Annotated in this window: 53 protein-coding genes, 5 tRNA genes and 1 pseudogene (1 of these 59 cut by a window edge); 13 read left to right on the top strand and 46 right to left on the bottom strand. The window is 55.7% G+C overall.

From position 1 onward, the window contains the following. The 3 genes in view from H9X81_RS05975 to H9X81_RS05965 are tightly spaced (at most 14 nt apart) and all read right to left on the bottom strand, a layout consistent with a single transcriptional unit that may run on beyond the window. A protein-coding gene (locus tag H9X81_RS05975) for a DUF2262 domain-containing protein (RefSeq protein WP_204720539.1) crosses the window boundary here: on the bottom strand, window positions 1-199 show its 5' portion. Its footprint begins 644 nt before the window's first position; only the first 199 of its 843 coding nucleotides appear in the window; the start codon lies at window positions 197-199; its stop codon lies off the left edge, out of view. Between the two features lie 10 nt (window positions 200-209). Then, entirely contained in the window at window positions 210-1592 is a 1383-nt protein-coding gene (locus H9X81_RS05970; protein ID WP_204720537.1) for a DUF6138 family protein, read from the bottom strand. A 14-nt stretch (window positions 1593-1606) separates the two neighbouring features. Continuing rightward, window positions 1607-2722 (bottom strand): hypothetical protein, encoded by a 1116-nt coding sequence (locus H9X81_RS05965; RefSeq protein WP_204720534.1) that lies wholly within the window; start codon window positions 2720-2722, stop codon window positions 1607-1609. A gap of 347 nt (window positions 2723-3069) precedes the next feature. Here H9X81_RS05965 and H9X81_RS05960 point away from each other — a divergent pair, with 347 nt between their 5' ends. Further along, the gene (locus tag H9X81_RS05960; RefSeq protein WP_204720533.1) at window positions 3070-3504 is read left to right on the top strand and encodes a helix-turn-helix domain-containing protein; all 435 of its coding nucleotides are present in this window, start codon (window positions 3070-3072) and stop codon (window positions 3502-3504) included. A 347-nt stretch (window positions 3505-3851) separates the two neighbouring features. Here the strand turns inward: H9X81_RS05960 and H9X81_RS05955 are convergent. From H9X81_RS05955 to H9X81_RS05920, 8 genes are all read right to left on the bottom strand, one after another. Then, a tRNA-Gln gene (locus tag H9X81_RS05955) sits at window positions 3852-3927 on the bottom strand. Window positions 3928-3969: 42 nt separating this feature from the next. Next, a tRNA-His gene (locus H9X81_RS05950) sits at window positions 3970-4046 on the bottom strand. Between the two features lie 10 nt (window positions 4047-4056). Then, window positions 4057-4133, bottom strand: a tRNA-Arg gene (locus tag H9X81_RS05945). A 12-nt stretch (window positions 4134-4145) separates the two neighbouring features. Then, window positions 4146-4219: transfer RNA gene (locus H9X81_RS05940), tRNA-Gly, on the bottom strand. A 94-nt stretch (window positions 4220-4313) separates the two neighbouring features. Further along, entirely contained in the window at window positions 4314-4937 is a 624-nt protein-coding gene (locus tag H9X81_RS05935; RefSeq protein ID WP_204720530.1) for a trimeric intracellular cation channel family protein, read from the bottom strand. Between the two features lie 283 nt (window positions 4938-5220). After that, window positions 5221-5934, bottom strand: a complete 714-nt coding sequence (locus tag H9X81_RS05930; protein WP_191391924.1) for a gamma-glutamyl-gamma-aminobutyrate hydrolase family protein — start codon at window positions 5932-5934, stop codon at window positions 5221-5223. A 134-nt stretch (window positions 5935-6068) separates the two neighbouring features. Then, complete coding sequence (locus H9X81_RS05925; RefSeq protein WP_204720528.1) at window positions 6069-6497, bottom strand: hypothetical protein; 429 nt, start codon at window positions 6495-6497, stop codon at window positions 6069-6071. A 178-nt stretch (window positions 6498-6675) separates the two neighbouring features. Continuing rightward, on the bottom strand, window positions 6676-7941 hold the full coding sequence (locus tag H9X81_RS05920; protein WP_204720526.1) for a dicarboxylate/amino acid:cation symporter: 1266 nt from the start codon (window positions 7939-7941) through the stop codon (window positions 6676-6678). Window positions 7942-8327: 386 nt separating this feature from the next. Here H9X81_RS05920 and H9X81_RS05915 point away from each other — a divergent pair, with 386 nt between their 5' ends. Beyond that, entirely contained in the window at window positions 8328-8969 is a 642-nt protein-coding gene (locus tag H9X81_RS05915; RefSeq protein ID WP_191391921.1) for a GDSL-type esterase/lipase family protein, read from the top strand. Between the two features lie 48 nt (window positions 8970-9017). Here the strand turns inward: H9X81_RS05915 and H9X81_RS05910 are convergent, their stop codons facing one another. The 6 genes from H9X81_RS05910 to H9X81_RS05885 form a co-directional block, all read right to left on the bottom strand. Next, window positions 9018-9560 (bottom strand): stage V sporulation T C-terminal domain-containing protein, encoded by a 543-nt coding sequence (locus H9X81_RS05910; RefSeq protein WP_204720524.1) that lies wholly within the window; start codon window positions 9558-9560, stop codon window positions 9018-9020. 226 nt (window positions 9561-9786) lie between these two features. After that, window positions 9787-10656: a DMT family transporter gene (locus tag H9X81_RS05905; protein ID WP_204720522.1), complete on the bottom strand. Its 870-nt coding sequence runs from the start codon at window positions 10654-10656 to the stop codon at window positions 9787-9789. Window positions 10657-11019: 363 nt separating this feature from the next. After that, window positions 11020-12012 (bottom strand): ABC transporter permease, encoded by a 993-nt coding sequence (locus H9X81_RS05900; RefSeq protein WP_177502507.1) that lies wholly within the window; start codon window positions 12010-12012, stop codon window positions 11020-11022. Further along, window positions 12005-13093 (bottom strand): ABC transporter permease, encoded by a 1089-nt coding sequence (locus tag H9X81_RS05895; protein ID WP_177502506.1) that lies wholly within the window; start codon window positions 13091-13093, stop codon window positions 12005-12007. Before H9X81_RS05895 ends, H9X81_RS05900 begins: the two co-directional genes overlap by 8 nt. Continuing rightward, window positions 13090-14616 carry an ABC transporter ATP-binding protein gene (locus H9X81_RS05890; RefSeq protein WP_191391926.1) on the bottom strand — a complete coding sequence of 509 codons (1527 nt, stop codon included), beginning with the start codon at window positions 14614-14616 and terminating at the stop codon, window positions 13090-13092. The genes H9X81_RS05895 and H9X81_RS05890 overlap by 4 nt, the downstream gene beginning before the upstream one ends. Window positions 14617-14727: 111 nt before the next feature. Then, the gene (locus H9X81_RS05885) at window positions 14728-15897 is read right to left on the bottom strand and encodes a BMP family ABC transporter substrate-binding protein (RefSeq protein ID WP_204720520.1); all 1170 of its coding nucleotides are present in this window, start codon (window positions 15895-15897) and stop codon (window positions 14728-14730) included. 316 nt (window positions 15898-16213) lie between these two features. On the opposite strand from H9X81_RS05885, the gene H9X81_RS05880 reads away from it, so the two are divergent. The 7 genes and pseudogenes from H9X81_RS05880 to H9X81_RS05855 all read left to right on the top strand — a co-directional run bounded on the left by H9X81_RS05880 (window position 16214) and on the right by H9X81_RS05855 (window position 23782). Then, complete coding sequence (locus H9X81_RS05880) at window positions 16214-16399, top strand: hypothetical protein (RefSeq protein ID WP_204720518.1); 186 nt, start codon at window positions 16214-16216, stop codon at window positions 16397-16399. A gap of 113 nt (window positions 16400-16512) precedes the next feature. Further along, window positions 16513-17046, top strand: coding sequence for a helix-turn-helix domain-containing protein (locus tag H9X81_RS05875; RefSeq protein ID WP_191391917.1), 534 nt, complete (start codon window positions 16513-16515; stop codon window positions 17044-17046). Between the two features lie 47 nt (window positions 17047-17093). Then, window positions 17094-18104, top strand: a pseudogene (locus H9X81_RS12080) (ABC transporter ATP-binding protein); the annotation flags it as partial. A gap of 571 nt (window positions 18105-18675) precedes the next feature. Further along, complete coding sequence (locus H9X81_RS05865) at window positions 18676-19515, top strand: ABC transporter permease (RefSeq protein WP_204720514.1); 840 nt, start codon at window positions 18676-18678, stop codon at window positions 19513-19515. Window positions 19516-19519: 4 nt separating this feature from the next. Then, window positions 19520-20314: an ABC transporter permease gene (locus H9X81_RS11810; protein WP_243424041.1), complete on the top strand. Its 795-nt coding sequence runs from the start codon at window positions 19520-19522 to the stop codon at window positions 20312-20314. Continuing rightward, a complete protein-coding gene (locus H9X81_RS11805) occupies window positions 20311-21402 on the top strand; it encodes an ABC transporter substrate-binding protein (RefSeq protein ID WP_191391915.1) in 1092 nt (363 codons plus the stop codon). The genes H9X81_RS11810 and H9X81_RS11805 overlap by 4 nt, the downstream gene beginning before the upstream one ends. Before the next feature lie 154 nt (window positions 21403-21556). Continuing rightward, a complete protein-coding gene (locus H9X81_RS05855) occupies window positions 21557-23782 on the top strand; it encodes a glycoside hydrolase family 3 protein (RefSeq protein ID WP_204720512.1) in 2226 nt (741 codons plus the stop codon). Window positions 23783-24258: 476 nt separating this feature from the next. Here H9X81_RS05855 and H9X81_RS05850 read toward each other — a convergent pair whose 3' ends face one another. From H9X81_RS05850 to H9X81_RS05825, 6 genes are all read right to left on the bottom strand, one after another. Next, complete coding sequence (locus H9X81_RS05850) at window positions 24259-25449, bottom strand: amidohydrolase (RefSeq protein WP_204720509.1); 1191 nt, start codon at window positions 25447-25449, stop codon at window positions 24259-24261. Window positions 25450-25482: 33 nt separating this feature from the next. Beyond that, window positions 25483-26667, bottom strand: coding sequence for an amidohydrolase (locus H9X81_RS05845; protein ID WP_204720508.1), 1185 nt, complete (start codon window positions 26665-26667; stop codon window positions 25483-25485). 124 nt (window positions 26668-26791) lie between these two features. Next, window positions 26792-27379, bottom strand: coding sequence for a uridine kinase family protein (locus tag H9X81_RS05840; RefSeq protein ID WP_204720506.1), 588 nt, complete (start codon window positions 27377-27379; stop codon window positions 26792-26794). A gap of 14 nt (window positions 27380-27393) precedes the next feature. Continuing rightward, on the bottom strand, window positions 27394-28332 hold the full coding sequence (locus H9X81_RS05835) for an alpha/beta hydrolase family protein (protein ID WP_204720504.1): 939 nt from the start codon (window positions 28330-28332) through the stop codon (window positions 27394-27396). A gap of 333 nt (window positions 28333-28665) precedes the next feature. After that, on the bottom strand, window positions 28666-30687 hold the full coding sequence (locus tag H9X81_RS05830; RefSeq protein WP_204720502.1) for a hypothetical protein: 2022 nt from the start codon (window positions 30685-30687) through the stop codon (window positions 28666-28668). 330 nt (window positions 30688-31017) lie between these two features. After that, window positions 31018-31944: an alpha/beta fold hydrolase gene (locus tag H9X81_RS05825; protein ID WP_204720500.1), complete on the bottom strand. Its 927-nt coding sequence runs from the start codon at window positions 31942-31944 to the stop codon at window positions 31018-31020. Between the two features lie 248 nt (window positions 31945-32192). On the opposite strand from H9X81_RS05825, the gene metG reads away from it, so the two are divergent. Then, entirely contained in the window at window positions 32193-34172 is a 1980-nt protein-coding gene (metG, locus tag H9X81_RS05820; protein WP_243424040.1) for a methionine--tRNA ligase, read from the top strand. A 2-nt stretch (window positions 34173-34174) separates the two neighbouring features. Continuing rightward, entirely contained in the window at window positions 34175-34948 is a 774-nt protein-coding gene (locus tag H9X81_RS05815) for a TatD family hydrolase (protein WP_177502209.1), read from the top strand. Between the two features lie 41 nt (window positions 34949-34989). Here the strand turns inward: H9X81_RS05815 and srtB are convergent, their stop codons facing one another. The 20 genes from srtB to H9X81_RS05715 all read right to left on the bottom strand — a co-directional run bounded on the left by srtB (window position 34990) and on the right by H9X81_RS05715 (window position 54025). Next, window positions 34990-35871 carry a class B sortase gene (srtB, locus tag H9X81_RS05810; protein WP_204720498.1) on the bottom strand — a complete coding sequence of 294 codons (882 nt, stop codon included), beginning with the start codon at window positions 35869-35871 and terminating at the stop codon, window positions 34990-34992. Then, window positions 35855-36016, bottom strand: a complete 162-nt coding sequence (locus H9X81_RS05805; RefSeq protein WP_191391905.1) for a hypothetical protein — start codon at window positions 36014-36016, stop codon at window positions 35855-35857. Before H9X81_RS05805 ends, srtB begins: the two co-directional genes overlap by 17 nt. A gap of 351 nt (window positions 36017-36367) precedes the next feature. Next, on the bottom strand, window positions 36368-37780 hold the full coding sequence (locus tag H9X81_RS05800) for a hypothetical protein (protein ID WP_204720496.1): 1413 nt from the start codon (window positions 37778-37780) through the stop codon (window positions 36368-36370). Window positions 37781-38001: 221 nt separating this feature from the next. Further along, window positions 38002-39258 carry an HlyC/CorC family transporter gene (locus tag H9X81_RS05795; RefSeq protein ID WP_243424038.1) on the bottom strand — a complete coding sequence of 419 codons (1257 nt, stop codon included), beginning with the start codon at window positions 39256-39258 and terminating at the stop codon, window positions 38002-38004. Window positions 39259-39495: 237 nt separating this feature from the next. Further along, on the bottom strand, window positions 39496-41604 hold the full coding sequence (locus tag H9X81_RS05790) for a polyribonucleotide nucleotidyltransferase (RefSeq protein ID WP_204720494.1): 2109 nt from the start codon (window positions 41602-41604) through the stop codon (window positions 39496-39498). A 198-nt stretch (window positions 41605-41802) separates the two neighbouring features. Then, window positions 41803-42069, bottom strand: a complete 267-nt coding sequence (rpsO, locus tag H9X81_RS05785; protein ID WP_177502217.1) for a 30S ribosomal protein S15 — start codon at window positions 42067-42069, stop codon at window positions 41803-41805. Between the two features lie 104 nt (window positions 42070-42173). Beyond that, window positions 42174-43142 carry a bifunctional riboflavin kinase/FAD synthetase gene (locus tag H9X81_RS05780; protein ID WP_204720492.1) on the bottom strand — a complete coding sequence of 323 codons (969 nt, stop codon included), beginning with the start codon at window positions 43140-43142 and terminating at the stop codon, window positions 42174-42176. 26 nt (window positions 43143-43168) lie between these two features. Continuing rightward, the gene (gene truB, locus H9X81_RS05775) at window positions 43169-44059 is read right to left on the bottom strand and encodes a tRNA pseudouridine(55) synthase TruB (RefSeq protein WP_177502219.1); all 891 of its coding nucleotides are present in this window, start codon (window positions 44057-44059) and stop codon (window positions 43169-43171) included. Beyond that, complete coding sequence (locus H9X81_RS05770) at window positions 44056-45009, bottom strand: DHH family phosphoesterase (protein WP_204720490.1); 954 nt, start codon at window positions 45007-45009, stop codon at window positions 44056-44058. Before H9X81_RS05770 ends, truB begins: the two co-directional genes overlap by 4 nt. A 12-nt stretch (window positions 45010-45021) precedes the next feature. Continuing rightward, window positions 45022-45363: a 30S ribosome-binding factor RbfA gene (rbfA, locus tag H9X81_RS05765; protein WP_191392700.1), complete on the bottom strand. Its 342-nt coding sequence runs from the start codon at window positions 45361-45363 to the stop codon at window positions 45022-45024. An 82-nt stretch (window positions 45364-45445) separates the two neighbouring features. Then, window positions 45446-47890, bottom strand: a complete 2445-nt coding sequence (infB, locus tag H9X81_RS05760) for a translation initiation factor IF-2 (protein WP_191392699.1) — start codon at window positions 47888-47890, stop codon at window positions 45446-45448. Further along, entirely contained in the window at window positions 47887-48213 is a 327-nt protein-coding gene (locus tag H9X81_RS05755; protein ID WP_177503320.1) for a L7Ae/L30e/S12e/Gadd45 family ribosomal protein, read from the bottom strand. The genes infB and H9X81_RS05755 overlap by 4 nt, the downstream gene beginning before the upstream one ends. Further along, window positions 48206-48472 (bottom strand): RNase P modulator RnpM, encoded by a 267-nt coding sequence (gene rnpM / locus H9X81_RS05750; RefSeq protein WP_177503318.1) that lies wholly within the window; start codon window positions 48470-48472, stop codon window positions 48206-48208. Before rnpM ends, H9X81_RS05755 begins: the two co-directional genes overlap by 8 nt. Window positions 48473-48513: 41 nt before the next feature. After that, window positions 48514-49569, bottom strand: a complete 1056-nt coding sequence (nusA, locus tag H9X81_RS05745; protein ID WP_177503317.1) for a transcription termination factor NusA — start codon at window positions 49567-49569, stop codon at window positions 48514-48516. A 31-nt stretch (window positions 49570-49600) separates the two neighbouring features. Then, complete coding sequence (gene rimP / locus H9X81_RS05740; protein ID WP_177503316.1) at window positions 49601-50122, bottom strand: ribosome maturation factor RimP; 522 nt, start codon at window positions 50120-50122, stop codon at window positions 49601-49603. A 210-nt stretch (window positions 50123-50332) separates the two neighbouring features. After that, on the bottom strand, window positions 50333-51271 hold the full coding sequence (locus tag H9X81_RS05735) for a nucleoside hydrolase (RefSeq protein ID WP_204720488.1): 939 nt from the start codon (window positions 51269-51271) through the stop codon (window positions 50333-50335). Window positions 51272-51285: 14 nt separating this feature from the next. Further along, on the bottom strand, window positions 51286-52239 hold the full coding sequence (locus tag H9X81_RS05730) for a nucleoside hydrolase (protein ID WP_204720486.1): 954 nt from the start codon (window positions 52237-52239) through the stop codon (window positions 51286-51288). 63 nt (window positions 52240-52302) lie between these two features. Continuing rightward, window positions 52303-53202: a ribokinase gene (locus H9X81_RS05725; RefSeq protein ID WP_204720484.1), complete on the bottom strand. Its 900-nt coding sequence runs from the start codon at window positions 53200-53202 to the stop codon at window positions 52303-52305. A gap of 247 nt (window positions 53203-53449) precedes the next feature. Further along, window positions 53450-53872, bottom strand: a complete 423-nt coding sequence (locus H9X81_RS05720) for a hypothetical protein (protein ID WP_177503311.1) — start codon at window positions 53870-53872, stop codon at window positions 53450-53452. Between the two features lie 77 nt (window positions 53873-53949). After that, a tRNA-Thr gene (locus tag H9X81_RS05715) sits at window positions 53950-54025 on the bottom strand. A gap of 15 nt (window positions 54026-54040) precedes the next feature. Between H9X81_RS05715 and H9X81_RS05710 the strand changes: the two genes are divergently transcribed. Both H9X81_RS05710 and H9X81_RS05705 read left to right on the top strand, forming a co-directional pair. Next, entirely contained in the window at window positions 54041-54430 is a 390-nt protein-coding gene (locus tag H9X81_RS05710) for a hypothetical protein (RefSeq protein WP_204720482.1), read from the top strand. Window positions 54431-54436: 6 nt separating this feature from the next. Beyond that, the gene (locus H9X81_RS05705; protein WP_204720480.1) at window positions 54437-55015 is read left to right on the top strand and encodes a hypothetical protein; all 579 of its coding nucleotides are present in this window, start codon (window positions 54437-54439) and stop codon (window positions 55013-55015) included. A gap of 119 nt (window positions 55016-55134) precedes the next feature. Here H9X81_RS05705 and H9X81_RS05700 read toward each other — a convergent pair whose 3' ends face one another. The 3 genes from H9X81_RS05700 to H9X81_RS05690 are packed head-to-tail and all read right to left on the bottom strand — an operon-like array spanning window position 55135 to window position 56718. Beyond that, window positions 55135-55884, bottom strand: coding sequence for an anti-sigma-I factor RsgI family protein (locus H9X81_RS05700; protein WP_204720478.1), 750 nt, complete (start codon window positions 55882-55884; stop codon window positions 55135-55137). Next, entirely contained in the window at window positions 55877-56359 is a 483-nt protein-coding gene (locus H9X81_RS05695; protein WP_204720476.1) for an RNA polymerase sigma factor, read from the bottom strand. Before H9X81_RS05695 ends, H9X81_RS05700 begins: the two co-directional genes overlap by 8 nt. Before the next feature lie 32 nt (window positions 56360-56391). Beyond that, on the bottom strand, window positions 56392-56718 hold the full coding sequence (locus H9X81_RS05690; protein WP_204720474.1) for a hypothetical protein: 327 nt from the start codon (window positions 56716-56718) through the stop codon (window positions 56392-56394). Window positions 56719-56956: the final 238 nt, after the last annotated feature.

Below are 56956 nucleotides of genomic sequence, written 5' to 3'. Positions count from 1 at the left end.
ACGGCCAGCTCAGGTAGCATCGACCAGAGATCACCTCTCCGGTCTGGACATCCGCTATGGCGAGGGCATGGGTATGGGCTGTCCAAAAGGTATCCAGAAAGGTTTTGTCCGCGCTGATACCGTCCTGAATTAGTACCAGTTTTTCCTCATCTTCCGGGGCGTACAGGGCAATAAAGTCCTTGACCGTTCTCTTTTTCATGGCGTTCTCCTTACGAAAATACTTGCTGGTATTTCTCTTTCAGTTCCTTCGGCGCCGACTTGATGACCTTGCTGCCGCCGTTTTCGGAGGACGAGCCCCAGATGGCCCAGAGCAGGCTCTGCCAAGCGATGACCCGGAATTTCGGGTCCTTGTCCTCTTCCGGCAGGAGATAAGCGGAAAAGCGGCGCTTGACTGTCAGCAGCGCATCCAGGCTTTCCGCATTGGCAATCAGGCTGCGGAATTCCTTGGCAGGCTTCAGCCACTGCATGGACAATGCGCCCCGTACCAATACGCCCAGTGTCCATGCTTGGAAACCAAACTTCCGGATCAAGGCATGAAGAAATTTCTCTTGCAGGGAAGAGTGCTCGTCGTCGCAGAGATCCAGATACTCCGTCACCAGCGGCGCCCACTGTTCTCCCTCCAGCCCCAGAGCAAACACAGCAAACGAGCCAGGCATTGCGCAGGACTCATCAGAGAGGTTTTGGTACCACTCATACTCCCGCATAGCCAGACGAGCGTATCGCTCTATAGCCGGATGCAGATTGGGGTGCTGCACAGCGCAGGCAAAGAGCTGGTTGACTCCCTTCTTGGGCAAGCCGGGAATGGGCAGATAGATTTTCTCCTTTCCTCTGAATTCCACCGAGTAACTGCGGGGGAATTCCTCCTGCTCCAGCACCGCGCACAGGTAGTCCAGGATTTCAGCATAGCACTCCTCCGTGGAGTCCCTCGCGGTGATACGGATGGTGGCGAAAGCGTCGTTGGCCGAGGCGGTCAGGTGCTTTGTTTTCCGCTTTTGGATATTAGGTGGCAATTTGCCGCTGCCATAGGTTTTCAGTTCCTTTACCATGTCAGGGCGGATCTGGGAAACCAGGCCGAGGATGTGTTCGGTGGTGAGGGATTCAAAACTCTGCCCGTACACCGTATGGCAGACCGCCACATAGCAGGCAAAGCGCAGCAGGCCTTCATCCACATCCTCGGGGCGCAATTCCGGCAGTACTGTGCAGGGTGGAAAGACGGTAAAGCCATCATCCCGCTCTCCCACAAGGAAGTAGCGTTCCTGCACCTGCTTTTCTATGTATTTCTCCAATGTATAGCGGATCTCCTGCCAGCCCACCAGCCGCCGCAGGGCATCGCAGAATGTAACAGCTTCCTCATAGGGGAATCCCTTCAAAGGCAGTTTGGACAGATACCGATCCAACAGCTGGCTGGGAAGAAAGGGTGTCCCGTTGTGATTTCGCACCACGGTCGGGTAGGCGGAGTGATTTTCACGAGCGGTTCCGTTCAGCACATCCTGAATGCAGAGATCCGCCTCCGCCAGCACCTCCGGGGAAGTGTCCGGCTTGTGGATCAGATAGTAGCGTTCATGTACGCCATCACGCTTTGGCAAACTCATGGCAAGGTCTCCTCTCAGGTCTGCTGGTGCTGCATGGATACGATCTGGCAGTCTGGACAGAATTCCACATAGAGCGTGCCCTCCGCACAGTCAAACACCGTATCCCACTGGATCTGCGCCAGATACTTCATAGGTTTCCCGCAGTGGGGACAGATGGTATATTCCGCGTCCTGTACCCAGTTGGCAAAGCCGCCGATGGTGTTCACATCCTGACAGGCCGCGCCGTAAAACAGGGGCACAGGCATCTTGCCCAGCACAAAGGGATTTTCCGTGAGGGCCTTGTAGTCCTCGGGACTGACATAGCAATCCGTCTTCTCCGCCCCGTCAAAGAGTTCGGAGGGAAAGACCTCCACGCCGCCATCCAGAGTGAACCGGTTGAAGGCGGGGCCTTTGAGGAATCCCACGCAGCTGGGGCAGCAGGTGGCAGTCAGGACACCATCCAGCCCCAGGAACCGGAGCCGCTCATCCCGGCCATCCAGCACCAGTATATCCACCATGCGTCCACCGCAGTGGGGACAGGCATCTTCCCGTTCTCGACCAATGCGGACGGGAGATTTCTCACCGGTGATTCCCTTAACCATAGGATAGCAGGTATCGAAGCCCAGTTGGATTTTCTGGCCCTCCTTGTCGAAGGTCCAGCCGCCGATCTGCGCATAGCTGGATGGGTCCACATAGAGGCCCTTGCGCCAGGGCCGGGGATTTCGCTCCAGCTCCAGCAGCGTCTCCATTGCTTTGTCATCTCCCTGCATAGCAAGGCAACTCATCAGGTTGGATGCCTCGCTGGAATATTCCGCAGACAACAGCGCATGAATCAGACCATCCCGCACATCGGCGGGGGCATGATAATAGATTTCACAGGGCCAGAACACCTCTGCGGCCAGTGCCGCCCGCTGAATCTCCGGGGTGATGGCATCATGGTACCCCAGCAGCTGCCAGAAGTCGGTGAACTCCGGGTCCTCCATATCAGCCAGCCGCTGAATGTTCTGAATCAGGTTTCTCTGTTTTTCGGCAATTTGCGCCGGTGTCCAGGCAAGAGCAGCCATCCGCTCCTGTTCAGATTTGCATTTCCAGCACAAACCTTCGTAGCCCAGAGGTGTTCCACAGCTGGGACAGGTATATTTGAGTGCCATCGCATCCATCTCCTTTCAGAATACAAAAAACACCTTGCATCAGCCTGTCACCGAGACAGACCGACACAAGGTGTGAAAGACCGCAAGAGAGGAACTGTATCCGGTTTCAGATACAGAAAACTTCTCAGACTCTATTCTTTTTTCTATCTGAACGGTGGTCTGCCACCTATAGATACTACACATCGGAACCTCTCATTGCTGCTGTCAACTAATAAGTCCAGAATATGCACAGCTGCAGGCACTGCATAATCTCATATCTTTCCTTTTCAAATACATCTGTTTTTAAGGTAAGTATATCATATCAATTTGCCGATTGCTATAGAAACATTCTTAAAAAATAGGCATAAATGAATTTTTTTAAGCGTATACGCATTTCAACTTTTGGGAAAGGAATAGTATTCTTAAAGGAAAGAGGTGATGGAATGGCAGCCGAAGATATCAACATTGCATTTGGGAAACATCTGAGAGGTATCCGAATTCAGCTTGGAATGAATCAGGATGATGTTGCTGCTGCCTGTGGGATTGATCCTACATCCATCAGTCGACTGGAACGCGGCGAAACAAATGCTACACTCACCACTCTGCAGCGTCTTTCCAAAGGATTATGTATTCCTCTGCAGGATCTGATGGATCTTAGAGAGGTATATCAGGTCACAGTTGTGGGCGAGGAACTTCTGGGTGAAATACAGTCGCTCCTGGGAAAGCTCAGTCCGGAAGAGCAGCAGTTTATTCTGAATTTTATCAGAAGCTTTGTATCACTAAGGAATGATTCCAACGACTAATATGGAATAACCCCTTTCCCTTTTGAATCCTCTTTAATTGTAAGCAGCTTGATTTTACTGAAACACAAAAGGCACCTATCTGCTGGTATCCCAAACCAGCGGACAGGTGCCTCTTTTTTTGCTGCTATGAATTTTTGTATATATAAAAACAGCGCCCTTTTTGAAATGCAAAATCAAAAAGGGCACCGTGCTTTTCAAGGAAGCGTATCGGTTCGAATCCTGTCAGTTCCTAAAAAAGCCATTTTCCGATCTTTCGTTTTTTTCTTGAAATTGAGGTTGAAAAAACCCCGGAAAAGGGCGATCGGATGCGGTTTTATCCGCATCCGATCTAAAGTGTTCCCACTTGATGGTTGGGCTGGATGGACTCGAACCATCGGAATGCCACAGTCAAAGTGTGGTGCCTTACCACTTGGCTACAGCCCAATATAAAGAAAAAAGACTTTTTGTGGAAGTCTTTTTTCTTAGTGGGGTGGGTAGTGGGATTCGAACCCACGATCTTCAGTGCCACAAACTGACGCGTTAACCAACTACGCTATACCCACCATATTAACTTGGTGCGCCAGAAGGGACTCGAACCCCTGGCCTACTGCTTAGAAGGCAGTTGCTCTATCCAGCTGAGCTACTGGCGCAAAATCGAATCATGGAGCGGGTGATGGGAATCGAACCCACGTAACCAGCTTGGAAGGCTGGAATTCTACCATTGAACTACACCCGCATCATCATCGCTAAGCGACGATATTTATTCTATCAAACAAGGGTTATTTTGTCAATAGAAAAATGCAAAAAGATTCAGATTTTTTCCAATGAATTTACTGTGCGCTTTCGGAGGTGTCCAAATGCACCACCGGAAGGTCAATATGCTTATAAACACTCCACATCCGGATGCCGAATACCACAGCCAATGAGATATAAGTCGCCACCATCTTATCCATAATGGGATAGATGAACCACAGCACAACCGCGCCCGCCAGCGCCGCAGACGCATAGACTTCCTTGCGCAGGACAATCGGTACCCGCTGCAACAGAATATCCCGGATTACACCGCCGCCCACTGCTGTAATCACCGATGCAAAGACAAGCTGAGGCAGATTGTATCCATTGTCCAGCCCTCGGACTCCCGTATCAATAGCAAAGACTGCCAGGCCTATGGCGTCCGCGGTGAGCATGAGCTTACTCCACTTCTCACTCTTGGTGGCAATCGCCAGCAAAGACGCCACAATCACGATCATAATGGTGGTGTAGCTGCTGAAGAAACGCGGAACTCCCACATTCATTACCACATCACGGGTAATACCGCCGCCGCAGGCAGTGGAGAATGCACACACAAAAATTCCGAAAATATCAAGCTCATAGCGGATGGCAAGATATGCACCGGACAGTGCAAATGCAAAAGTACCGATATAATCCATGATACTGATCGTCTGCATACTCATCGGTTCATATCCTCCTCTTCCTTCAAAATCACAAGCGCTGGTTTCTGTGCCATGCTGTGTTCTCCTCCAGATTCGCAGCCCTTCTCTGACTGTATTTTCGCACCATATTTAAGTATACAAGTACAATTCTCCCCTGTCAATTAGCCGGATGTTCTGAAATTCTTCCTTCATTCTGAGCATTCCTCACAATGGATTTTCCATGCAAATACAGCTGTCCGCCCATGCTTTCCCCGGGCATTAAAAATACGGCTGCCATTCCTGACAGCCGTATAAAACCCATTGCTTATTCCTTGGAAGCCAGTTCGATCAGGCGGGTGAACAGGCCCTTGAAGACCGGATAATCCGCATACAGATCCTCCGGATGCCACTGAACGGCATAAACCAGACCGTCCTCGCTCTCCAGAGCCTCGGGAATGCCATCGTTGGTGCTTCCTACGATCCGCAGGCCCTCGCCTACCTTCTTGATTCCCTGATGATGGAACGAGTTGGTATAGATCTCCTTGCCCAGGATCTTGCCCAGCACACTGTTTTCGTCCATTGTCACCTTATGGGTGGGAACATTGCGCAGATCCTGCGACTGGGAATGACAGATGGAACCCGGTACCTGGGACGGAATATCCTGGTACAGACTGCCGCCAAAGGCTACATTCAGCACCTGGAAGCCACGGCAGATTCCGAAGATCGGCTTCTTCTGCTCCCGGGCCAGCCGGATCAGCTCGAAGTCATAGCGGTCCTTGTCACGGTTGATGTAGTTGACCTGCGGCACCGGATCTTCTCCATAATACTCCGGCGCAATATCTTCACCGCCGGGAACCAGCAGTCCGTCGATCATATCCATATATTCTGCGCAGCGGGACGGATCTTCGGTCACCGGGATCAGCACCGGAATGCCGCCTGCATCAATGATTCCCTTTACATATCCCTTCTGGATCATGTAATTGCGGACACTGATGCTCTGAAATACAAAACAAATGAGTCCGATTCTTGGCTTTTTCATACAGTCACCTGCTTTCGCTGTATTGATACCGGGAATTTCCCGGTACTGTGTCTGCTTACCTTTTTATTATATCGGATCAGAAAACAGTTGTAAATATCCCAAAGACAGTTTCTGCCCGGGTACAGCGGACTGTTTTACCGTGCCACCGGTACACCCAGCTGTTCCAGGGCATCCAGTGTATCCTTGGCAGGAGAAGTATTGAACGAATACGCGCTGCCGTCCTTGGCGTGGATGGTCACCCGCATACCGCCATCATAATCGACACTTTCGATCTCGTTCTTCTCCAGAGCGAACTCGTACTTCTCACCAAACTCCCGGGTGTAGACAACCCGCTGGTCTGTGATGTCCAGCACGCCGCGGGGAATCTTGTTCTTGTTCATGTACATACTCTTGCGGAACCATACAATCTCAGTTGCCAGGATCGGGGTTTCTCCCTCCCGCAGTGTGATTTTCGAATCCCGCTTGGTGCTGAAACCGCCGTTCTTTGCGGCCCATATAATGAATACCATAACTGCCACCAGGAACAGTACAATAAAAATCGGAATAAAAAGGATAACGGGCATTGGTTTTAACCTCTCTTCTTTCACAGGAATTCTATGCTTTTCCTCTAAATTTTACCACTCACGACCTGTTTTTACAATCTCTGGATAAAAATTGATTACAAAAAAATATATGCGGACAGCAGAAACCCCTCCCGGACACAGGATATGCATCCGGAAGGGGTTTCAGACAATAATTTTCTTATTGAGCCGCCGAGACAGTTTCCTCGTCCTGGGCGTACTCTTCCAGCGAGCGCTCGAGCCAGCCGCGTCCGTTGACGATCCGGGCAGCGATCATGCCCAGCGCCGTGTCGCCGGTGACATTCACCAGGGTGGCGAAGGGATCGCCCAAGGTGACGATCAGAGCCATAATGGGAATGGTCCAGTTGGGCAGGCCGAAGATCGAAGCAATAACCAGCTGACCCACATAGCCGCCACCCGGGATCGCACCCATGATGGTGGAGCCCACAATAGCCGCCACAATGAGCAGTACGATATTTTTCGGAGTGAACACATCAATGCCGCACAGAGCGCAGACAAAGGTGGCCTGGAGCACCTGCAGGATGCTGGCGCCGTCCTTGTGGAGGTTTGCGCCCATCAGCACACAGAGGTCGGACATATCCTTGGGCAGACCCATCTTCTTGCCGGCGATCATGTTATAGGGCAGGGTCGCCGCTGTGGAACAGGTGCCCAGGGCAGTCAGGCTGGGGGTGACATTGTTCTTCCAGTAGAGCCCTACGGCCTTGCGTCCGCCGCCCAGATAAGCCATGATCGAATGTCCGACGAAGTAGTAGATCAGAATGGCGACCACATAGGTCAGGAAGGAACGGGAAAGGGGTCCCACAATATCCCGGCCATTGGTGCCGATGAGAATGGCAAAATAGAAGCCCAGTCCCAGCGGAGCCAGCTTCATCACAATGCCCACCAGCTTGACCATGACCTCATTGAGTCCTTCCAGCAGAGCGATGACCGGCTTGGCCTTCTCCCCTGCCATCACCACCGCAATACCGGTGAGAATGGCATAGACCACCAGAGCCATCAGATTGGTACGGGACCAGAGCAGCGAGAAGTCGCTGACTGTAAACATTGCCAGAATATCCAGACTGGTGCCGGAGAGATCTACGCTCTCCTGGGCAAACTGGGTCATATCGGTGTTCTTTGCCGGGTCAAACAGAGCGGTGAAGCCCACCATGTAAGCGCTGCATACCACGCCGGTGATCAGGAACAGCACCAGCAGAACAGCCAGTACCTTGCCCAGCTTACGCATATTGTCCATGCTGGCAATGGCATAGACCAGTGAGATAAAGATCATCGGTACAACACAGCAGTACAGCAGATTCAGGAAAATATTGGCCCAGGGTGCCAGGACACTGGCTCCCGGTCCCCAGAACGCACCGATGATTCCGCCCAGAATCATGCACCCCAATAGGATAAACGAGGAGCGGTACGAATCCCAGATTTTTTTCATATATAACCCTTCTTCCTCAATTGGACCGGAACGCTCCGCAAGACCATTCCAGCCGGTAAAATCAGAAGCGGCATTCCATATTTCTGGAAAACCGCCTTTGAATACCCCTACTCTACCACTTTATTTTGATAAAGTCAATGAATTATCACAAGATTTTTGTTTTTTCTGTAAAAACGCTTGATTTTCTACGAGGAACAAATCTCCTGTTCATTCCAGGGGAACAGCTTTCAGAAAAGTGTTTTTATCTGGAGGATTTTTCCGGATCAGCAGAAAAAGTGCTTGATTTTCCCGGCACAGAGGTCTATTCTTAATGAAAACAGAACGGCTGTCACGCCATTCGGAGGCTCTGCCCTGAATGGACCCGGCAGCGGCAAGGAGAGATTGCTATGAAAGAGATCCTGTGCTTTGGCGATTCCAATACCCATGGCTATATGCCCGGACTGGGAACCCGTTATCCCATCGATCAGCGCTGGAGCGGTCTGCTGGGCAAACTGCTGGGCGATGGCTATCATGTTGTGGAGGAGGGTATGGACGGCCGTACCACAGCATTTGAGGACGACCTGCAGCCCTGGCGCAGTGCTCTGGGCTATATCGGCCCCTGTGTAAAGACCCATGCCCCGCTGGACCTGATCATCATCATGCTGGGCACCAATGACTCCAAGACCCGCTATGGGGTTTCCGCTGAGGAGATCGGCTTCGGCATGCAGGAACTGATCCAGCGGATTGAAACCTTCTTCCGCTACAATGCCGGACGGGCCGGCGCCTGCCCGAAGATCCTCATCATCAGCCCGGTTCCCATGCCCCAGACCGGCGGCGACCCGGAATTCAACGCCGAATCGCTGCAGAAGCAGGCCGGACTGGCTGCGGTTTACAAGGCTGTGGCAGAGCAGTATGGCTGTGCCTTCGCGGCGGCAGAGGACTGGATCACCCCGGAACAGCTGGGTGTGGACTTCTGTCACTTCACTCCGGAAGCACACCGCATCTTTGCGGAAAAGACTGCGGAGCTGGTGCATCAGCTGCTGGACTGATCCCTCTATCAGAATATGAAAAAGGCAGGCAAGATTGCCTGCCCTTTTTTATTCCTCCATCTGACGCCCCAGGAACATGGCTGCGGCAGCGATGAGCTTCCGGTCAGCTTCAGAGGGCTGACGGCGGTCCTCCCCGGCGGAGAGGATCACAGCGCCGCAGACATCTCCGGCTGCCAGAATGGGATAGACAGCCACTGCCGGACGGTCATAGCCCTCCACGGCATATACCGGCGAGGACTGGGGATTTTCGAGGATATAGGATTGACGTGACTCCATGATTTCCTCCAGAGCCGGAGCTGCCCGCCGTTCCAGCACTTCCTTCTTGGGAAGCCCGGCAGCGGCGATCACATGGTCCCGGTCACAGATCAGCACCGGGGTAGTGAGCACCTTGCCCAGCACCTCCGCATAGACCCCGGCGAATTCCCCCAGCTCTCCCAGGGGAGAATACTTCTTGAAGATGACCTCTCCGTCATTGTTGGTGAAGATCTCCAGCGGATCTCCCTCCCGGATGCGCATGGTTCTGCGGATCTCCTTGGGGATCACCACTCTGCCCAGATCATCGATCCTCCGTACGATTCCTGTCGCTTTCATACTGTTTCCTCCTGATGTGATTCTATTTTCACTGTTATTTCATTCTTGACTGGTTACGCTGTTAGTATTTACTGCCCTTTGCAAAATATTCCGTCAAAACCAATTCTCATTCAGGAGGCCAGACTGTATTCCGCACCTGTCTTTCCGGGTCATACAAGATAAAATTCCATGCAAAAAATCCCCCTGGAGCCAATAGCTTCAGAGGGATTTTTATCAGGCTGTGCGATCAGACAGTCTGTGCGTCCTTACGGTTGGAGCGCAGGAACATGCCCACCGCCGAGCCGCAGACGATCAGATACCCCAGCAGACTGTACAGATCCGGGATCTGCTGGAACAGGAAGAACCCGAGGATCGCCGAGAACACCACCTGGGAGTAGTCAAAGACCGAGATCTCCCGGGCCGGCGCAAAGGCATAGGCATTGGTGACGCTGAACTGTCCCAGTGCCGCCGAAACACCTGCCAGCAGCAGCATGGCGGTCTGCTGCATGGTCATGGGGTGATAATCGAAGATCAGGAACGGCGCCGCCGTCAGCAGCGAGAAGAGCGAGAATACAAAGACGATCAGCGACTTTTTCACGCCGTATTTACCCAGCAGCCGCAGCATGGTGGAAGCGCCGCCGGCACTGATGCCGCCCAGCAGAGCCACCAGCATGGGGAACAGTTCCCCGCCAGCGCCGGTGGGCTTGATAATCAACAGACAGCCGCAGAAGGTAGCCACAAGCGCCGCAATCTGATAGGGAGCAATGGTCTCCTTGAGCAGGAAATAGCTGAACAGGATCGCAAAGAACGGGCCGACTTTATTGAGCATGGTGGCATCTGCCAGAACCAGATGGTCCACCGCATAGAAGTTGCAGATTACACCGATGGTGCCGAGCAGGGCACGGAAAAAGAGGCTCACCTTGGCGGGGCCGGAAAGGGAAACCGGCTGATGGTCCTTAGCCAGCATGACCACCGCAATCACAACAGCTACCAGATTCCGGAAAAACACCTTCTGCATGGAAGGAACATCGCCGCTGAGCCGGACAAACACGCTCATCAGCGCAAAGAAAAATGCAGAGGACAGAATACACAGAATTCCCTTGTTTCGTGAGGACATAGGCAGTTTTCTTCCTTTCTCTTGTACCGGGATGGAACAGCTTCTCAGAATATACTTTTCTGTATGCTGTTCCACAGATCATTCACTTTTCCTGGAACGGGGGTGCTCCCTTCCTTTCCGCGCGGAATTCAGGCTTGCCTTGTGATCCGAACCATCTCCTCCCTGTCTGGAAGCACCCCGGTCTTCTCTGTAATTATACCAACCATTTCCCATAAATGCAAAGAATTGGTATATAGAAAATAACAGCCGAAGTTTGTTAAAAATCATTGCTATTTTTGCCGTATATTTCCAGCTCATTTCCATCCGGACGCAAAAAATCCCCTCCGGCATAAGGCCGAAGGGGATTTCCATGAAATTGCGCTGTTACCGTTCCTCTCGGAAGTAGTTGAGGCCGCAGCTCTTGGGCTGGGCATGCTCCCGGCTGGAACGCATGCTGGTCACGACCAGCACCAGGATGGTCGCCGCATAGGGCAGCATATCATAGATCTGCGCCGGCAGACCGGGAATGCTCACATACATGCGCATGATGGTGAGTCCGCCGAAGATCAGCGCCACGATCATACCCCGGAACGGGCGCCAGGTGGCAAAGATAACCAGTGCCACTGCCAGCCAGCCATAGCCGCTGACACAGCCATGCACCCACACGCCGGAAGTGGTGACCATGCTCATATACATGCCGCCGATGCCGCAGATTCCACCGCCGATGACGGTGGCTGCGTACTTATAGAGGGTGACATTGATGCCCACCGCATCCGCGGTAGCCGGGTCCTCACCCACTGCCCGGAGGTTGAGTCCCACCCGGGACCGGGCAAAGAACCAGGACATGAGCACAGCCAGCAGAACTGCCAGATAGACCAGCCAGTTATAGCTGAACAGCAGCGAACCGAGCACCGGAAGATCCGAGAGCACCGGGATTCTGAGGCCGGAGAAGGCAGCCTTGGTCACCGAGGACACAGCCACATAGCCGCCGGCCTTCTGGCCGATGTACTCGCCGAAGAAGTTGCCGAAACCGGTACCGAAGATGGTCAGGGTCAGACCGGTTACATTCTGGTTGGCCCGGAGGGAAATGGTGAGGAAGCTGTAAATCAGCGCCCCCAGCATACCAGCCAGCATGGATGTGATCAGGGCGATCACCGCAGAGATCACGCCGCTGGGAGTCCCGCCGGAGGAGAGCACTGCCTGCTCATAGAAATAGGAGCCAGCCAGTCCGGAAATAGCGCCCATGAACATCATGCCCTCAACGCCGAGGTTGAGGTTGCCGGCCCGTTCGGTGAGGATCTCACCCAGAGCGCCCAGCAGAAGCGGAGTACCAGCCAGTACCGCCGCAGGGAACAGACTTCCCAGAATCTCAAGCATGGTGTTCCTCCTTTCTCCGGGGGATCAGTTTATAGGTGATGAAGAACTCACAGCCCAGCATGAAGAACAGGATAATGCCGATGATCAGATCGGATGCCGAGGCCGGGATCTTGAAGTTGGTCTGGATGGTATTGGAACCCCGTTCCAGCATGGCGATAAAGACAGAAACCACCAGCATGCCAAAGGGATTCATCTTGGACAGCCAGGCCACGGTGATGGCAGTAAAGCCCACGCCGCCGGCTGTGCCCTCGGTGAGGGTGTAGTCCGCTCCGGCGAACTGGAGCATACCCACCAGGCCGCAGAGCGCACCGGACAGGAACATGGTGCGGCACATGACACGGCCCACCCGGATGCCGGCATACCGTGCGGTATTGGCACTCTCGCCCACCACAGCGATCTCATAGCCCTGCTTGGTACGGGTGATATAGACATAGGAGACCACCACCAGCACCAGGGCCAGAATCCAGCCCCAGTGTACGCCCAGCACCTTGGTGAGACGGGCGCCCGGAGCCAGCATGGCGATCTTGGGATAGCTGCTGCCCGGAGCCTTCCAGGGGCCGTTCATCAGGTACTTGACAAAGGCCAGAGCGATATAGTTGAGCATCAGGGTGAACAGGGTCTCATTGGTGCCCCACTTTGCCTTGCAGATAGCCGGAAGCAGGCCATACAGGCCGCCCAGGATCATGGAGGAGGCCATCATCAGCAGCACCAGCGGGATCTTCGGGAAGATGGTGGCGGTAAACAGGCCGAACCATCCGGCGGCAATGGCGCCCACCAGGATCTGTCCCTCGGCGCCGATGTTCCAGAACTTCATGCGGAACGCCAGCGAAATGCCAATGGAGGTGATGAGCAGCGGAACTGCGATCTTCACTGTCTCCCGTGCCACTGTGGGGGAACCCCAGGCACCGGAGATCATTGCGCTGTACACGGTGATCGGGTTATGCCCCAGCAGGAGCAGGAGCAGTCCGCCGGTGATCAGTGCCAGCAGAAAGGCTGCCGCCCGGATGCCCCAGGCTGCCCGGGGTGAAATGGAATCCCGCTTCGCCATGCGCAGCAGCGGTTCTTTGGGTTGAGTTGTCATGCCTGCACCTCCTCATCCAGATGCTCCACATGGATCATCAGCAGTCCGATCTCGTCCTTGGTGACCTTGCGGGGGTCCACAATGCCGCTGACCTTGCCGCCGCACATGACCAGAATCCGGTCGCTGAGCTGCATCAGCACATCCAGATCCTCGCCGATAAAGATGACGGCTACGCCCTTTTTCTTCTGTTCATTGAGAAAATCATAGATGCGGTAGGAGGAGTTGATGTCCAGTCCCCGCACCGGATAGGCTACGATCAGCACCGACGGATTGCAGGCGATCTCACGGCCCAGCAGCACCTTCTGCACATTGCCGCCCGAAAGCCGTCCCACCGGGGTATCCACGCCCGGTGTGGCGATTTCCAGTTCGTCGATCATCCGCTCCGCCAGTTCCCGGGGCGATTTGCGGTCCACAAAGATGCCCTTGCCGCTCTTATAGCTGCGCAGCATCACATTGTCGGTCATATCCATGCTGGCAACCAGACCCATACCCAGACGGTCCTCGGGTACAAAGGCCATGGATACGCCCTTCTGCACGATGACATCGGGGCTCATGCCCAGCAGGTTTTCCCGCACCGGCACGCCGTTCTTTTCGCCGGAATAGAGCACGGCGCCGCCAATGGCGGGATAAAGTCCGGCGATGACCTCGCACAGCTCCTTCTGACCGCTGCCGGCAATACCGGCAATGCCCAGGATCTCGCCGCCGTAGGCGTCAAAGGACACATTGTCCAGGGCGGTGACTCCCTCGCCGTTCTGGCAGGTGAGATCCACCACCTGGAGCCGCTTTTCGCCCCGCTCCACCTCCGGACGCTCGATCTCCAGCACGATGGGACGGCCCACCATCATTTCGGTGAGTTCGTCCTGGTTGGTGGTGCCGGTGTCCACAGCGCCGATGTATTCGCCCTTGCGCAGGATCGCCACACGGTCGGAGATGGACAGCACCTCATAGAGCTTATGGGTGATGATGATAATGGACTTGCCGTCCTTTTTCATATTGCGCAGCGCCGCAAAGAGCTTTTCGGTCTCCTGGGGGGTGAGCACCGCGGTGGGCTCATCGAGAATGAGAATATCCGCGCCCCGGTACAGCACCTTGAGGATCTCCACTGTCTGCTTTTCCGAAACAGACATATTGTAGATCTTCTTGGCGGGATCGATCTCAAAGCCATACTTTCCTGCCAGTTCTGCCACCTTGCGCTCCAGCTCCTTGCGGTTGAGCACAGCGCCGCCCGGCAGACCCAGGACAATATTCTCCGCCGCGGTGAGCACATCCACCAGCTTGAAGTGCTGATGGATCATGCCGATACCCAGATCAAAGGCCTCACGGGGCGACCGGATGGATGCGGGCTTGCCATGGATCAGGATCTCGCCATGGTCGGGATAGTAAATGCCCGAGAGCATATTCATCAGGGTTGTCTTGCCGCTGCCGTTCTCCCCCAGCAGAGCCAGGATCTCGCCTTCCCGCAGATCCAGGCTGACATCGTGGTTTGCCACCACTTTGCCGAAGGTTTTGGTGATATGCCGCATCGATACAGCATATTCTGTGGTTTTCTCCAAGGCTCTCCTCCTTTTTCTGCCTGACTGAAAACAAAGCCGTCCTTTCTTACAAAGAACGGCTTTGTTCTGTGTGTATGGGATTTACTCGACAGCGGTGCAGCCTTCTACAATGTACTGCCAGGACGGAGCGGACTGCTCTTCCTGCTCGTGGTAGTAGTCACCCTCGGGGATCTCGATGGTCTGGCCATCCGGGCTTACGCCGGTCAGCGGGCCTGCAAAGACATGCAGTTCTCCAGCCTTGAGCTGCTCGATGGCGGCATCAATAGCCTCCTGAGTACCCTCTGCGGCAATGTTGGTGTTCAGGGGCGACAGGTAAACTGCGCCGTCTGCATAACCCTTGCACCAGTCGGTGGGGATCTCAGTACCGTCGATCACATGCTGAACAGCCTCGGTTACATAGATGCCCCAGTCGATCCGGGCAGAGATCAGGGAAGCCTCAGGAGCTGCCTCGATCATATCGTTGTTGTAGCCTACCTGCCATACGCCATTTTCCTCAGCGGTGGTGGCGGGAGCAGTGGAGTCAGAATGCTGGGAAATCACGTCGCAGCCCCGGTCGATCAGAGCCTTGGCAACCTGGGATTCCACAGTGGGATCATTCCAGGAGTTGGTGTACATGATCTCCATGGTCACATCCGGGTTGACGCTCTTGGCGCCCAGATAGAAAGCAGTGTAGCCGCTGATCACCTCGGCGAACGGGTAAGCCGCCACATAGCCGAGCTTGTTGGTCTCGGTCTTGAGGCCGGCAGCGATACCAGCCAGGTAACGGGCTTCATAGATGGAAGCGAAGTAGTTGTGGAAGTTGGAGAGACCCGACGAAGCTGCCTGATAACCGGTTGCGTGGCAGAACTGGATGTTGGGATACTCAGCTGCTACTTCCTTGACATAGTCCTCATAGCCGAAGCTGGTTGCGAAGATGATGTTGCAGCCCGATTCAGCCAGCTCCCGCAGAGCGGTATCGCACTCAGCACCCTCGGGAACATTGTACTTGCTGATGATCTGATCGTCACGCAAGCCCAGGGCTTCCTGCATCTCCTTGGTGCCCAGCTCATGGTTGTAGGTGTAACCCATATCGCTGGAGTCGGAGATGTAAACAAAGCCTACCTTGATCTCGTCCTTGGAAACGGGAGCGAGCTCTGCCTGGCTGGTGCCCTCGCTGCTGGAGTTATCGCCGGCAGCCGGAGCAGAACAGCCTGTCATCAGGCCTGCGACCATGGCCAGAGCCATGAGCGCACTCAGGATTCTTCTTTTCATCTGTGATTGCCTCCTGTCTTTTGTTTGACCTGCCGCCCATAGTCCGGAGCGGCCCGGATGAAAATAAAAACGCTACCCGAAATAAGAAACCCTGTTCTTTCCCACTCTGGATAGCTTTTACACCTTTATTCTACACTGCCCGATGCGCCTCGTCAAGGCGAAGGTGAAAAAACTGTAAATTATATGACTATTTTGAAAACACCCGCGGATTTTACACAGGCTTCTTGTACAGTTTTCCCACCCGTAACTCTCCGGGCCGGGCCGGTTTCCGGTTCCGGCGCCTGTCCGGAAACCGGTTTTCACCCCGCCGGAACGCATGACCCGCTTTCGCGCGGGGAAATTTACTTATATTAAACATAAAATTCACCTGCCGATTTTCCTGCGTCCCGGAGCATTCCGGAAGATCCTGCACAAAACAGCAGTTTTTGTCAGCAAAACCCACAAAGGCAGGCCCCTGCGCGGCAGATTTTATTGCATTTTGGAAAAATGTTCGGTTTATTAAACTTTTAGTTTACCAACTATTGATTTTCCGGCAAAATATTGTATAATATTCTCGGTTTAGTAAAAATAACTTTGCGGTTTAATATTACTGCACACAGAAAGCGAGGCGTCAATTTGGATATCGGCCATAAAATCAAGCAGCTCCGCATCCAGAAGGGGCTGACCCTGGAAGAGCTGGCCAGCCGAAGCGAGCTGACCAAGGGCTTTCTCTCCCAGACGGAACGCAACCTCACTTCCCCGTCCATTGCCACCCTCAACGATATTGTAGAGGCGCTGGGCACCAGCCTGTCCGAATTCTTCAAGGAGGACAAGGAGGAGCGCATCGTCTTCCGCAAACGGGATTTCTTTGTGGATGAACGGGATCACTGCACGGTGAACTGGATCGTGCCCAATACCCAGAAAAATGAGATGGAACCCATTCTGCTGGAACTGCCCCAGGGCGGGGAATCCTTTGCCATGGACCCCCACAGCGGTGAGGAGTTCGGCTATATCATCGAAGGTTCGGTGGTGCTGATCTCCGGGGAAAAGAGCTATACCCTGCACAAGGGTGAGACCTTCTATCTCTCGGGAAAGAACCGCCACTACCTTAAAAATGAAAAGAAAACCACTGCCAAAGTGCTGTGGATCTCCACCCCGCCTCTGTTCTGAGCGGACTGTTATCCTGACTGCGGAAAAAGAAAGGAGCCTCTTTCTGTATGGAAAAGAAGCTGATCGAATTCAAGAACATCGTCAAGGAATTTGACGGAAAGCTGGTACTCAAGGGTGTCAGCCTGGATATTTATGAAAATGAGTTTGTCACCCTGCTGGGCCCCAGCGGCTGCGGCAAAACCACCCTTCTGCGTATTCTCGGCGGCTTCCTGGAACCCACCGAAGGCCATGTGCTCTTCGATGGACAGGATATCAGCAAGGTACCGCCCTACAAGCGGGAGATCAACACCGTATTCCAGAAATACGCCCTGTTCCCCCACATGAATGTATACAACAACATTGCCTTCGGCCTGAAGATCAAGAAGGAACCCAAGGACATCATCGAGCAGAAGGTAATGCGTATGCTCAAGCTGGTGAACCTGGAGGACTATGCCGACCGCAATGTCACCGAGATGAGCGGCGGTCAGCAGCAGCGTGTCGCCATTGCCCGTGCGCTGGTCAATGAGCCGAGCGTCCTGCTGCTGGACGAACCTCTGGGCGCCCTGGACCACAAGCTGCGTCAGGAGATGCAGCATGAGCTCAAGCGCATCCAGCAGGAAGTGGGCATCACCTTCATCTTTGTAACCCACGACCAGGAAGAGGCCCTGACCATGTCGGACAAGATCGTCGTTATGAAGGAGGGCGAGATCCAGCAGATCGGCTCCCCCACCGACATCTACAACGAACCCGTCAACGAGTATGTAGCCAACTTCATCGGCGAGAGCAACATCATTGACGGCGTCATGCTCGAGGACTACAAGGTCATGTTTGAGGACAAGGTCTTTGACTGTGTGGACTTCGGATTTGACAAGAATGAGGCAGTGGATGTGGTAATCCGTCCCGAGGACCTGGACATCGTTCCCCGCACCGAAGGGAAGCTCCGGGGCATTGTCAAGAGCGTACTGTTCAAGGGCGTTCACTACGAAACCGTGGTGGAGACCAAGCTGGGTACCGCCATCACCGTCAAGATGGTGGTAAAGAACGGCAAGCCGGTCTTCAATGCCGAGGCCAATGAGAAGATGTCCGCCAACGACTTCTATCTGGACACCGCCGACGTGGATGAGCTGGATGCCGCCACCATCATTGCCCGTGCCGACGCCCAGGCCTGGAACCCCGACACCGATGAATTCGTATCCATCAAGGATGTGGTCTACCAGATCAAGAAGGAAAACGGTACCTATCCGGTTACCTTCTCCACCGCAGCCGGCACCTCGGTCACTGTCAACATGATCGTCAAGGACGAAAACCGTGTTGCCAACAAGGAGTACGAAGAGGAGATCTTCGCGGTGAACTTCTTCAAGAACGCCGATGAGATCACCGAATCCATCGCTCTGGATACCGACCTCAAGACCTGGGCCAATGCCTCGGCCTGGAGCCTGGAGGACGGCAAGGCTGTGGAGATCACCAATGTCCACTATGACTTCGATCCCGAGACCATCACTCCCGGCGTCTATGATGTGACCTTCTCCACCGAGGGTTATGAATACAAGGTGGACACCACCGACAAGTATGAGGTGGGCGACATCGTGGGACTTTCCTTCCAGCCGGAGGATATCCACATCATGTCCAAGAACTAAGGGGGCGTGACCGATGAAACAATTCCGCAATATGGTCTACCCCTATGTGGCGTGGATCGCTGTGATGATCGTAGCCCCCATGCTGATGATCGTGCTCTATGCCTTCACCACCGCCGGCAACGATGTCACTACCATTCGCTTTACCCTCGATAACTTCGCCCGGTTCTTCAGTGACCAGGTCTTTCTGGATGTGCTGTGGCGTTCGCTGTTCATTGCGGTGATCACCACCATCATCTGTGTGCTGGTGGGCTATCCCATCGCCTATGCCATTGCCCAGCGCTCGGAAAAGAGCAATATGTTCTGGGTACTGGTGATCACCATGCCCACCTGGATCAATATGATGGTGCGCACCTACGCCTGGGTGGGTATCCTTCAGGACGGCGGCCTCATCAACAGCCTGCTGGGGCCGTTCGGCATCGGGCCGTTCAAGATGATGTACACCACCTTCGCTGTGGTGCTGGGTATGGTCTACAACTTTATCCCGTTCATGATCCTGCAGATCCATACCTCCCTCACCAAGATGGACAAGAGCTATCTGGAGGCCGCAGCCGATCTGGGCGCCAACAAGGTGCAGAGCTTCCTGCGGGTCACCCTCCCGCTGAGCCTGCCCGGTGTCCTCAGCGGCATCACCCTGGTGTTCCTGCCGGCAGTATCCAGCTTCTTTATCCCCAAGCTGCTGGGCGGCGGTCAGTATGTGCTCATCGGCAATGTCATCGAAACCCAGTTCCTCACCAGCGGCGACTGGAACTTCGGCAGTGCCATCTCGCTGATTATGGCGGTCATCATCATGATTTCCATGTATATCACCCGCAAGGTGGATACCGACCCCGCTGCCCGCGGAAAGGAGGACTGAGCATATGCAGAAACAAAAACATTCCCTGGCTTCCAAGCTCCTGCTGGGCCTGACGGTCCTGTTCTTCTATCTGCCCATTATCTATATCGTTGTCTTTTCCTTCAACGATTCCCGCTCCCTTACCCACTTCAGCGGCTTCTCCCTCCAGTGGTATGAGAAGATGTTCTCTGACCGTACCATGATGGAAGCGGTGGGCTATACCATTTTTGTGGCTGTGGTGGCTACCATCGTCTCCACCATCGTGGGCACCCTGGCTGCCATCGGTCTCTCCCGTTCCCGCAAGCTGCTGCGCAATGTGGTGGAACAGGTCAACAACCTCCCGGTGATGAACCCGGAGATCGTCACCGCCATCGGACTGCTGATGTTCTTCAGCTCTCTGGGCGTCAACAAGGGCCTGACTACCATGCTGCTGGCCCATATCATGTTCTGTACCCCCTATGTGATCCTGTCGGTCACCCCGAAGCTGCGGTCCCTGGACCCCAACCTCGCCGATGCCGCCCTGGATCTGGGTGCTACTCCGCTGCAGGCCCTGACCAAGGTCATTGTGCCGCAGATCATGCCGGGTATCGTTTCCGGTGCGCTGATTGCTTTCACCATGAGCTTCGATGACTTTGTAATTTCCTACTTTGTCACCGGCAATGGTGTAAACAATATATCCATTCTGGTCTACACCATGAGCAAGCGTGTGAATCCGTCCATCAATGCCCTGTCCACCCTGGTCATCGCACTGATTACGGTTGTGCTGATCATTGTGAATGTAGTACCGATTATCAAAGAAAAAAGGAGAACAAAAGCATGAAAAAACTGATTGCCATGATGCTGGCTGGTGCCATGCTGTTTGCCGCTACCGGCTGCAGCAGCGACAACGGCGGCAGCACCGAAGATGCCGTAGCCAAGTACGGTTCCGACACCCTCAAGCTCTATAACTGGGGCGAGTATATGGGCGAAAATCTGATCTCGGATTTCGAAAAGGAATTCGGTGTCAAGGTTATCGTGGAGTACTTCGATTCCAACGAGATGATGTACACCAAGCTCCAGGGCGGCGATTCCTATGATGTGCTGGTTCCCTCGGATTATATGATCGAGCGCCTGATCAGTGAAGGTATGCTCCAGGAGCTGGATCTCTCCAAGATCCCCAACATCGCAAACCTGGCTGAAGGCGTCAAGAACCTCCCCTATGACCCGGACAACACCTACTCGGTTCCCTACTTCTGGGGCAATGTGGGTATCGTTTACAACCACAACAATGTAGATCCCGCTGATGTAGAGGCTGAGGGCTGGAATATCCTCAAGGATACCAAGTATGCCGGTCACATCTACATGTACGACTCGGAGCGTGATGCCTTCATGACCGCATTCAAGGCTCTGGGCTACTCGATGAACACCGAGAACGAGGACGAGATCCAGGCTGCCTATGAGTGGCTGCTGGAGATGAACAACACCATGGAGCCTGTCTATGTAACCGATGAGGTCATCGACGGCATGGCAAACGGCAACAAGGACATTGCTGTGATGTACTCGGGCGATGCTGCCTATGTGCTGGACACCAATGAGGACATGAGCTACTGGATGCCCACTGAAGGCACCAACCTGTGGAGCGATGCCATGGTAATCCCCGCCAACGCTGAGAACCCGGCTCTGGCTCATGAGTTCATCAACTATGTGCTGAGCTATGATGCCTCCTATGGCAACTCGGAATATGTAGGCTATGCTTCCTCCAACCAGGAAGTTCTGGACACCCTGAGCGGTGAGGGCGGCTACTACGAGAACAACGAAGCTTACCTGCCCCGTTCCGGCTATGAGAAGGACGAGGTCTTCCACGACAACCAGACTCTGAAGAAGATTCTCTCGGAGCTGTGGATCAAGGTCAAGGCTTCCAAGGCATAACCCCTGAATCAACCGGATTTTCCCAGGTCCCCCGACAGTCTGATGCTGTCGGGGGACTTTTTCTGTGCCGGAATTCTTGAGCGGGTGTCCGGTTCTGTGCTATACTTTCTTTCAGAAGCCTTTATTATCCACCCCAAAAGGAGGAACACAATCTATGCCGCAGAATTCGTTCAGGCTCTATCAGAATCCCGATGGCCCTGTCCTCGGGACCGTTTCCGCTCCGATCCTGGAACAGGACGGCCTGTTCTTCAAGGATCTGGCCCGCACTGGACAGCTGCTCCCCTATGAGGACTGGCGTCTGCCGGCCCAGATCCGGGCGGAGGATCTTGCTGCCCGTCTGAGCATCGAGGAGATTGCCGGACTGATGATGTATTCGCCCCATCAGATGATCCCCACCCTGCCGGGTGACCCCTTCCAGGGCAGCTACAACGGCAAGCCCTTCCCCGAGAGCGGCCTGGAGAGATGGGCACTCACCGACCAGCAGAAGGCCTTCCTGGAACAGGACCACATCCGCCATGTGCTGGTGATGAAGCTGGAGAGCGCCGGCATTGCCGCCCGATGGAGCAATGCTATCCAGCAGGCAGAGGAGGAACTGCCCTGGGGCATTCCGGTGAATGTGTCCAGTGACCCCCGGCACGGCGCTTCCAAGGCAAAGGCCGAGTTCAAGAGCGGTGCCAACGATGTATCCAAGTGGCCCGAAGGACTGGGCATTGCCGCCACCTTCTCCCCGGAGGTGTGCCGGCAGTTCGGTGAAACCATCGCGAAGGAATACCGGGCACTGGGCATCACCACCGCCCTCTCCCCGCAGATCGATCTTGCCACCGAACCCCGCTGGATGCGCTTTGAGGACACCTTCGGCACCCATCCCGACCAGGTGACCGATCTGGCCCGGCTCTACTGCGACGGCCTGCAGACCACCCCGGGCACTGCTGATGGCTGGGGACGGGAGAGTGTCTGCGCCATGGCAAAGCACTGGCCCGGCGGCGGCCCCTGCGAGGCAGGACGGGACGCCCACTATGCCTTCGGCAAGTATGCGGTCTATCCCGGCGACAGCTTCCAGAGCCATCTGAAGCCCTTTACCGAGGGCGCCTTCCGGCTGAACGGCCCCACCGGCAGTGTATCGGCGATCATGCCCTATTACACCGTATCCTGGGAACGGGACATCAAAAACGGAAAGAATGTGGGCAATGCGTACAGTGAGTACCTCATCAAAGACCTGCTCCGGGGCACCTATGAATATGACGGCATTGTCTGCACCGACTGGGGCGTGACCCGGGACCCCGCCCCCGAAATGGACGCCCTGTGCAGCCACTGCTTCGGCGTGGAGTCGCTCACTGAGGCGGAACGGCATCTGCTCGCCATCGAAAACGGCGTGGATCAGTTCGGCGGCAACAGCGACATCCGCCCGATCCTGGAAGCCTACCGCCTGGGCTGCGAAAAGTATGGCGAACCGGTCATGCGTGCCCGGATGGAGCGCTCTGCTGTGCGGCTGCTCAAGAACATCTTCCGGTGCGGCCTGTTTGAGAACCCCTACCTCGACCCCGCCGAAAGCGAAGCTGTGGTGGGCTGTGAGGCGTTCGCCAAGGCAGGATATGAGGCCCAGCTCCAGTCGGTGGTGCTGGTGAAGAACCGTTCAGTGCTGCCCGCTGCCTGCGGGAAGAAGGTCTATATCCCCGACCGCACCATCCAGCCCCATAAGAACTTCTTCCGGGGCATGAGCCCGGAGACGACTGTCCATCCGGTGGAGCGCTCGCTGGCAGAGCAGTACTTCCAGTGGGCCGATACCCCGGAGGAAGCCGATCTGGCGATTGTCTTTATCGAAAGCCCCATCACCGACGGCGGCTATTCCGGTGAGGAAGCCGCAGCCGGCGGCAACGGCTACCTGCCCATCACCCTGCAGTACCGTCCCTATCAGGCCAACACCGCCCGTCAGCCCAGCATTGCCGGCGGTGACTTCCGGGAGGACTTCACCGACCGGAGTTACCGGGGCAAGACCGGCACTGCCGCCAATGAAGCGGATCTCGATCTGGTGCTGGACACCCGGGCCGCCATGGGGGATAAACCGGTGATTGTCTGCCTGCGGATGCACAATCCCACCGTGCTCTCGGAGCTGGAGCCGGCTGCTGACGCCATCCTCATCGACTTCGGCGTCCAGAAGCAGGTGCTGCTGGATCTCATCTGCGGCAAGGCCGAACCCTCGGCGCTGCTTCCGGTGGAACTGCCCGCCAGCATGGAAACAGTGGAGACCCACTGTGAGGACAAGCCCTTTGACTACGAAGTCTATGTGGACAGCGAAGGCCATGCCTATGGCTATGCCTACGGACTGAACTGGCAGGGTGTCATCAAGGACGAACGCACCCATCTCTACCCCAAGCACTGACCCATATAAAAACACCAGCCCCTATGGGACTGGTGTTTTTTGCTGCGCTGATTTGCCGACAGCCTGATCCGGATGGTCCGGTCATCAGGGGCAGTTATTCCACCCGGGCAGGCTGGGGTTTTCCTCCGCCCGCTGCCGGAACGGTGGAAAACCGTGTGAATCCGAAACCATGGAGCCTGGCGTCCGGATTCCCCCTGGCTCTGACCGGCGGGTATATTTCCGGTCAGAGCCGCCCGCTAAGCCGATGGCCTGTATTCCGCCGCATGAGCACTGTGCCCGGCCCCGGGATACCGTCTGATACACAGGCGCCCTGCCGGGAAGCTCCGCTGCCGGGAGCCGTGTTGCCCACGGGTGCCCCATCCGGCAGCGGAAGGCTTCCGCAATGCCATGCCTGCGATGCCCCTGCCCGGCAAAAAAACTCCCCCGCCCGGAAAAAACCGGCGGGGGAGTTTTCAGTTCAGGCTAAAACCGGACGGTTATTCGCCGGCCTTTTCGGTGAGGAAGTCCAGCGCGAACTGGGCGTGCATGGCAGCGCCGCGCTGCAGCACTTCTTCGGGCACGCTGTACTTCTCATGGTGGTTGGTGTAGATATAACCCTGCTCCGGGTCACGGCTTCCGATGAAGCCAAAGACGCCGGGCACTTCCTCCATGAAGAAGGCGAAGTCCTCACTGCCCATCATGGTGGGCAGATGACCGAGACCCTCCTCGCCATACAGCTTGATCACTGCGTTCCGGGCGATCCGGTTGAGGTCCTCATGGTCGTTGATGACCGGTGTGGTAAGGTGCTGGTACTCCAGCGATGCAGATGCGCCGAAAGCAGCGGCAGTATTGGCGGCAATGCGCTCCAGATCCTTGTCGATGGTCTCCAGAGTCTTGCGGGAGAAGGTACGGCAGGTACCCTCCATCACAACCTTGTTAGCCAGGATATTGAACCGCTGACCGCCATCGATCTTGCCCACTGTGACAACCAGCGGGTTAAGCGGGTCATTGTTCCGGGACACATAGGTCTGGATGTTCATGATAATGGAAGCGGCTGCCACGATGGCATCGGTGCCCAGATGCGGGGTACTGCCATGGGTGGAGCTGCCCTCCACTGTGATGCGGAAGGTATCGCAGCAGGCCATACGGTTGCCGGCGGATACATCAATATACGGCGCATCGAAATCGCCCCAGATATGGGCGCCATAGATGGCATCCACACCCTTGAGAACGCCCTCGGCAATCATTGCCTTGGCGCCCTGGGCAGTTTCCTCTGCCGGCTGGAACAGCAGCTTGACTGTGCCGGGGATCTCGTCCCGGATGGTGGTCAGGATCTTGGCGGCACCCAGCAGCATTGCCATGTGGTTATCATGACCGCAGGCATGCATTACGCCGGGATTCTCACTGGCGAAGGGCAGACCGGTCTTTTCCTCCACCGGCAGCGCATCGGTATCCGAACGCAGGGCTACCACAGCCTTGCCGGGCTTTCCGCCCTTGATGGTGCCCACCAGACCATGACAGGTCTTGCAGAGCTCCACTTCCACACCCATGGCCTCCAGATCGGCCTTCAGGGCTTCGGTGGTATGGATCTCCTGACCGGACAGCTCCGGGCAGGAATGATAGTAGCGGCGGCGTTCGATGATGTAATCATTGTACTGCTCAGCCAGTTCGCGAATGTTGGTACTCATTGTTCTGTTTCCTCCTGATGTTGCATTTGCGGGTTACTTGGGCGCTTTGGCGCTTAGGTAATCTGCCGCAAACTGTGCGTGCATGGCTGCACCGCGCTTGAGAACATCTTCAGGAACATCATAGCAGTCATTGTGATTGCTGGCCTGGTGCTCAGCATCCCGGCTGCCCAGGAAGCCAAAGATACCCGGTACCACATCCATGAAATAGGCGAAGTCCTCACTGCCCATAACACGGGGCATTTCCTTGATTCCCTCTTCGCCGTACAGCTTGACTGCGGCATCATGGGCGATCTGGTTGAGATCGTCATGGTCGTTGATGACCGGGCCGGGGAAGGCATCATACTTCAGTTCTGCCTTGGCACCGAACGCGGCGGCGGTATCCTCACAGATCCGGCGCAGCAGCGGCTCGATCTTGCCGCGCATCTCTCTGGAATGGGTGCGGCAGGTACCCTCCATAACCACCTTGTTTGCCAGGATATTGAAGCGCTGTCCGCCATGGATCTCGCCAATGGAAACCACCAGGGCGTTGAGCGGATCATTGTTCCGGGAAACGATGGTCTGGATATTCATAATGATGGAAGCCGCTGCCACAATGGCATCGGTGCCCAGATGCGGGGTACTGCCATGGGTGGAACTGCCCTCTACGGTAATGGTGAAGTTATCGCAGCTTGCCATGCGCACGCCCGGCTGTACATTCAGATAGGGCGCTTCCAGGCCAGCCCAGATATGCTGTCCATAGATGGCATCCACGCCGTCCAGCACACCCTGCTGCACATAATACTCCGCACCGAAGCAGGTTTCCTCTGCCGCCTGGAACAGCAGCTTTACATTGCCTTCCAGCTCGTCCTTGACTTCGCACAGGATCTTGGCGGCACCCAGCAGCATTGCCATGTGGTTATCATGACCGCAGGCATGCATCACGCCGGGATTCTCACTGGCGAAGGGCAGGCCGGTCTTTTCCTCCACCGGCAGTGCGTCAATATCCGCACGCAGGGCCACTGTCTTGGCACCGGGAACTGCCTTTCCGCCGTAAATCATCGCAGTACAGCCGGGACGGCCTTCAAACCGATGTACTTCCAGACCCATCTTCTCCAGCTCTTCCTGGATGTGATCGGTGGTGCCGAACTCTTCCCAGGACAGTTCCGGATGAGCATGGAACCAGCGGCGCTGTTCGATGATATAGCCTTCATATTTTTCTGCCAATGCTCGAATATCCATCGTGTATTCCTCCTTTATCGGAATCCATTTGTACTTTCATTCTATCACACCTGTCCATGTCCCGCAATCGTTTTCCATACAAAAAAACAGAGCCTTCCTTTAGAAAGAAACGCTCTGTTTTCAGCTATTTTGTTGTATCGATCACCAGATTGCTGCGGGCTTCCACTTCACAGGCGGACAGATACCGCTCCTCCATGGGAATCCAGCGCTTGCGGAACATCTCCACATTGTTGTGTCCGGGGCGGGCGCCGATCCGGGCCAGCCGGGTTTCCAGATCCGCTGTCACAAACACTGCCAGATCATAATACTCCCCAAAGTACGGGTGCAGGCTGTATGCCCCTTCCACGATGGTCAGACGGGCCGGCGGAAGCTCCACCGGACTGCCAAAATCCATCACACCACAGTCAAACGGCGTATAACTGAGCGCATCCGCACTCAGCCGGTCGATCACTTCCGACTTCATGCGTTCCCGGTCCAGATTTCCGCCCGGCTCTGCCAGACGCTCCGGTGTGCGCTGTTCCGGACGCAGAAAGAAATCATCCGCACACACTACCCGTCCGCCCAGATCCCGGGCAAGCTGCTGGGCCAGTGTGCTCTTTCCCGCGCCGCAGCGTCCGTCTATGGCTACAATATATCGTCCGGCTGCTGTACCGGCTTCAATCTTCCGGCAAAGCTCCTCATATTCTGCAAACTGTTCCGGTTGTACTGCCATCAAGCGTCCTCCCCTTAAAATGCTCCGGCAAAGAATGTCACAACTGCGTCAATCACCTGGGCCCGGACAGCCGAATCCGCCTGCGGGAAACCAAAGCTATGATCGCTTTCCACTTCCAGCGAAGTCACTTCGGCCCGGGTATCCGCAGCACCGTCCAGCAGAGCCTGGGTCACTTCCCCGGGTACAAACTCATCCTGTGTGGCAGAAATCACCTGCAGATGTCCCTTGAGATTCTGTACCTTGCTCATGGGATCAGACAGGGTCATATCATCAAACCAGTTTACACTGATGGTCCGGGTAATACCGTCTGCCGCTGTAAATTCTGTTCCCCGGGCCTCACTGAAAGCCTCGGAAATCATACGGTCATATTCGGTTCCGAACAGCAGATGCAGGGTATCCTCATAATCCCCTACCATCGGCGAAATCAGGCTCATGGCAGTATACGGACTATCCTTGAGCGCACCGGCATCCATTGCCATACGCGCGCCAAATCCATATCCCAGCAGACCCAGACGGGTATCGTCAATGGGAGAATTCTCAATGGCAAAATCCCGGGCCGCAATCACATCCCAATCAATAAAGAACGGACAGTTATCCGCAAAATCTTCGGTACTGTCGCCGCAGCCGGAAAAATCTATGGCAATGCTGGCAATTCCCTGATCCGCAAGACCCAGGGCAATATCCTCAAAGACACCATCGGTACTGCGATCCCCGAACAGATCATGTTCAAAAATCACCAGCGGTACCCGATCGGTATCAGTACCGGCAGGCAGTGTGAGTGTGCCCGGGATCTCGATCCCACGGCTGGGAACGGCTACATCATAAACCCGCACACTTTCCGGGTCCAGCTGATAGGCATAATCCTTCGGCTGGCTCTGGGAAGAACTCTCCTGTTCCGATGTGGGTTCGCTCTGGCAGGCAGTCATCAGCATGACGGTACAGCTTACTGCCAATATCAGACTCAACAGCTTTTTCATCCTGTTTTACCTCGTATTCTCTCTGTGTCCTTCTGTAAAAGGCACGTTTTTCCCCAAAGGAGCATGACTCCCTGTATGTCCTCTATTATATACTATTTCCGTCAAAATGCGCAAGTATGCCTGTACATGCCTGCCAGTCAAACCGCGCTTGCCCCCTCAATAAAAAATCAAGGCGGAACCCAGTCCGCCTTGATTTTCATTCAGCATCGCAAATCCCAGAGAGAAACTCCGTCTGTCTCTGTCCCGTGAAGGATCTGCGTGGTTTGTGTGATTGTGCGACTTCGTCGCTGCTTTGTCCGGATCGACTGCTTATCGGCCGGTATCGGGATTGGGCTTGCCATTGTTGCTGCCGCTGCCCGAATTGCTGCCGGGCTTGCTGCTGGACGAAGAACCGTTATTCATCTGATCCACAGTCTTGAGCTTCTTATCCGAAATGGCATAAGAGGTCAGGTTGCGGGTACGGATTACCCAGGCTTCCTCGTCATCATCGTAGTAAGCACCGTTGATCTTCTTAGCGCCCTTGGAGGTCACTTCGTAGATATAGCTGTCCTCATCGGCGTAGATATACAGGGTACCGGTACGGTTGGTAGTGGGCTCGCCCTCGAAGTTGATGAAGTCGATGTTGGCATCATCATAGTCGTAAGCGAAGTCCTTGTCGTACTTGGTGTTGTAAGCCAGGTTCAGCTTGCCCTGACCACGGGCGTTGAATACGAAGTAAGCATCGTCGCCGAACTCTACGGTGAACTCATCGCTTGCGTCGTCCGCGAAGGAAACTACTGCACGGGTGCCGGACTCGATATAAACATCGTCCTCACGGTCGGTGTAGTCGCCCTTGTTGGCATTATCAGTGTTAGTCAGGGTCACACCCAGGGTTACTTCGTTGCCCTTGGCGGAAGACTTGGTACGACCGATGCTGATGTCACCAACCAGATCGATGTCCTTGGTACCAGTGGATTCCTTGGTGCTGATCTTTACCCAGTAAGCATAGCCGCTCTCGGTATTATAACCATCATAGCTGCCTGTGGGGTTGCCAGAGAAGGTGCTGATTGCAACACCATTAGAAATATTTGCTCTGGAAGTACCATTGATAGCATTAGTAACTTCCTGCTTAGCAGCAGCCTGTGCCTCAGCTGCTGTTACAAATTTCCCATTAACAGCGTACTTAGTTTCAGTATCTTCTGTAGCAAGTCCCTTGCTTTGCATATCATTGTAAACTGCACTAGTGTCTCCAATGAACTTATTGCTTGCGTCAAAGTATCCCTTCAGGCCTTCTACTACTGTTACAATGCTTTTTGTCCCTTCAGCAGATTCAGTGTAGTAAGTTGTTTCATTAACTACAGCATAAGGACTACCCAACTGTTCAGCAAAGAGAGCAGGGGTGAGCTTTTCTTGCAGATATACATACTTCGACTTATCGCCGTTTACATATACCTTTGTCTTTTCATAAGAATTTTGATTAAGGAAAGTTTCAAACAGTGTGAGACTGTCCTGTGTTTCTGTAAGAGTGCCATAGCCATTTTCATTCTGACCAGAAGTATAGAGATCTTTGTGCGTCTCAGTATTGTACTGAACCCATCCAGCAGCCTTCAGCGCTTCTTCCTGTGTCAAATAGAGAGTCTTATCATTCTTATATCCAGCTGTTGCTGTTTTCAGACCATCCTTATTCAGTGCCGGAGTTCCATCAACAGTAATATAGTCCTTTTCGTTGTAGAGACCGTCCTTAACAGCTTCAGCTACCACTTCCTCCTTTGTCAGATAGCTTTCACCTTTATATTTGTATACAGTCTGAGTAGCACGCAATTTTTCTGCGTCCTGTTCATACTTTTTAAGAACTTCTGCCTCTGCACTAGCACGAGCTGTTTCAGCTGCCTTCTTTGCAAGCGAAATCAAAGTGGCATCATTCAGCGAATTACTATCAAAAGTCTGCCCGTTCAATGCTGCGATGCTATATCCCTGTGTGGTATATCTCAGTGTGGGATTAACCGCAGTTTTCCACTGACCCTTCTTGTACACGATATCAACATCGTCTACCCAGCTCTTGCCCACTGCCCAGTCAGCATATACATTCATGCGCTTGAATTCTGTGCTGCTTGCAGAAGGATACTCCTTCAGTGCCAGGTAAATGTCATCACCAGGAGCGAAGTCGCCATCTACCGCTGCACGGATATAGCCATCTTCGTCCATCATATAGAGGTCATCGCCAACAGCGCCGGCGTAGAAGTTCAGTGCCTGATCCTTATCTACATCACCCGGAGCGGCCAGTGCTACGCTCGTTGTGGAGGCAGCCATCAGAGCTGCCAGCGCCAGAGCGGTCAGTCTTTTTGCTTTCATAGTTCTTCCTCCTTAGGTTAGAATCAACCAGTTGTCAGAAGCTGCGGCTACGGGAACGCCGGGAGCTTCTCTACACCTTCATCATATCAGCAACCCACAGAATATGCAATAGTTGTGACAAATTGTTTACAATTTTAGCAACTGTACTAATACACCCACAAACCCGTATCGTTACGAAATTTTTCTTTCATCTTCCATTTTTGACTACGGATTTTGGTGGAAATTGCCATCGGACTGTTACAATTCGGTAACAAAACCGATCCTTTTCCAATTCCATGGAAGCCGTTCAAAATAATAGTGCTCCCGACTGGCTGTTTTATTCCATCGGCATCAAACTTTTTTTCTGCGGCCCAGCCACTCCAGAATATCGGCATAAACCTCCTGGCGGCAGAGTTCATTGAGCATCTCATGCCGGCCTTCGGGATACAGCTTCATCTTCAGGTGCTGCAGGCCGCTGTGCTGGAGCAGGCCGGTCACTTCCCGGACTCCCTTGCCCATACCGCCTACCGGATCACAACTGCCCGAAAACAGATACACCGGCAGTTCCACCGGTACCCGTCTGGCCCATTTTTCACCGGATACCCGGCTGATCAGCTTCATCAGATCCGCATACCCCGACAGCGTGAATACAAATCCACACATGGGATCGGCTTCATATTTGGCTACTTCGGCGGCGTCCCGGCTGAGCCATGCAAAGGGACTCGGTTCCTCCGGGAAAGCCTGATTGAACCCGCCGAATACCTTCTCATTGATCCAGTCACTGCGATATTTTTCCCCCTTGAGCGGGATCATGGTACGGATCATGGCGGACATGGCTCCGGCTGCGGGATTACTGCCGCCGGTACCGCTGAGCAGAACGCCATCCAGATCTTTATACCGGGTGATATATTCCCTTGCTACAAAACTGCCCATACTGTGTCCGAGCAGATACACCGGCAGACTGGGGAACCGGCCCCGGATCAGGATGGTAAGCTGACGGGCATCCCGTACCAGACAATCCCATCCATCCTTGGGAGCAAAATATCCGGTGCCATTCACAGCGGCACTGCGTCCATGTCCGATCTGATCATGTCCGCAGACTACAAATCCATGTTCTGCCAGATACTGCATAAATTCATGATACCGTCCGATATGTTCACACATGCCATGAATGATCTGTACAATTCCCTGAGGCACCATTCCTTCAGGGGGTGTGATCACATCCGCATAGACGATCTCACGGCCATTGGACGAACGATACTGCAACGATTCCAGCATAAAGCCTCACTCCTCTGTTTGTAAATAGAAATCAATCAAGGGGGAACTTTCTAAAGATATTGTAGCATTTTCCACAGGAAAGATACAAGCACTATCTGACATAGAAGTGATAAACCGGCAGCAAAACACAATTCCCCATGAAAAACCTGCTGGGAACCGGAGAAATTGCGGGGCTTTTCGTTGAGATTATGGGAAAAAGATGGTATACTAAGGAAAGATTCCTGCAAAAGCCAAAAGGAGGCAAAACGATGAGCAAAGGCACATTTTATATAACAACGCCGATTTATTATCCGTCGGACAAGCTGCATATCGGACACAGCTATTGTACGACAGCGGCAGATGCAGTCGCCCGTTACAAGCGGCTGCAGGGCTATGAAGTCATGTTCCTGACCGGTACAGATGAGCATGGTCAGAAGATTGAGGACAAGGCCAAGGATGCCGGCGTTACTCCCAAGCAGTTTGTGGACAATATTGTAGAAGGCCCCACCGGAATCAAGGATCTGTGGAAGCTGATGAATATTTCCAATGACCGGTTTATCCGTACCACCGATGACTATCATGTGGAGAGCGTACAGAAGATCTTCCGCAAGATGTATGAAAACGGTGATATTTATAAGGGCGTATACAAGGGCAAGTACTGCAAGCCCTGTGAGAGCTTCTGGACCGAAAATCAGCTGGTAGACGGCTGCTGTCCGGACTGCGGACGCCCGGTAGTGGATGCGGAGGAGGAGGCATACTTCTTCCGTCTGAGCAAGTATGCCGACCGGGTACAGCATCTGCTGGAGGACACTGATTTCCTGCAGCCCCGCAGCCGTGTCAATGAGATGGTCAACAACTTCATCAAGCCCGGCCTGGAGGATCTGTGTGTATCCCGTACCAGCTTCACCTGGGGTATTCCGGTGGACTTTGATCCCGGTCATGTGGTCTATGTATGGGTGGATGCCCTTTCGAACTATATCACTGCCCTGGGCTATGACAACGACCGCTACCATGACTATGACAAGTTCTGGCCTGCGGATGTGCACTTTGTAGGCAAGGAAATCGTGCGCTTCCACTCCATCATCTGGCCCGCTATGCTCATGAGCCTCGACCTGCCGCTGCCCAAGCATGTATTCGGTCACGGCTGGCTGCTCATTGACGGCGGCAAGATGAGCAAGTCCAAGGGCAATGTGGTTGACCCGTATATCCTGTCGGAGCACTATGGTGTGGATGCCCTGCGGTTCTTCCTGCTGCGCACCTTCCCCTTCGGCTCGGACGGCAACTTCTCCAATGAGGCGCTCATCAGCACCATCAATACCGACCTCGCCAATGACCTGGGCAACCTGGTATCCCGTTCCCTCTCGATGATCGAGAAGTACTTCGGCGGCACCATTCCGTCCGGTCGGGAAGCCGAGCCGGTGGACGAGGAGCTCATCGCCCTCATCAACGGTGTCCGGGACGAGTATGAGAAGGAGATGGATACCTTCGCCCTGCAGAATGGTCTGGCTGCCATCTTCAAGGTACTGGGCCGCGCCAATAAGTATATCGATGAAACCGCTCCGTGGATTCTGGGCAAGGACGAGAGCAAGAAGGATCGTCTGGCCTCGGTGCTCTTTAACCTCACCGAAGCGATCCGTGTATCGGCAATCCTGCTCTCCCCCTTCATGCCTGCCACTTCTGAGAAGATGCTGGCTTCCCTGGGCTGTGAGAACAGCCTCTGCAGCTGGGACGATGCCCGCTATATTGCCCGCACCGAGCCGCTGACTGTCCACAAGGGCGAGAACCTGTTCCCCCGTCTGGACATGGAAAAGGAACTGGAATACCTGGAGAACGAGCGTGCTGCCAAGGCTGCCGCTGAAGCTCCCAAGGCCGAGGAAAAGAAGTCGGAGCCCAAGGAGGAAAAGCCGGAGGGTGTGGCTTCCATCATCGAGATCGGCGACTTCCAGAAGGTCAACCTGCGGGTGGCCCAGATCAAGGCCTGTGAGCCGGTGCCCAAGGCAGACAAGCTGCTGCGCCTGACCCTGGACGACGGCACTGCTGAAGGCCGTCAGGTGGTATCGGGCATTGCGCCGTGGTACAAGCCGGAAGATCTCATCGGCAAGAAGATCGTCATCGTGGCGAACCTCAAGCCTGCCAAGCTCCGCGGCGTACTCTCCCAGGGCATGATCCTGGCAGCTGACGCCGGCGAAAACGATGTCAAGGTGCTGTTCGTGGATGACAGCGTTCCCGCTGGTTCCAAGGTACGCTGACCATGGTGGACGGTATCTTTGATTCCCACGCCCACTACGATGATGACGCCTTTGACGCCGACCGGGACGGGCTGCTCCGCTCCCTGGCTTCCCATGGGGTACGTCGGGTGATGAATGTGGGGAGCAGCATGGAGAGCTCCCGCACCGGCATCCAACTGGGAAAGGAATATGACTTCCTCTATTCCAGCGTGGGCGTCCATCCGGACTCCGCCCGGGAGATCTGCGATGAAACCCTCCGGGAACTGGCGGAATTCGCCCGGGAGCCCAAGGTCCGGGCACTGGGAGAGATCGGCCTGGACTACCACTATGAGGACAACTGTCCCAGGGAGATCCAGATCCCGGCCTTTGAGCGCCAGCTGGCCCTGGCAAAGGAACTGGATATTCCGGTGATTATCCACACCCGGGAGGCGGTCAATGACACCCTGGCCCTGCTGAAGAAATATCAGCCCAGGGGAATTGTCCACTGCTTCTCCGGCTCGGTGGAGATGGCAAAGGAAGTTCTCAAGCTGGGAATGTACATCGGCTTTACCGGTGTGCTCACCTTCAAGAATGCCCGCAAGGCTGTGGAGGTGGTACAGTATGCCCCGGCTGACCGGCTGCTCATCGAAACCGACTGTCCCTATATGGCGCCGGAACCGCTCCGGGGCCGCCGGTGTGATTCCACCATGCTGCAGTATACACTGGCACGCATGGCAGAGCTCAAGGGGCTCACTCCGGAGGAGATGGCTGCCATCACCTGGAAAAATGCCTGCACAGTCTACGGACTGCCGGAATAATACAAAACGCAAAAACAGCCCGGAAAATTCCAGGCTGTTTTTTATTGCAGAGAATCCTGCTGCCGGACGGTTCCCTTTTCGTCCTGCGCCCCCGATTCTGATACAGGCAGGAGCCTGCCCACCACCAGATACCGGGCATTGTTCTGCTCATAGGTGCAGGTGCAAAGGCTCACCAGCCGGTCACCCGGCACGGCAGTCCCATGGCTGCTGAAGGTGGAACGGCTCTGAAGGCTCTGGATATATCCGGTGAAGTCCTCCTCCGACTCAAAGCGGAACCGCACAAATTCCCGGTCGCCGTTTTCCAGTGTACCGCTGAGCAGCTCGATGGTGTAATCCCCATCCGGCGTATACAGGGTCATCGTGGGATGCTCCTCATAGTACGCCTGCTCCTTGTAGCCCATCAGTGATCCGAACATGGCATCATTTTTCATGTTGTGCCCATAGATCACGGTGTTGGGGTCGGTGAACAGCCCGGTGTTGCGGCAGTCCGCAAACAGCGTCCCGTACCGGTTCTCCTCCCCGCTGTATAGATGGGAGAGATAATACTCATTGTTATCTGTATGCATGACCGGATAATCGATGGGAGTATCCTCTCCGGTGATCCAGGCCACTGTGTCGGGGCTTCCGGCTTGGAGGCTGGAAAAATCCTTTTGGAAGGCACGGTTTCCGCCCGAATTCTCCCCGGGACCGGCAGAGGCTGTGTCCCGGCTTTCGGCGCGCAGATTCCGATAGAGCTGTTCCGACTGCCGGTACCGGCTCCACTGAAGGCCGAGTGCCGTCCCGCTGACCACAAACATCAGCAGCGAGAGCAGTATCCCGGCTAGTATCCCGGCTCTGAGCCAGTGCTGTGCCTGTTTTCCCCGCCGCTCCCGGCGTCGTCTGCCGGGCCGGACAGGATTCCGATTCTCAGTGTTCCAGTTCATCAATGGTCAGTTCTCCCCAGCTGTAATTCGCCATATAGGTGCCGCGGTACAGATGCTGGTACTCCGGCCTGTGGGAGAGGTAATCCCACAGATCGCACCGGGCCTTTTTGGTGTTGACCCGCCGCAGGCCATCTTTGAACTGCAAGACACCCTGTGCCCTCTCACTCTCCCGCGGCGCTGTTCTGTCCTCTGATCCGGAGCCCGACTGACCTGCCAACAAAGTCCCCCTGTGAAGCACCGGAAAGCCTCTTTGGGTGTCCCGCTGCAGACTCCAGTATGCAATATCCGGAAATTCTGGAATAATCTGACCTCATTCTCAGGTTTCTGCCATTCTACCATTTGAGGTGTTCATTTCGCCCTTCCGCAGCGTTCCATATCCGTTCCATTGCAGAAAAAATTACTGATTTTCAGCCGGATAAAATAAAAAAGTGTCCCCTGGTTAAACCAAGGGACACTTTTCAGGCAGTTCATCGCTGCTCTCAGTTCTGTATTGGATTTATGCCGCTTCCGACGAGGAGAGACCAGGCACAACATCCGGCGGTGTGGTGGTATCCACAGGTGCTTCACCCGGGTCCTTGATGCCGACGATGTAGTATTCGCCGTCCTCCTTCTTCATGCGGTAGATCATGTACTTATCCGGGGTGGGGGTGTAGCTGTCGCCGTCCTCGGTGGTGGTCCAGCTGGCGCCGGGTGCTACATAGCCCACAGTCACCTCATAGACATCGCCGTTCTTCTGCATATCCACAACCATCGGCGTATAGTAACCGCCCTGGGCCATCATGGGCACCCGGTAGACATTGTTCTCCGCGTCGTAGGTGTAGGAGATGCCGTCCTCATCCAGCGAGGTATGGGTGAGCTTGACCTCCGGGCCATACAGCTTGACAGCCGCTACCTCCACATCCGATACCGGAATCAGGATCATGCCGTTGTCATCATAGGTGTAGCTGCCGCGCTTGTCGCTGTACATGCAGGACCAGATCGAGGTCTTGACCAGCACCTTGTTGTCCACGTCCTGGATATTGTCGAAGGGAACCGGGTCGAACATCATCACCGGCTGGATCTGCCGCTCGATCTGCCGCAGCAGCTTGGAATTATCGGTGAGCTTTCCATAGAGCTGTACCGCGCCATAGATCACCGCGATCACGCCGATCAGGGCCAGCAGGATGTAGGCGCCGCCCACCGGTGCTGCATAGCGATGCTTGCCGCGCTTCTTCCGGGGCTTCTTCTGAGCCGGTTCCTCTGCCTTTTCTGCGGGGGCTGCGGCTTCTGCCGGAACTTCCTCGGCGGGCTGTTCTGCGGGAGCCGCCTCTGCCGGGACTTCCTCAGCGGGCTGCTCTGCGGGGGCTGCGGCCTCTGCCGGAACTTCCTCGGCAGGCTGCTCTGCGGGGGCTGCGGCTTCTGCCGGAACTTCCTCGGCGGGCTGCTCTGCGGAAGCTGCGGCCTCTGCCGGGGGTTCCTCGGCAGGCTGTTCTGCGGAAGCTGCCGCCTCTGCTGGGGTTTCCTCGGCGGGCTGCTCTGCGGGAGCTGCGGCTTCTGCCGGGGTTTTCTCGGCAGGCTGCTCTGCGGGAGCTGTGGCCTCTGCCGGGGTCTCCTCGGACTGTTTCTTCCTGGTTCTGGAAGCAGTGCTGCCGGTTCCTGTCTTGCGGCGGCAGGCAGTCCGCTTGGGGGCCGGCTGTTCAGCGGTTTCTTCCGCTGTCTTTCCGGCGTCTTCTGCCGGCGCAGTCTGATCCATAGTCAGCTGGGTCTGCTCCGCCGGTTCTGTCTTTTCAGCCGCTGGCTTGCGTCTGCGGCGTGTGGTGCGCTTGGACGCCGCAGCAGGCACCTGCGCAGTCTGTTCTGCGAGCTCCGATGCGGTCTGCTCCTTTACTGCGGCTTCTTCCTGCTCAAGCCGCTCCTTCTGATCATCCATCTATGGTCCTCCTGTATTTCCAAAGCCGTCAGACGGCTGGGATCATTCATGATGCACCCGGGATTTTCCCGGTCAATCATAGATATTATAGCATACTCCCATCTGATTTGCACGGGCGAATTTGGACAGCCTGTGAGCATTCTGTAAATCCTGCACCGAAAAAAGCCTGCCGGCCTTCCCTATTTGGGGAAAGCGGCAGGCTTTGGTGATTCCGGTATGGATCAGTCGTCGTTGTCCTTGGCTTCCATGGAGGAACGGCTCCGGTCGAAGGTCACACGCAGACGGGTGACACGCTGTTCGTCCACTTCCAGCACCTGTACGGTAAAGCCATCGTATTCGAACACCTCGCCGGGCTCGGGCAGATGCTCCAGCATTTCCATGGCCCAACCGCCCACAGTGGAGGATTCCGACTCAAAGTGACGGTTATAGTAGCCAAAGTCCTCGAACAGGTCGTCGATATCCATATCACCGCTGACCTCATAGCTGCCGTCCGGGAGCTGCTGGAACGGGAGTTCCTCCTCCTCGTCCTCGTCCCAGATGTCGCCGACGATCTCCTCCAGCAGGTCCTCCATGGTTACGATACCCATGGTGCCGCCGTAATCATCGGTGACAATGGCAATGTGTGCCTTCCGGCGCTTGAATTCCGCCAGCATGCTGGCAGCGGTCTTGGTCTTATGCACAAAGAGCGGTTCGGTGAGCATGGAACGCAGGTCAATCTCGCCGCCCCGTACCAGGGCTTCCAGGAAGTCCCGGCTCTGGAGAATACCGATGACATGGTCGATATTGCCGTCATAGACCGGGATACGGGTAAAGCGCTCCTCCAGCACCACCTGACGGATGGAGTCCAGGGAGTCATGAATATCCACAGCCACCAGATCCACCCGGTGAGTGAGCAGTTTCTGAACCGGCACATCATTGAAATCCAGAGCCGACTGCACCAGCTGGGCTTCGTCCTCCTTCATGACACCCTCTTCCTCGATGGTGTCCAGAATATATTTGAGCTCTTCTTCGGTCACGGACGGGCTCTTGTCTCCCTTAGAACAGAGCCGTACCATGGCCCATTGAAGCAACCGGAAGATGCTTACAACCGGAGTGAGCAGAACGATCAGAAAATGCATCGATCCAGCAATGGTCAACGCCAGCTTTTCGCTGTTTTCCTTACCATAGGTTTTGGGCAGGATCTCACCGAAGACGAGCACCAGCACAGTGGTGACTGCGGTGGCAATCACAGCACCCGACGCGCCGAACAGGGCCGTGGTCACCGTGGTCATCAGGGCGGCGGAAGCGGTGTTCACCACATTATTCCCCACCAGGATGGTGGAAATGGTGCGGTCATAGTTCTCTGCGATATCCAGGGCGATCTTGGCCTTCTTGCTGCCGTTATCCGCATAACTTTTCAGGCGGATCTTGTTGACGGTGGAAAGGGCTGTTTCCGATGCGGAAAAATACGCTGAAAATGCCAGCAGTACCGCAAGCAATATACAGTCCGATGTGTTCAAATTTGTTCAACTCCAATTTTATATCAATATAGAATTTCAGCCAGAGGCCGGACAGCTTCTTATAAACTATCATTACTATTTTATCAAAATAAAAACCGCTTCACAACCGAAGTTTTCGCTTGTTTCCAGCGTTTTTCACCGGTATGGCCCCAATTTTCCCCAAAAATAAAAAACAAGGGACGATTTTTCAGTCGTCCCTTGCCCAAATGCAGGTTATTACTTCTTTTTTGCTTCCATGGCTTCCAGTGCATCCCGACGGGACAGATTGATCCGGCCCTGGGAGTCGATCTCGGTCACCTTGACAATGATCTCATCGCCCACCGATACCACATCTTCCACGCGTTCTACCCGCTTGGTATCCAGCTTGGAGATATGTACCAGACCTTCCTTGCCGGGAGCGATCTCCACAAAGGCGCCGAAGTTCATCAGACGGGTAACACGGCCCTTGTAGAAGGCACCCACTTCGGGATCCTTGGCAATGGTCTCGATGATCTGTACCGCACGGCGGCAGCCTTCCATATCAACGCCGGATACAAAGACATGACCATCATCCTCGATGTCGATCTTGACGCCGCAGTCAGCGGAGATCTTCTGGATCACCTTGCCGCCCGAACCGATTACTTCACGGATCTTCTCAGTGTCGATCATCAGGGTGAGCATCTTGGGAGCATACTTGCTCAGCTCCGGACGCACTTCCGGAATGGCCTTGAGCATGATCTCATCCAGGATGTAGCAACGGGCCTTGTAGGTCTTGTCCAGGGCGCTGCGGATCACATCATAGCTGATGCCATGCACCTTCATATCCACCTGGATGGCAGTGATGCCCTTGTGGGTACCGCCGACCTTGAAGTCCATATCACCGAAGAAGTCCTCCAGACCCTGGATATCCACCATGGTGCTCCAGCCGTCGCCCTCGGAGATCAGACCGCAGGAGATACCGGCTACCGGAGCCTTGATGGGCACACCAGCGTCCATCAGGGCCAGAGTGGAGCCGCAGATGGAAGCCTGGGAGGTGGAACCGTTGGAGGAGAGCACTTCCGATACCAGACGCAGGGTATAGGGGAACTCCTCAACCGACGGGATCACCGGACGCAGGGCCTTCTCAGCCAGAGCGCCGTGACCGATCTCCCGGCGGCCCGGGCCACGGGAAGGACGGGTCTCACCCACCGAGTAGGAGGGGAAGTTGTAGTGATGGATATAGCGCTTTTCGGTCTCCTCATCGATGCCGTCCAGCAGCTGGGAATCCCGGATGGAACCCAGAGTGGCAATGGTCAGCACCTGGGTCTGGCCACGGGTGAACATACCCGAACCATGTACCCGGGGAATCAGGCCGACTTCCGCAGCCAGAGGACGCATCTCGTCCATGCCGCGGCCGTCCACACGCTTGCCCTCATCGAGCAGCCAGCGGCGTACCACAAACTTCTGCAGCTTGTAGAGGCACTCGTCGATCTGCATCTCCTGCTCGGGGTAGATGGGATCAAAGTGGGCGTGTACTTCCTCATAAACGGGACGCAGACGCTCTTCCCGGATATTCTTGTCATCGGTATCCAGAGCATACTTCACACGGTCGATGGCATATTCCTTCACAGCCTCGAACATATCATGATCCAGTTCCTTGGATTCAAAGCTGAACTTGGGCTTGCCGATCTCAGCCTGTACCTCCGCGATGAAGCGGCACATCTTCTGTACTTCCTGATGGCCCTTGATGATGGCTTCCATCATGGTGTCGTTGTCCACTTCATTGGCGCCGCACTCCAGCATGCACACCTTCTCCTCGGTACCGCAGACGGTGAGGTTCAGGTCGCTCTTGTGGCGCTGTTCCGCATTGGGGTTGAGGATCAGTTCGCCATCCACCATGCCGACGCTGATGCCGGCAATGGGGCCTGCCCACGGAATATCCGAAATGGACAGGGCAAAGGATGTACCCACAATGCCGCATACCTCAGGAGAGCAGTCGGGGTCCACCGAGAGGACGGTCATGACCACAGCCACATCGTTGCGCATATCCGACGGGAACAGCGGACGGATGGAGCGGTCTACCACACGGGAGGACAGCACAGCCTTTTCACTGGGACGGCCCTCCCGGCGCAGGAAGGAGCCGGGAATGCGGCCTACCGAGTAGAGCTTCTCTTCGAAGTCCACCGACAGCGGGAAGAAGTCGATGCCGTCACGGGGCTTCTGGGAAGCAGTGACGTTGACCAGGACGGTGGTCTCACCGTAACGCACCAGACAGGAGCCGTTGGAAAGTCCGCACATTTTGCCTACTTCAAAGCTCATTTCCCGTCCGGCGAATTCGGTTTTGAATACGCGAAAATTCTCGAACATCAATTTTACCTCCTTAGTTGGAGCCGGACCGATCCGCAGCCTGATCTTTTTAGCAATGGACCCGCCGCTCCATCCGGGAGGGATCGGGCGGTCGGTCTACTGCTAAAAGAGTACAGGACAGCCGGTCTGTCCGGCATCCCATATAAGCGCAAAAGGCAGGTGAATGGACCACCTGCCTTCTTAAGCCGTAAAAAACTATTACTTGCGCAGACCCAGCTTGGCAACGATGGCGCGGTAGCGCTCGATATCCTTCTTCTGGAGATAGTTGAGCAGATTTCTTCTCTTACCAACCATCTTCAGCAGACCGCGGCGGGAGTGATGGTCCTTCTGATGAACCTTCACATGCTCGGTCAGGTCGTTGATCCGCTTGGTCAGGATTGCGATCTGTACCTCAGCAGAACCGGTATCGGTCTCGTGGGCTCTGTTTTCGGCAATAATAGCCTGCTTTTCTTCCTTGAGCATCATAGTACATTCACCTCATATAAATTTTTGTACAGCCATGAACTAAGCCTGAGGCCTGGTGAACAGCCGCGGTAATCCAGCGGCAAACCCCTCAAGCTGAGTACAGGTCAGTTACCAATAGATTGTAGCACAGCTTCGTCTGTTTGTAAAGGGATTTCCCGGTATTTTTCGCAGAGTTCCACCGATTTCCGCGTACTGTCCTCAATGGCAGCCCGCAGCTCCTCCAGAGAGCCGAATTTCTTCTCCCCACGGACAAAATGATAGAATTCCACAATGAGATTCTTCCCATACAGATCGCCTTTATAATCCACCAGGAAGGTCTCACTGAGGACGGTCTGCCCGCCCACGGTGGGTTTCTTCCCCACATTGGTGGAACCCACATACCGTTTTCCATCACAGACCGCTATGGTGGCATAGACCCCGTTCTGGGGAATGATCTGCTCATCCGGGAAATACTGGTTGGCGGTGGGATAGTTCCACTGCCGGCCCAGTCCCCTGCCATGCACCACCGGCGCAATGAGCGTATAGGGATGCCCCAGCAGACGGTTGGCTGTTTCGATCTCGCCGTCCCGCAGAGCCTTGCGGATCAGGGTGGAACTGATAACCTCCCCATTCTCCCGCTCCAGCGGCACAACGATGACTTCGATGCCATACTCCTGCCCGAGCTGGCAGAGCAGCTCGGCGTTGCCGGCGGCATTCTTGCCGAAGTGGAAGTTCTCCCCGCAGGCCACAACCCGGGCCTGGAAGCGTTCCGCCAGCACCTTCCGGACAAACTCCTCCGGCGTCAGGTCCCGGAACTCCTCAAAGGGCGGACGGAAGATCTGCCGTACCCCCATGCGCTCCAGGATATACTGCTTGACCTCATCGGTCTGGATCAGTTCTCCCACCGGCTTGGGGCCGCCCTTTCCCGGCGGGGAAAAGGTGAATACACAGGGGATCAGTCCCTGCTGGCGTGCCGCCTGCACCGCTGCGGAGATCACCTTGGTATGTCCGCGGTGGATGCCGTCAAAGAAGCCCAGCGCCACTGCGGTGGGACGCTCCGGCAGATGCGCGGACAGAGTATCTGAGAGGATCAAATGCAGTCCTTCCTTTCGCTTAAAAATCACAGGAGTTTGAAGAGCTTGCGGGTCACCAGCCGTCCGGCCTCCTGATCGGGGGCGGCAATGCCCAGGAACTCTCCTGCCTCGGACCAGACTGCCAGCTCCTCCCCTTCCGGGAGGGTGAACTGGGTCAGGGAGAGAGGCGCCCCGTTGAGGAACAGCCGGGTGAGCTTGGGGGTGAGGGTGAGCCGGGGCAGACAGTCAAAGATCCGCTCCACCGGGATCACCGCCTCCTCTGCCCTGCCCTCTGCCGCCAGGGCGGTGAGCTGTTCCAGGGTCAGGCAGTCCGCTTCGGTAAAGCCGGCTGCCATGGTGCGGCGCAGCTGGGTGAGCATGGCGCCGCAGCCCAGCTTTTCGCCGATGTCATGGCAGAGAGTGCGGATATAACTGCCCTTGGAGCAGTGAACATCGATCTCTGCCCAATCCTCCCCGAGATCCAGGATCTCGATGGAGTAGAAGGTCACCGGACGGGGCGTGCGCTCCACGGTGCCGCCCTCCCGGGCGATGTCATAGAGCCGGCGACCGCCCACCTGTATTGCCGAATACATGGGCGGCAGCTGCATCTGCTCCCCTTCAAAGGAGCGGATGGCGGCGATGAGTTCCTCCCGGCTCACCCGGACTTCCCGGCGTTCCAGCACAGTGCCGGTGCAGTCCTGGGTATCGGTGGTGACGCCCAGCTGGAACCGGGCCCGGTAGCGCTTATCCTGCACCGGCAGGATATCACAGGCCTTGGTGGCCCGCCCCAGAAAGACCGGGAGCACTCCGGTGGTCATGGGGTCCAGGGTTCCGGCATGGCCCACCTTTTTCATGTGCAGGATGCCCCGTACCCGGGCGATCACATCAAAGGAGGTGTGTTCGGCGGGTTTGTCGATGCAGATGATTCCATCTCTCATGCGCCGGTCAGTTCCTTTCTCACGGCTTCCAGCAGCAGTTCCTTGGCATGTTCCAGCGGACCGGGCACATTGCAGCCCGCCGCCCGGACATGTCCGCCGCCGCCGAAGTTCTCGCAGATGGCAGAGGCGTTGGCCTTTTCGCCGGTCCGCACCGAGATCTTGTAGGTGCCCGAGGGATTCTCCCGGAAGGCCACCGCCACATCCACGCCCTCAATGCGCCGGGGAATGGACACGATGCCCTCCAGATCCTCCACCTTGGCGCCCAGCTCATCGAGCAGGGCCCGGGACATGACAATGGTGGCACACCGGTCATCAAAGTGATACTCCAGGGTATCCATGATGCGGTTCTCCAGGGTCATGCGCTTGCGGGAAACGGTTTCAAAGAGATCGTTGGTGATACGGGCGCTGTCGGCGCCGGCATCGATGAGATCCGCGGCGGTGCGCAGGGTGTTCGCTGTGGTATTGGAGTACCGGAAACAGCCGGTATCGGTGGCACATCCGGTGAACAGGGCATCTGCCATGGGCTTGGTCAGCGGCACGCCCAGATGCCGGATCACCGAGGTCATCACCTCGCAGGCCGCCGCAGCCTGGGCGTCCAGCAGGGTGAGCCCGGCATAATCGGAATTGCTCACATGGTGGTCAATGCAGAGATCCACCCGGTCCGCATACTGTTCCAGCGCCGGGCCCAGCAGGCCCGGACCGGCAATATCCACCGCAATGATCAGCTGGGGTTCAAACTCGGGCATTTCAATGCCGCCATGGATATAGGCGAACTTCTCCGGCAGCGGATCAGAACACCGCACCGCTGCCCGGCGGCCCAGATGGGTCAGGGCATGATAGAGCCCGTATGCCGCGCCGATGGTATCCCCGTCCGGGGACTTGTGGCAGAGGATCAGAATGTCATCTGCCGTTCCCAGCAGCATGCAGCAGTTGTGAATATCGGTAAACATAGGCCGCTCCTTTTATTTATCCAGGTCGTAGAGAATCCGGGCGATGTCCGCACTGTATTCGATGGAATCATCGCTGATGAAGTGGAATTCCGGGGTCCGGCGCATCTTGAGCCGGCTGCCGATCTCCCGGCGGATAAATCCAGCGGCACTCTTCAGGCCTTCCACAGCACGGTTGGCAGCTTCCAGGCCGTCCAGCGAGCTGATATAGACCTTGCAGTAGGACTGATCCCCGGACAGATCCACCTTGACAATGCTGATCATACCGGTGATGCGGGGGTCCTTGAGCATACGGAAAATATCGGTGAGTTCCCGACGGATATCCTCCGTCAGGCGGTCATGTCTGTGAGAAGCCATCTCGTAGCCTCCTTTTTAAGACGGCGAAGCGGGGCGGATCAGTTGTCCGCTCCGCCTGCCGGTTTGTGTATTCCAGTTAAAATCAGTCGCGGTATTCTTCGGTGATATAGGCCTCGAAGATATCGCCTTCCTTGATGTCCGCAAACTTCTCCAGGGTAACACCGCACTCATAGCCCTTGGCTACTTCCTTGGCATCGTCCTTGAAGCGCTTGAGGCTGGACATCTCGTCCTCAGCCACTACAATGCCGTCACGCACAACACGGATCTTGGCATTCCGGGCCAGCTTGCCGTCCAGCACATAGCAGCCCGCTACGGTACCGACGCTGGAGATCTTGTAAACCTGACGCACTTCGGCACGGCCCAGATCCACATCCCGGTACTTGGGAGCCAGCATGCCCTTCATGGCATCAGTGATCTCGTTGATGGCATCATAGATGATGCGGTACAGACGGATCTCCACATCTTCCCGCTCTGCCATCTCCTTGGCAACGGGGTCGGGACGGACATTGAAGCCAACGATGATGGCATTGGAAGCGTTCGCCAGCATAACATCCGACTCGCTTACCGCACCAACAGCGCCATGGATTACCTTGACCCGGACCTCCTCGTTGGAGATCTTCTCCAGCGACTGCTTCACAGCTTCCACCGAGCCCTGTACATCTGCCTTGACGATGATGGGCAGTTCCTTCATCTCGCCCTCGGAGATCTGGGAGAACAGGTTATCCAGGGTTACCTTGCGGTAAGCGCTGAACTGCTCCTCCTTGGCCTCCTGCTTACGCTGCTCTACCAGTTCCTTGGCAAGGCGCTCGTCCTCGACTGCGTGGAAGGTATCGCCCGCGGCGGGAACCTCGGCCAGACCGGTGATCTCCACCGGCATGGACGGACCGGCAGCCTGGATGCGGTTGCCCCGGTCATCGAGCATCACACGCACACGGCCCAGGGCAGCGCCGGCGATGATGACATCACCGGTATGCAGGGTACCATTCTGTACCAGCATGGTGGCAACGGGACCACGGCCCTTGTCCAGACGGGCCTCGATGACAGTACCGGTCGCCATACGGTTGGGGTTGGCCTTGAGTTCCTGTACCTCTGCCACCAGGTTGATCATCTCCAGCAGGGTGTCGATGTTCTCGCCGGTCTTGGCGGAAACGGGAACACAGATCACATCGCCGCCCCACTCTTCAGGAACCAGACCGTACTCGGTGAGCTCCTGCTTTACCTTGTCGGGGTTGGCGGTGGGCTTATCGATCTTGTTGATGGCTACAATGATGGATACATTGGCAGCCTTGGCATGGTTGATGGCTTCAACGGTCTGGGGCATGATGCCGTCGTCCGCAGCCACAACCAGTACGGCAATATCGGTGACCTGAGCGCCGCGGGCACGCATGGCGGTGAATGCCTCGTGTCCGGGGGTATCCAGGAAGGTGATGGCCTCGCCGTTGATGCGTACCTGATAGGCGCCGATGTGCTGGGTAATGCCGCCGGCCTCACCGGTGGTGACATTGGTCTTGCGGATGGCATCCAGCAGGGAGGTCTTACCATGGTCAACGTGACCCATTACAACCACGATGGGGCTTCTCTTGACCAGATCCTCGTCCTTGTCCTCCTCGGGCTCGAACAGACGCTCCTCGATGGTGACAAAGACTTCCTTCTCAACCTTGGCGCCGATTTCCATGGCAACCAGGGCAGCGGTATCGTAGTCGATGACATCCGAGATGGAAGCCATAACGCCGACGCTCATCAGACGCTTGATGATCTCAGCGGCCTGTACCTTCAGACGGGAAGCCAGTTCGCCGACGGTGATCTCATCGGGGATCTTGATCTCCAGACGCTGACGGCGCTGACGCTCCATCTCCAGACGGCGCATCTGCTCAGCTTCCTGCTCCTTGCGGCTCTTGACCGGCTTGCCCCGGCGCTGGGACTTCTGGTTGAGCTTCTGCTTCTTGACAAAGTTATCCTTCTGGGAGCTGGCAGGGGCAATGCGCTCATACCGCTCGTTGTACTTATCCAGCTCTACATTGGCAGCACGGGTGTCCACATGGGTCACATTCTGGCGCACCTCGACCTTTTCGGTCTTTTCCGCACCCCGGGTATCCAGAGTGGTAGTGGCCTGACGGGCAGCTGCCGGCTTCTTCTGATGCTTCTGGTTCTGCTGGGCCGGACGCTTCTCCTCCTGCTTCTGGGCAGGCTTTTCAGCCGGCTTCTGAGCCTCAGCCTTCTTGGGCTCAGGCTTCTTCTCGGTGTGAGCCTGCTTCTCAGCCGGCTTCTCCTGAGGCTTCTTCTGCTCTGCGGGCTTGGGAGCCAGACGCTCGGCACGCTTCTTTTCGCCGTCAGCAAAATACTGATCGAAGCTCTTGACCTCGCCCTTCTTGGAGTAGTACTCCACTACATAGTTGAGTTCCTGATCCACCAGTACGGCAGTGGCCTTCTTCTGCTCGCCGAAACGGGCTTCGATCAGGTCGATGAGTTCTTTATTGGAAACACCAAGATCTTTGGCAAGATCGTTGAGTTTGCACTTTTCTGTCATATTGTCTGGTCCTCCTTCTCATGTGCGGGCAGATGCTTGAGAAACATCCTGACAAAGCCCTCGTCGCTGACAGCCAGTATTCCTGCACGCTTATGCAGCAGTCTGTCGATGTCCCCCATCTGGAACGGTGCGTCAAACCAGCGAATCTCATATTGCTGCGCTATCCGCACGATTTCCTTCCGGCTTTTGGGTGACAGGTCTTCGGACAGCAGCACCAGGGCCGCTGTACCGTTTTTGCAGGCTGTGCTGACCGCGTCAAATCCCAATATCAGTTTGCCCGCTTTCCGGGCCAGTCCAATGGATGGAAGCAAGCTGTCATTCATGTGATTCCAGCTCCTTCCCGATCCGTTCATATACCTCAGCGGGGATCTCACAGGAGAATGCCCGTTCCAGCCGCCGGGCCTTCTGGGCCTTGGCAAGGCATTCCGGGTCCGGGCAGAGATAGGCACCCCGTCCCGGCTTCTTGCCGGTGGTATCCAGGGAGATCTCTCCTTCGGGGCTGCGCACCACCCGGATCAGTTCCCGCTTCGATTTCTGCTCCATGCAGCCGACACACCGGCGCATGGGGATCTTCTTGATCATATCATGCCCCCCTTTCCTGCGTTTTCAAGGCTGCGAAGAAATTATTCTTCGCCATAGAAACCGCTCTCAGGGCGGATATCGATCTTCCAGCCGGTGAGCTTGGCAGCCAGACGGGCATTCTGACCCTTGTTGCCGATGGCCAGCGAGAGCTGGTTATCCGGTACAGTGACCTTGCAGCTGCGGGCTTCCTCGTCCTCGATCTCCACATTCAGCACATCAGCCGGAGCCAGGGCCGCACCGATGAACTCCCGGATATCCTCCGAGTACTTGACTACATCGATCTTCTCGCCGCCCAGCTCTTCCACGATGCCCGATACACGGGTGCCCTTGGGACCGATGCAGGCGCCCACGGCGTCCACATCCGGGTTCTTGGACCAGACTGCCATCTTGGTACGGGAACCGGCTTCCCGGGCAGTGGACTTGATCTCGATGGTGCCGTCATAGATCTCCGGCACTTCCATCTCAAACAGGCGCTCCACCAGACCAGCCCGGGTACGGGAGATCTTCATGCGGGGGCCCTTGTCGCCGGCAAATACATCCATGACATAGACACGGATGCGCTGACCATCGGCGAAGGTCTCGCCGGGCACCTGCTCGCTCTTGGGCAGGACAGCCTCAGTCTTGTTCACCAGTTCCAGGGTCACATTGCCGGTCTTGGCATCGGTGCGCAGTACAGTGGCAGTGATGATGTCATTGCAGTGGCTCTGATACTCCTGCATGATGCGCTCCCGTTCCGCTTCCCGGATGCCCTGCCGGATCACATGCTTGGCAGCCTGGGCCGCGATGCGTCCGAAGTCCTTGGTCTCCAGCGGGATCTCAATGATGTCGCCCACAGCGGCAGTCTTGTTGTACTTGGCAGCCTCAGCCTTGAGGATCTCATTGGCGGGGTCCTCGATCTCCTCTACAACGGTCTTGCGCACCGCTACATAGAAGCGTCCGGTCTCGGGGTTGATCTCCACTACATTGTCCTCAGCGCCGTTCTCGTCCCGCTTGATGGCGATGGAGATGGCGGCTTCGATCTTTTCGATCAGGTACTGCATGGGGATGCCCTTTTCCTTTTCCAGCATCGCCAGTGCTTCAAAAAATTCCTTATTCATTTTTCCCAGTTCCTCCTGCTAGTCTGCTGTATCACTCTGAATCCTCCGCCAGTTCGGCAGAGGCATAATCGTAATTGTCCACAAGGCGAACATAGGCCGCTTCCGACCGCTCAAAGGTCATTTCATTTTCCTCATCCAGCTGGATGGTGACCCCATTTTCATCGCTGGCAGTGAGCACACCGGTGAAGTCCCGGACACCGTCCACCGGACGGATCAGACGGACAGTCACCTCTGAGCCCAGATACTTCTGGAAGTGCCAGTCCCGGGTCAGTTCCCGTTCCACTCCCGGCGAACCGATCTCCAGATAGTAGCTCTGGTCGATGGGATCGGCTTCATCCAGCAGCTTGTTCATCTCCCGGGTATAGGCTTCGCACTCGCCCATGGTGAGTCCTTCGTCCTTATCGATGAAGATGCGCAGGAACCAGGAGCTGCCCTCCTTTTCAAAGCGGACATCCCAGATGGTGAGTCCCATCCGTTCCGCAACCGGGGCTGCCAGTGCCGTTACCACTGCGACGGTATTGGGTTTCTTGCCTTTTTTAGCGCCAGACGGCATTCTTTGATACACCTCGTTTTCCTTGACTTGCTCCAACATAAGAAAAGAGCGGGTGTTATCACCCACTCCTTTTTCCCATAATCTACAAGTAGAAGTATATCATACTTTTTCCGGGATAGCAACAGTTTTTTTCTGTAAAAACCCGCTCCCGGGCCGCAAAAAACGGCGCCGCAGCCACGCAGCGCCGTTTTATCGTGTCAGAAACAGGGGTTACCGCAGCTTGGCGAGCTGAGTGGTGAGCAGTTCCACAAAAGCGGGACGGTCCACATCATGCAGCACCAGTACATTCTTCTCCTTGTGGGTGTGGTCGAACCAGTCCACAATGGTCTTGCCCAGGGTATACTGACCGTTGACGTCAATATCCACATGGCAGAGCTTGCCGGTGAAGATCTCAGGCTTGAGCAGATAGGCCACAGCACAGGGATCATGCAGGGTGCAGCCGGGCAGATGCTCCACCTCATAGTGGTAGCGGCTGAAGTAGTCGATGAGCTCCGCAGCCAGTACCGAGCAGCGGTTGCCGTTTGCACGGATCACCTCATTCTCCTCCCGGGTGACATAGGCCTTGTGGGTCACATCCAGGCCGGACATGATGATCGGGATGCCCGAATCGAACATGATCTTGGCAGCCTCGGGGTCAGCGAGGATATTGAACTCTGCCGCAGCGGTCCAGTTGCCCATATAGAAGCCGCCGCCCATGATGGAGAACTCCTTGATCTTCTTCTTGAGATCGGGGCGCACAGCCAGCAGGATGCCGATGTTGGTCATCGGGCCGGTGGGACAGATGGTCACCGGCTCCTCGGCCTCCTCCAGCACCTTGCAGAGCAGCTCGAAAGCGGTGAGGTTGCAGGGGGTCAGGTCGGGTTCGGGCAGCCTGGGGCCGTCCAGACCCGATTCGCCGTGGACGATCTCAGTACCGCTCAGGGCCTTGCGCACCATGGGCTGAGCCGCACCGCGGGCCACCGGTACATCCAGACCGATGACGGTCAGTACCCGGCGGGCATTGTAGAAGGTCTTATCCACCGACTGGGCGCCGCCCACGGTGGTTACAGCCCGGAGATCGAACACATCGCTTGCGGATGCAGCCAGCATCAGCGCAATGGCGTCGTCATGTCCGGGATCGCAGTCAATAATCAGCGGGATCTTTGCCATCTTGTTTCCTCCCCTTACTTGTCCAGCTTGCTCATCGCTTCGATGAACAGCTCGGCAAACTTCTCACGGTCCACACCGTACAGGACGGTGGCATTCTTTTCCTTGCCCTCATAGTTGCCGGGATCGCAGACAGTGGTACCGGCAGTAAGGCTGCCCTCCAGCTCGATGTCCACATGGCACTGCTTCTCCACGAAGATCTCGGGATGACAGAGGTAAGCCACGGCACAGGCATCGTGGATGGTGCAGCCGGGCAGCTTCTCCACCTCGTAGTGGTAACGGCTGAAGAAGTCAATGAGCTCAGCGGCAAAGACAGCGATGCGTCCGCCCTTCTGACGGAGGATCTCATTCTCTTCCCGGGTGATGTAGGCCTGATGGGTCACATCCAGACCAGCCATCACGATGGGCACGCCGGAGTTGAATACAATACTGGCGGCCTCGGGGTCCACATAGATGTTGTACTCGGCAGCCGGGGTCCAGTTGCCGGTGTAAGCGCCGCCGCCCATGAGGGAGATGCGCTCGATCTTCTCCTTGAGGTCAGGACGCACCAGGAACAGCGCCGCAATGTTGGTCAGCGGGCCGGTGGGCACCAGAGTGATCTTCTCCTCGCTCTCCTCGATGGTCTTGATGAGCAGCTGCAGAGCCGACATCTTCTTAGGAGCAAAGCCGGGTTCGGGCATAGCCGGGCCGTCCAGACCGGACTGACCGTGTACCATCTCGGTAACGCCTTCCTCAAAGATGGAAGGACGCATCAGCGGATGGTCCGCGCCCATGGCAACAGGAATGTTGTGTACCCCCGCGAAGGTCAGTACCCGCAGAGCATTGCGGGTGGTCTTTTCCAGGGTCTGGTTGCCGGCAACAATGGTCACCGCCTTGATCTCCAGCTTTTCCGGCTCGGAAAGCGCCCACAGCATTGCCAGGGCGTCGTCATGTCCGGGGTCACAGTCCATAATAATCGGGATTTTCCTCATATTGATCCTCCTGTATTGTTCTGCCGCAATATGGCAGCAATTCCCTTGATCGTTCTGAATCACTCAGAGCTGCACCGGTTCCAGTTCGGCTGCCATTACCTCATCTATGGTGGGAGCCGAAGCAGCTGCTCCATGACGGGATACACTGATGCCCGCTGCCTTGGAAGCGATCTGCATGGTCTCCTCCACCGCACGGCCCTGCGCCTGGCCTGCCAGGAAGAAGCCGGTGAATACATCGCCTGCCGCGGTGGTATCCACAATGGTGGTATTATAGGCCGGGTGACGGATCACCTGGTCCCGGTCGATATACATGGCGCCGCGGCGTCCCAGGGTGACGACCACCCGGAGATCCGGGAAGCGTTCCCGGAACCAGCGGACATAGGCCTCCTCGGTATCCTGACCCGAGAGATCCTTGACCTCCACCTCATTGAGCACCAGCCAGCTGAGCTTTTCCAGCGGCATGCGATGGATGGTCTCATCATAGGGGGAGGGATTCAGGGCAATCTTCATGCCCCGCTTGTAGGCTTCTTCAATAATATAGTGGGTAGTATTGATCTCATTCTGCAGCACTACCATATCGCCGCTTTCGAACTGATCCAGTACACTGTCCACATAGGCTTCATCAATGTTGTAGTTGGAGCCATGGAAGATCAGGATACAGTTCTGACCACGGCTGTCCACCTGGATCATGGCATGACCGCAGACCTCATCGCCGCCCTTCAGGAAGCGGACATCCGCGCCATGCTGTTCCAGTTCCCGGCGGAACACCTCGGCAGACTCTCCGGCGTTGCCAGCGTGATAGACCGGAATTCCTGCCTTAGCCAGAGCAATGGACTGGTTAAAGCCCTTGCCGCCCAGGAATGTATTGCGGTCCATGGCGCTTTTGGTCTCGCCGGGGCGCAAAAAATTGTCCACTGAATAGACATAGTCCAGATTCAGCGAACCGAAATTCAATACCTTCATCTCAGCACCTCTTTGCAGTGTGATAAACAAATGACCGGGTCCCTGCCCGGTACAACCTGTAAAAACAGCGCAAACACAGTCAAAAATACGCTATTGGTATAAGTATATCGGGAATGTAAAAGGATTGTCAACCAAAAGTCATCTGAAATTTACACAATGTTTTAATGGAAATGCTGTCGAATCTATCGGAAATGTTGGACTTCCTGCAAAAAAACCTGGTCATGAAAAAACCAGGGGTTCTGAAGGATCAGGAGTCAAATTCCGGGCGTTCCCGGACAAATCCAGCCACAACATGGAAATAGGGGATCAGGCTTTCCTCTTCACAGTTGGTCAGGCGGCGGTAGACCTTGCTCACCGGACCGAACCGGACGCCCATCTGATCCAGCACCGGTTCGCCCTCGACGATCACCCACTGACAGCCGCTGTCCTGCGGGACACTCAGACGGATGCACTCTCCCAGATAGGCTCCGAAGATCAGGGCCACACTGTACACCTGATCCTCTGTGGGCTCGGAGTGATGGATGTCCTCATGGTAGATCTGCAGGATCTCGTCCAGAACCGATACGCTGGCAGGGGTGTAGTCCAGCACCTTCCCGAGGCTGGCGGCATACTCCACCGCAGTGGCGGCAAGATTTTCACAGCTTTTGGCTGCAGTATTCTGTATCTCCATATTTCTTCTGTCCTTTCCTTGGGCGGTCTGCCGGAGTAAGAAAAAAGACGACTACGAATGCCGTAATCGTCTGATTTTGGAGCTGCTAACCAGATTCGAACTGGTGACCTCGTCCTTACCAAGGACGTGCTCTGCCTACTGAGCCATAGCAGCATTTCTGATTTATTTTTGTGGGCCATCGCTGACTGCTTGTTTATTATATCAATCCGATTGCCGGATGTCAATACTTTTTTTGAAAGTTTTTCTGCTTTTTTCGCTGCTTCTGCAAAAACCGCATCACTACGCGCTTTTTCGGGTGGCCTGTCCAGTATGTTTTTCTTCATTTCGGGGGTTCCCCGCGGATTTTCCAAAAATAATTTTTCCCCCTTCCTCAAAATTTTCTTCCGTGCCGGATCACTCCCCTCCCTCTCCTGCCCGGGATCTCCTCCGGCGGTACAGTCCGCCCCCGGCCTTTCCGGTGCGATTCCCCATGCCTTTATTTTTTCCCGGCAGAAAATCCCTCACACTTTTCCCGCCGGCAGAATAGGATGGAGCAAACCACTGAATAGGAGGTTTTGATTGAATATGACATGTTCCAATAATTCCTGCAATTCCTGCTCCAGCATCTGGGGCTCCTGCAATAGATGTTCGTCCTGCGGCTGCAACAGCGGCTGCTCCAGCTCCAGTGGCTGTTACGGCTCCTGCGGATGCAGCAGCTGCTCCGGTTCTTCCCGTTCCGGTTCCTGCGGCTGTTCCAGCTGTACTGCCCACACCGGCTGCTCCGGCTCCTGTGGCTGCAACAATGGCTGCAGCAGCGGCTGTAATGGCAGCTGCAACGGCAACTGCACCTATACACAACTTCGTGTAACCATTCCTGCCAGCGGCGTCTGCAAGGTCTGCTGCTCGGGGATCGCCATCAACTCGGTCAACACCGCACTGATCTCGGGACGGTATGTCACCAGTGTCAGCTACACTGCCACCATGGACTATATCGACCGCTGCGGCTGCCGCCGTACTGCCACCACTACACAGACTACCCAGGTTTATCTGCCTGAGTCCTGCATGCGCTTCACCAATGTATGTGCCAGAGTGGTACGCCGCAATGCTGTGAACAACTGCTGCGGCGCCGGAATCTGTGCCGTACTGCAGGTTTGCTGCCGGTAACCATACCTTTGCTGTCCGGACGGACAGCGCCATGGGGACCAACCGCCCACCCCGGACGGTTGGTCCCTTTTTTCTGCCAGAACAAAAGCAGCCGGAGCATTGCCCCGGCTGTTTTTACTCTATTCATGCTGGTTCCAGCGGCCTCCATGCTGATGCTGACCGCCTCCGTAGGACTCCTCTTCATCGCCGTCCTGACAGGCATCGATCCGGTCCCGGAGCTCCCGCATGGTCATGCCGGCGGCCTCCTCCGGCGTAATGCTCGGATCAAGGGCATGCAGCTCCTCATAGGCGTGGTACTTGCCCAGGGGCAGCCCCAGGGCCTGGGCCTCAGCCAGATCCTCCGAGCTGCCGGCGTAGCAGTGCGCGTTGCTCTCGCCGGAGGTACAGCGCCGGGCACAGCGGAGGATCTCCTGCTGCTGCACCTCATTGTCGCCGCTCACCACGATGGAGAGGACCCCATCGTCCGCCAGGCACTGCTGGATGGCGTCACTGGCGATGATCTGCCCCAGGGCGTCATCATAGCTCATGAACCGGACATTCAGCTCAGCTGCCAGGGCAGTACCGTCATCGTTGAGCCCTTCCACAGTGATGACCCGGTCGAACCGGTTGATCTCCAGCTCCACCGAGGGGTTGATGTCAATGCTGATGGCAGAAGTCGGGGTGAAATAGGCCTGATAGCCGCTCAGACCCACCACCAGCAGGGCCGCGCAGGCCAGAGCCGGTGCCAGACGCCGGAATCCTCCGCTGCGCCGCCGGGGCTCCGGAGCTGTATAATTCCCGGTTTTCTCCCGCAGGAAAGCCCGTGTGGACTCTTTCAGTTCAGGATCAGCGTGGATGCTGTCAAATGCCTCTTTCAGATTTTTACTCAAAGTCCTCACCTCCCAGCATCTTTCGCAGTTCGTCCCGGGCACGGGTCAGCAGTGTATAGACGGTATTGGGATTTTTATGCAGAATGGTTCCGATCTCGGGCGCCGTATAGCCCTCATAATAGTGCAGATAGACCACATCCCGGTACTTGTCCGGCAGTGCCAGCACCGCTTCCAGCACTTCCCGGTGGTCTTCCGGCACCTGATCCGGCTGCTCCAGCAGATCATCCAGCGAAACGGTCCGGCTCCGGAAAAAACTCCGGAGAAGATCCTTGCAGGCATTGATAGTCACCCGGATAAACCAGGCTTTCTCATGCTCCTCGCTCTCAAATTCCGTGGTGCCGGTGACATACTTCAGAAAAACTGTCTGAAAGATGTCCTCGGTATCCGCATGATTCTTCAGATGAATCATACAGACCCGCCGGACCAGATCCGCATAGCGGTCAATGGCCCGGTTCGCCTCCCATTCACTCCGCATAAGCCCCAAACCCTCTTTTTATATCCGAATCCTTACCGGTTTCTGCCGCATCCGCCTTCGCCGTAATAATCGCAAACCCCATCGCCATCGGCGTCCGCATAGCCGCAGCCGCCCTGTCCGGCATAGTCGCAGACACCATCGTTATCCTCGTCCACAAAGCGCCAGCCAGCGCCCTGACCGGCATAATCACAGACGCCGTCATTGTCCTCGTCGGTGTAAGCCCAGCCGGAGGACGGTGCAGTATAGTCACAGATGCCATCACGGTCAGCAGCACGGTAACCGCCCGGAGCAGCCAGGGAAGTGGTGATGCCAGCAGCCAGGATCATAGCGAATACAGAACCCATAAGAACCTTTTTCATAGATGTTTCCTCCTGAATTATAAATCAAATTTCATCTTTTTCAACCGGTTTCACTACTAATACGATTGAAAACCAGAAATCCATTCAGCATCCAAAAAAATTCTGAGGAAAATTTCAACTTTTCATACGCAAAAAAGAAGCACCCGAAAAACGGATGCTTCTTAGCATGGCTCCCCAAGTTGGACTCGAACCAACGACCCTGCGATTAACAGTCGCATGCTCTACCGACTGAGCTATT

The organism is Hydrogenoanaerobacterium saccharovorans, assembly GCF_016901815.1.
Lineage (GTDB): Bacteria > Bacillota > Clostridia > Oscillospirales > Ruminococcaceae > Avimicrobium > Avimicrobium caecorum.
This window is presented reverse-complemented; position numbering and strand designations above follow the sequence as displayed.

What these genes read in the sequence shown, in the direction of transcription:
- H9X81_RS05770 (WP_204720490.1), bottom strand. Translation starts at nt 45,009, where the DNA reads ATGTTTACCGATATTCACAACTGCTGCATGCTGCTGGGAACGGCAGAT.
- rnpM (WP_177503318.1), bottom strand. Translation starts at nt 48,472, where the DNA reads ATGATCAAGAAGATCCCCATGCGCCGGTGTGTCGGCTGCATGGAGCAG.
- rpsO (WP_177502217.1), bottom strand. Translation starts at nt 42,069, where the DNA reads ATGATGCTCAAGGAAGAAAAGCAGGCTATTATTGCCGAAAACAGAGCC.
- H9X81_RS05800 (WP_204720496.1), bottom strand. Translation starts at nt 37,780, where the DNA reads ATGGATGATCAGAAGGAGCGGCTTGAGCAGGAAGAAGCCGCAGTAAAG.
- H9X81_RS05960 (WP_204720533.1), top strand. Translation starts at nt 3,070, where the DNA reads ATGAATTTTTTTAAGCGTATACGCATTTCAACTTTTGGGAAAGGAATA.
- H9X81_RS05850 (WP_204720509.1), bottom strand. Translation starts at nt 25,449, where the DNA reads ATGAGTACCAACATTCGCGAACTGGCTGAGCAGTACAATGATTACATC.
- H9X81_RS05930 (WP_191391924.1), bottom strand. Translation starts at nt 5,934, where the DNA reads ATGAAAAAGCCAAGAATCGGACTCATTTGTTTTGTATTTCAGAGCATC.
- H9X81_RS05905 (WP_204720522.1), bottom strand. Translation starts at nt 10,656, where the DNA reads ATGTCCTCACGAAACAAGGGAATTCTGTGTATTCTGTCCTCTGCATTT.
- rbfA (WP_191392700.1), bottom strand. Translation starts at nt 45,363, where the DNA reads ATGGCTTCTCACAGACATGACCGCCTGACGGAGGATATCCGTCGGGAA.
- H9X81_RS05885 (WP_204720520.1), bottom strand. Translation starts at nt 15,897, where the DNA reads ATGAAAAGAAGAATCCTGAGTGCGCTCATGGCTCTGGCCATGGTCGCA.
- H9X81_RS05890 (WP_191391926.1), bottom strand. Translation starts at nt 14,616, where the DNA reads ATGCGGCATATCACCAAAACCTTCGGCAAAGTGGTGGCAAACCACGAT.
- H9X81_RS05815 (WP_177502209.1), top strand. Translation starts at nt 34,175, where the DNA reads ATGGTGGACGGTATCTTTGATTCCCACGCCCACTACGATGATGACGCC.
- H9X81_RS05925 (WP_204720528.1), bottom strand. Translation starts at nt 6,497, where the DNA reads ATGCCCGTTATCCTTTTTATTCCGATTTTTATTGTACTGTTCCTGGTG.
- H9X81_RS05690 (WP_204720474.1), bottom strand. Translation starts at nt 56,718, where the DNA reads ATGAAAAAGGTTCTTATGGGTTCTGTATTCGCTATGATCCTGGCTGCT.
- H9X81_RS11810 (WP_243424041.1), top strand. Translation starts at nt 19,520, where the DNA reads ATGCAGAAACAAAAACATTCCCTGGCTTCCAAGCTCCTGCTGGGCCTG.
- nusA (WP_177503317.1), bottom strand. Translation starts at nt 49,569, where the DNA reads ATGAATAAGGAATTTTTTGAAGCACTGGCGATGCTGGAAAAGGAAAAG.
- H9X81_RS05735 (WP_204720488.1), bottom strand. Translation starts at nt 51,271, where the DNA reads ATGGCAAAGATCCCGCTGATTATTGACTGCGATCCCGGACATGACGAC.
- H9X81_RS05965 (WP_204720534.1), bottom strand. Translation starts at nt 2,722, where the DNA reads ATGGCACTCAAATATACCTGTCCCAGCTGTGGAACACCTCTGGGCTAC.
- H9X81_RS05830 (WP_204720502.1), bottom strand. Translation starts at nt 30,687, where the DNA reads ATGAAAGCAAAAAGACTGACCGCTCTGGCGCTGGCAGCTCTGATGGCT.
- H9X81_RS05915 (WP_191391921.1), top strand. Translation starts at nt 8,328, where the DNA reads ATGAAAGAGATCCTGTGCTTTGGCGATTCCAATACCCATGGCTATATG.
- H9X81_RS05825 (WP_204720500.1), bottom strand. Translation starts at nt 31,944, where the DNA reads ATGCTGGAATCGTTGCAGTATCGTTCGTCCAATGGCCGTGAGATCGTC.
- H9X81_RS05845 (WP_204720508.1), bottom strand. Translation starts at nt 26,667, where the DNA reads ATGGATATTCGAGCATTGGCAGAAAAATATGAAGGCTATATCATCGAA.
- H9X81_RS05790 (WP_204720494.1), bottom strand. Translation starts at nt 41,604, where the DNA reads ATGTTCGAGAATTTTCGCGTATTCAAAACCGAATTCGCCGGACGGGAA.
- metG (WP_243424040.1), top strand. Translation starts at nt 32,193, where the DNA reads ATGAGCAAAGGCACATTTTATATAACAACGCCGATTTATTATCCGTCG.
- H9X81_RS05970 (WP_204720537.1), bottom strand. Translation starts at nt 1,592, where the DNA reads ATGAGTTTGCCAAAGCGTGATGGCGTACATGAACGCTACTATCTGATC.
- H9X81_RS05725 (WP_204720484.1), bottom strand. Translation starts at nt 53,202, where the DNA reads ATGAAGGTATTGAATTTCGGTTCGCTGAATCTGGACTATGTCTATTCA.
- H9X81_RS05705 (WP_204720480.1), top strand. Translation starts at nt 54,437, where the DNA reads ATGACATGTTCCAATAATTCCTGCAATTCCTGCTCCAGCATCTGGGGC.
- H9X81_RS05730 (WP_204720486.1), bottom strand. Translation starts at nt 52,239, where the DNA reads ATGAGGAAAATCCCGATTATTATGGACTGTGACCCCGGACATGACGAC.
- H9X81_RS05865 (WP_204720514.1), top strand. Translation starts at nt 18,676, where the DNA reads ATGAAACAATTCCGCAATATGGTCTACCCCTATGTGGCGTGGATCGCT.
- truB (WP_177502219.1), bottom strand. Translation starts at nt 44,059, where the DNA reads ATGAGAGATGGAATCATCTGCATCGACAAACCCGCCGAACACACCTCC.
- H9X81_RS05880 (WP_204720518.1), top strand. Translation starts at nt 16,214, where the DNA reads ATGACCCGCTTTCGCGCGGGGAAATTTACTTATATTAAACATAAAATT.
- srtB (WP_204720498.1), bottom strand. Translation starts at nt 35,871, where the DNA reads ATGAACTGGAACACTGAGAATCGGAATCCTGTCCGGCCCGGCAGACGA.
- H9X81_RS11805 (WP_191391915.1), top strand. Translation starts at nt 20,311, where the DNA reads ATGAAAAAACTGATTGCCATGATGCTGGCTGGTGCCATGCTGTTTGCC.
- H9X81_RS05895 (WP_177502506.1), bottom strand. Translation starts at nt 13,093, where the DNA reads ATGACAACTCAACCCAAAGAACCGCTGCTGCGCATGGCGAAGCGGGAT.
- H9X81_RS05910 (WP_204720524.1), bottom strand. Translation starts at nt 9,560, where the DNA reads ATGAAAGCGACAGGAATCGTACGGAGGATCGATGATCTGGGCAGAGTG.
- infB (WP_191392699.1), bottom strand. Translation starts at nt 47,890, where the DNA reads ATGACAGAAAAGTGCAAACTCAACGATCTTGCCAAAGATCTTGGTGTT.
- H9X81_RS05855 (WP_204720512.1), top strand. Translation starts at nt 21,557, where the DNA reads ATGCCGCAGAATTCGTTCAGGCTCTATCAGAATCCCGATGGCCCTGTC.
- H9X81_RS05695 (WP_204720476.1), bottom strand. Translation starts at nt 56,359, where the DNA reads ATGCGGAGTGAATGGGAGGCGAACCGGGCCATTGACCGCTATGCGGAT.
- H9X81_RS05920 (WP_204720526.1), bottom strand. Translation starts at nt 7,941, where the DNA reads ATGAAAAAAATCTGGGATTCGTACCGCTCCTCGTTTATCCTATTGGGG.
- H9X81_RS05935 (WP_204720530.1), bottom strand. Translation starts at nt 4,937, where the DNA reads ATGAGTATGCAGACGATCAGTATCATGGATTATATCGGTACTTTTGCA.
- H9X81_RS05840 (WP_204720506.1), bottom strand. Translation starts at nt 27,379, where the DNA reads ATGGCAGTACAACCGGAACAGTTTGCAGAATATGAGGAGCTTTGCCGG.
- H9X81_RS05755 (WP_177503320.1), bottom strand. Translation starts at nt 48,213, where the DNA reads ATGAATGACAGCTTGCTTCCATCCATTGGACTGGCCCGGAAAGCGGGC.
- H9X81_RS05720 (WP_177503311.1), bottom strand. Translation starts at nt 53,872, where the DNA reads ATGGAGATACAGAATACTGCAGCCAAAAGCTGTGAAAATCTTGCCGCC.
- rimP (WP_177503316.1), bottom strand. Translation starts at nt 50,122, where the DNA reads ATGCCGTCTGGCGCTAAAAAAGGCAAGAAACCCAATACCGTCGCAGTG.
- H9X81_RS05900 (WP_177502507.1), bottom strand. Translation starts at nt 12,012, where the DNA reads ATGCTTGAGATTCTGGGAAGTCTGTTCCCTGCGGCGGTACTGGCTGGT.